Annotated in this window: 59 protein-coding genes and 1 pseudogene (1 of these 60 cut by a window edge); 15 read left to right on the forward strand and 45 right to left on the reverse strand. The window is 69.9% G+C overall.

Features of this window, described 5'->3' with window-relative positions; translation table 11 throughout:
• Positions 1-1108: 1108 nt before the first annotated feature.
• The 3 genes from ACIQWR_RS38640 (at position 1109) to ACIQWR_RS38650 (ending at position 3064) form a co-directional block, all read left to right on the forward strand.
• Positions 1109-1756 (forward strand): hypothetical protein, encoded by a 648-nt coding sequence (locus ACIQWR_RS38640; RefSeq protein ID WP_404019945.1) that lies wholly within the window; start codon positions 1109-1111, stop codon positions 1754-1756.
• A 50-nt stretch (positions 1757-1806) separates the two neighbouring features.
• The gene (locus tag ACIQWR_RS38645) at positions 1807-2226 is read left to right on the forward strand and encodes a helix-turn-helix domain-containing protein (RefSeq protein ID WP_404019948.1); all 420 of its coding nucleotides are present in this window, start codon (positions 1807-1809) and stop codon (positions 2224-2226) included.
• Positions 2227-2632: 406 nt separating this feature from the next.
• A complete protein-coding gene (locus ACIQWR_RS38650; RefSeq protein ID WP_404019951.1) occupies positions 2633-3064 on the forward strand; it encodes a hypothetical protein in 432 nt (143 codons plus the stop codon).
• An 812-nt stretch (positions 3065-3876) separates the two neighbouring features.
• On the opposite strand, the pseudogene ACIQWR_RS38655 reads toward ACIQWR_RS38650, so the two are convergent.
• From ACIQWR_RS38655 to tpg (ACIQWR_RS38680), 6 genes and pseudogenes are all read right to left on the reverse strand, one after another.
• Positions 3877-4148: pseudogene (locus ACIQWR_RS38655) on the reverse strand (hypothetical protein).
• On the reverse strand, positions 4148-4366 hold the full coding sequence (locus ACIQWR_RS38660) for a hypothetical protein (RefSeq protein ID WP_404019954.1): 219 nt from the start codon (positions 4364-4366) through the stop codon (positions 4148-4150). The pseudogene ACIQWR_RS38655 and the gene ACIQWR_RS38660 overlap by 1 nt, the downstream one beginning before the upstream one ends.
• Before the next feature lie 106 nt (positions 4367-4472).
• Positions 4473-4649 (reverse strand): hypothetical protein, encoded by a 177-nt coding sequence (locus tag ACIQWR_RS38665; protein ID WP_404019956.1) that lies wholly within the window; start codon positions 4647-4649, stop codon positions 4473-4475.
• Positions 4650-4663: 14 nt separating this feature from the next.
• Positions 4664-4999: a hypothetical protein gene (locus tag ACIQWR_RS38670; protein WP_404019959.1), complete on the reverse strand. Its 336-nt coding sequence runs from the start codon at positions 4997-4999 to the stop codon at positions 4664-4666.
• 235 nt (positions 5000-5234) lie between these two features.
• Complete coding sequence (locus ACIQWR_RS38675; protein WP_404019962.1) at positions 5235-6020, reverse strand: hypothetical protein; 786 nt, start codon at positions 6018-6020, stop codon at positions 5235-5237.
• Between the two features lie 100 nt (positions 6021-6120).
• On the reverse strand, positions 6121-6711 hold the full coding sequence (gene tpg, locus ACIQWR_RS38680; protein ID WP_404019965.1) for a telomere-protecting terminal protein Tpg: 591 nt from the start codon (positions 6709-6711) through the stop codon (positions 6121-6123).
• A 125-nt stretch (positions 6712-6836) separates the two neighbouring features.
• On the opposite strand from tpg (ACIQWR_RS38680), the gene ACIQWR_RS38685 reads away from it, so the two are divergent.
• Complete coding sequence (locus ACIQWR_RS38685) at positions 6837-7655, forward strand: GNAT family N-acetyltransferase (RefSeq protein WP_404019968.1); 819 nt, start codon at positions 6837-6839, stop codon at positions 7653-7655.
• Positions 7656-7777: 122 nt separating this feature from the next.
• On the opposite strand, the gene tpg (ACIQWR_RS38690) is transcribed toward ACIQWR_RS38685, so the two are convergent.
• Both tpg (ACIQWR_RS38690) and tap read right to left on the reverse strand, forming a co-directional pair.
• Positions 7778-8341 carry a telomere-protecting terminal protein Tpg gene (gene tpg / locus ACIQWR_RS38690; RefSeq protein WP_404019970.1) on the reverse strand — a complete coding sequence of 188 codons (564 nt, stop codon included), beginning with the start codon at positions 8339-8341 and terminating at the stop codon, positions 7778-7780.
• Positions 8342-8349: 8 nt separating this feature from the next.
• Entirely contained in the window at positions 8350-10578 is a 2229-nt protein-coding gene (tap, locus tag ACIQWR_RS38695) for a telomere-associated protein Tap (protein WP_404019973.1), read from the reverse strand.
• Positions 10579-10670: 92 nt separating this feature from the next.
• On the opposite strand from tap, the gene ACIQWR_RS38700 reads away from it, so the two are divergent.
• Positions 10671-12404 (forward strand): zeta toxin family protein, encoded by a 1734-nt coding sequence (locus tag ACIQWR_RS38700; RefSeq protein WP_404019976.1) that lies wholly within the window; start codon positions 10671-10673, stop codon positions 12402-12404.
• A gap of 91 nt (positions 12405-12495) precedes the next feature.
• Here the strand turns inward: ACIQWR_RS38700 and ACIQWR_RS38705 are convergent, their stop codons facing one another.
• Positions 12496-12741, reverse strand: a complete 246-nt coding sequence (locus ACIQWR_RS38705) for a hypothetical protein (RefSeq protein WP_404019978.1) — start codon at positions 12739-12741, stop codon at positions 12496-12498.
• 116 nt (positions 12742-12857) lie between these two features.
• Here ACIQWR_RS38705 and ACIQWR_RS38710 point away from each other — a divergent pair, with 116 nt between their 5' ends.
• The gene (locus ACIQWR_RS38710; RefSeq protein ID WP_404019981.1) at positions 12858-15542 is read left to right on the forward strand and encodes an ATP/GTP-binding protein; all 2685 of its coding nucleotides are present in this window, start codon (positions 12858-12860) and stop codon (positions 15540-15542) included.
• Between the two features lie 244 nt (positions 15543-15786).
• On the opposite strand, the gene ACIQWR_RS38715 is transcribed toward ACIQWR_RS38710, so the two are convergent.
• Positions 15787-16641: a hypothetical protein gene (locus tag ACIQWR_RS38715; protein WP_404019984.1), complete on the reverse strand. Its 855-nt coding sequence runs from the start codon at positions 16639-16641 to the stop codon at positions 15787-15789.
• A gap of 42 nt (positions 16642-16683) precedes the next feature.
• Positions 16684-17811 carry a helix-turn-helix domain-containing protein gene (locus tag ACIQWR_RS38720; protein WP_404019987.1) on the reverse strand — a complete coding sequence of 376 codons (1128 nt, stop codon included), beginning with the start codon at positions 17809-17811 and terminating at the stop codon, positions 16684-16686.
• A 919-nt stretch (positions 17812-18730) separates the two neighbouring features.
• Here ACIQWR_RS38720 and ACIQWR_RS38725 point away from each other — a divergent pair.
• Complete coding sequence (locus ACIQWR_RS38725) at positions 18731-18940, forward strand: hypothetical protein (protein WP_404019989.1); 210 nt, start codon at positions 18731-18733, stop codon at positions 18938-18940.
• A 497-nt stretch (positions 18941-19437) separates the two neighbouring features.
• Here the strand turns inward: ACIQWR_RS38725 and ACIQWR_RS38730 are convergent, their stop codons facing one another.
• A complete protein-coding gene (locus ACIQWR_RS38730) occupies positions 19438-20478 on the reverse strand; it encodes a hypothetical protein (RefSeq protein WP_404019991.1) in 1041 nt (346 codons plus the stop codon).
• A 395-nt stretch (positions 20479-20873) separates the two neighbouring features.
• Here ACIQWR_RS38730 and ACIQWR_RS38735 point away from each other — a divergent pair, with 395 nt between their 5' ends.
• Entirely contained in the window at positions 20874-21089 is a 216-nt protein-coding gene (locus tag ACIQWR_RS38735) for a hypothetical protein (protein ID WP_404019993.1), read from the forward strand.
• 297 nt (positions 21090-21386) lie between these two features.
• Here the strand turns inward: ACIQWR_RS38735 and ACIQWR_RS38740 are convergent, their stop codons facing one another.
• From ACIQWR_RS38740 to ACIQWR_RS38770, 7 genes are all read right to left on the reverse strand, one after another.
• A complete protein-coding gene (locus ACIQWR_RS38740) occupies positions 21387-21917 on the reverse strand; it encodes a hypothetical protein (RefSeq protein ID WP_404019996.1) in 531 nt (176 codons plus the stop codon).
• A gap of 541 nt (positions 21918-22458) precedes the next feature.
• Positions 22459-23400: a phosphotransferase family protein gene (locus tag ACIQWR_RS38745; protein ID WP_404019999.1), complete on the reverse strand. Its 942-nt coding sequence runs from the start codon at positions 23398-23400 to the stop codon at positions 22459-22461.
• A gap of 194 nt (positions 23401-23594) precedes the next feature.
• Complete coding sequence (locus ACIQWR_RS38750; protein ID WP_404020002.1) at positions 23595-24248, reverse strand: HAD family hydrolase; 654 nt, start codon at positions 24246-24248, stop codon at positions 23595-23597.
• Positions 24245-24757 carry an orotate phosphoribosyltransferase gene (locus ACIQWR_RS38755; protein WP_404020005.1) on the reverse strand — a complete coding sequence of 171 codons (513 nt, stop codon included), beginning with the start codon at positions 24755-24757 and terminating at the stop codon, positions 24245-24247. The genes ACIQWR_RS38750 and ACIQWR_RS38755 overlap by 4 nt, the downstream gene beginning before the upstream one ends.
• 8 nt (positions 24758-24765) lie before the next feature.
• A complete protein-coding gene (locus ACIQWR_RS38760; RefSeq protein WP_404020008.1) occupies positions 24766-25314 on the reverse strand; it encodes an LOG family protein in 549 nt (182 codons plus the stop codon).
• Positions 25311-26219 carry a nucleotidyltransferase domain-containing protein gene (locus ACIQWR_RS38765; RefSeq protein WP_404020011.1) on the reverse strand — a complete coding sequence of 303 codons (909 nt, stop codon included), beginning with the start codon at positions 26217-26219 and terminating at the stop codon, positions 25311-25313. Before ACIQWR_RS38765 ends, ACIQWR_RS38760 begins: the two co-directional genes overlap by 4 nt.
• Positions 26216-27124: an aspartyl/asparaginyl beta-hydroxylase domain-containing protein gene (locus ACIQWR_RS38770; protein ID WP_404020014.1), complete on the reverse strand. Its 909-nt coding sequence runs from the start codon at positions 27122-27124 to the stop codon at positions 26216-26218. The genes ACIQWR_RS38765 and ACIQWR_RS38770 overlap by 4 nt, the downstream gene beginning before the upstream one ends.
• A gap of 359 nt (positions 27125-27483) precedes the next feature.
• Here ACIQWR_RS38770 and ACIQWR_RS38775 point away from each other — a divergent pair, with 359 nt between their 5' ends.
• Positions 27484-28704 (forward strand): transcriptional regulator, encoded by a 1221-nt coding sequence (locus ACIQWR_RS38775; RefSeq protein WP_404020017.1) that lies wholly within the window; start codon positions 27484-27486, stop codon positions 28702-28704.
• A 309-nt stretch (positions 28705-29013) separates the two neighbouring features.
• Here the strand turns inward: ACIQWR_RS38775 and ACIQWR_RS38780 are convergent, their stop codons facing one another.
• On the reverse strand, positions 29014-29394 hold the full coding sequence (locus ACIQWR_RS38780) for a hypothetical protein (RefSeq protein ID WP_404020019.1): 381 nt from the start codon (positions 29392-29394) through the stop codon (positions 29014-29016).
• Entirely contained in the window at positions 29391-29648 is a 258-nt protein-coding gene (locus tag ACIQWR_RS38785; RefSeq protein ID WP_404020022.1) for a hypothetical protein, read from the reverse strand. Before ACIQWR_RS38785 ends, ACIQWR_RS38780 begins: the two co-directional genes overlap by 4 nt.
• Before the next feature lie 502 nt (positions 29649-30150).
• On the opposite strand from ACIQWR_RS38785, the gene ACIQWR_RS38790 reads away from it, so the two are divergent.
• Together ACIQWR_RS38790 and ACIQWR_RS38795 are read left to right on the forward strand one after the other, a co-directional pair.
• Positions 30151-30390, forward strand: a complete 240-nt coding sequence (locus ACIQWR_RS38790) for a DUF397 domain-containing protein (RefSeq protein ID WP_404020024.1) — start codon at positions 30151-30153, stop codon at positions 30388-30390.
• A gap of 188 nt (positions 30391-30578) precedes the next feature.
• Positions 30579-31439: a helix-turn-helix domain-containing protein gene (locus ACIQWR_RS38795; RefSeq protein ID WP_404020027.1), complete on the forward strand. Its 861-nt coding sequence runs from the start codon at positions 30579-30581 to the stop codon at positions 31437-31439.
• On the opposite strand, the gene ACIQWR_RS38800 is transcribed toward ACIQWR_RS38795, so the two are convergent.
• From ACIQWR_RS38800 to ACIQWR_RS38815, 4 genes are all read right to left on the reverse strand, one after another.
• On the reverse strand, positions 31436-32224 hold the full coding sequence (locus ACIQWR_RS38800; protein ID WP_404020030.1) for an SAM-dependent methyltransferase: 789 nt from the start codon (positions 32222-32224) through the stop codon (positions 31436-31438). The genes ACIQWR_RS38795 and ACIQWR_RS38800 overlap by 4 nt on opposite strands.
• Before the next feature lie 236 nt (positions 32225-32460).
• Positions 32461-32949: a hypothetical protein gene (locus ACIQWR_RS38805; RefSeq protein ID WP_404020033.1), complete on the reverse strand. Its 489-nt coding sequence runs from the start codon at positions 32947-32949 to the stop codon at positions 32461-32463.
• 189 nt (positions 32950-33138) lie between these two features.
• A complete protein-coding gene (locus ACIQWR_RS38810) occupies positions 33139-33396 on the reverse strand; it encodes a hypothetical protein (protein ID WP_404020036.1) in 258 nt (85 codons plus the stop codon).
• A gap of 697 nt (positions 33397-34093) precedes the next feature.
• On the reverse strand, positions 34094-34378 hold the full coding sequence (locus tag ACIQWR_RS38815) for a hypothetical protein (protein ID WP_404020039.1): 285 nt from the start codon (positions 34376-34378) through the stop codon (positions 34094-34096).
• Positions 34379-34521: 143 nt separating this feature from the next.
• On the opposite strand from ACIQWR_RS38815, the gene ACIQWR_RS38820 reads away from it, so the two are divergent.
• Entirely contained in the window at positions 34522-34881 is a 360-nt protein-coding gene (locus ACIQWR_RS38820) for a hypothetical protein (protein ID WP_404020042.1), read from the forward strand.
• 60 nt (positions 34882-34941) lie between these two features.
• Here the strand turns inward: ACIQWR_RS38820 and ACIQWR_RS38825 are convergent, their stop codons facing one another.
• The 3 genes from ACIQWR_RS38825 to ACIQWR_RS38835 form a co-directional block, all read right to left on the reverse strand.
• On the reverse strand, positions 34942-35223 hold the full coding sequence (locus tag ACIQWR_RS38825; RefSeq protein WP_404020045.1) for a hypothetical protein: 282 nt from the start codon (positions 35221-35223) through the stop codon (positions 34942-34944).
• A 141-nt stretch (positions 35224-35364) separates the two neighbouring features.
• Positions 35365-35715, reverse strand: a complete 351-nt coding sequence (locus ACIQWR_RS38830) for a DUF6233 domain-containing protein (protein WP_404020048.1) — start codon at positions 35713-35715, stop codon at positions 35365-35367.
• A gap of 6 nt (positions 35716-35721) precedes the next feature.
• The gene (locus tag ACIQWR_RS38835; RefSeq protein WP_404020051.1) at positions 35722-36081 is read right to left on the reverse strand and encodes a hypothetical protein; all 360 of its coding nucleotides are present in this window, start codon (positions 36079-36081) and stop codon (positions 35722-35724) included.
• Positions 36082-36278: 197 nt separating this feature from the next.
• Between ACIQWR_RS38835 and ACIQWR_RS38840 the strand changes: the two genes are divergently transcribed.
• Positions 36279-37178 (forward strand): Ku protein, encoded by a 900-nt coding sequence (locus tag ACIQWR_RS38840; RefSeq protein WP_404020054.1) that lies wholly within the window; start codon positions 36279-36281, stop codon positions 37176-37178.
• 101 nt (positions 37179-37279) lie between these two features.
• Here the strand turns inward: ACIQWR_RS38840 and ACIQWR_RS38845 are convergent, their stop codons facing one another.
• From ACIQWR_RS38845 to ACIQWR_RS38870, 6 genes are all read right to left on the reverse strand, one after another.
• Positions 37280-37981 (reverse strand): DUF1524 domain-containing protein, encoded by a 702-nt coding sequence (locus ACIQWR_RS38845; protein WP_404020057.1) that lies wholly within the window; start codon positions 37979-37981, stop codon positions 37280-37282.
• A 189-nt stretch (positions 37982-38170) separates the two neighbouring features.
• The gene (locus ACIQWR_RS38850; RefSeq protein ID WP_404020059.1) at positions 38171-39163 is read right to left on the reverse strand and encodes a hypothetical protein; all 993 of its coding nucleotides are present in this window, start codon (positions 39161-39163) and stop codon (positions 38171-38173) included.
• A 253-nt stretch (positions 39164-39416) separates the two neighbouring features.
• A complete protein-coding gene (locus ACIQWR_RS38855) occupies positions 39417-40838 on the reverse strand; it encodes a beta-propeller fold lactonase family protein (protein ID WP_404020062.1) in 1422 nt (473 codons plus the stop codon).
• On the reverse strand, positions 40778-41164 hold the full coding sequence (locus ACIQWR_RS38860) for a hypothetical protein (protein WP_404020065.1): 387 nt from the start codon (positions 41162-41164) through the stop codon (positions 40778-40780). The genes ACIQWR_RS38855 and ACIQWR_RS38860 overlap by 61 nt, the downstream gene beginning before the upstream one ends.
• A 511-nt stretch (positions 41165-41675) precedes the next feature.
• Positions 41676-42101 (reverse strand): hypothetical protein, encoded by a 426-nt coding sequence (locus ACIQWR_RS38865; protein ID WP_404020068.1) that lies wholly within the window; start codon positions 42099-42101, stop codon positions 41676-41678.
• A gap of 135 nt (positions 42102-42236) precedes the next feature.
• On the reverse strand, positions 42237-43118 hold the full coding sequence (locus ACIQWR_RS38870) for a hypothetical protein (RefSeq protein WP_404020070.1): 882 nt from the start codon (positions 43116-43118) through the stop codon (positions 42237-42239).
• Positions 43119-43403: 285 nt separating this feature from the next.
• On the opposite strand from ACIQWR_RS38870, the gene ACIQWR_RS38875 reads away from it, so the two are divergent.
• Positions 43404-43571 carry a hypothetical protein gene (locus ACIQWR_RS38875; RefSeq protein WP_404020072.1) on the forward strand — a complete coding sequence of 56 codons (168 nt, stop codon included), beginning with the start codon at positions 43404-43406 and terminating at the stop codon, positions 43569-43571.
• A gap of 106 nt (positions 43572-43677) precedes the next feature.
• Here ACIQWR_RS38875 and ACIQWR_RS38880 read toward each other — a convergent pair whose 3' ends face one another.
• From ACIQWR_RS38880 to ACIQWR_RS38930, 11 genes are all read right to left on the reverse strand, one after another.
• Entirely contained in the window at positions 43678-44907 is a 1230-nt protein-coding gene (locus ACIQWR_RS38880) for a hypothetical protein (protein ID WP_404020075.1), read from the reverse strand.
• Positions 44908-44988: 81 nt separating this feature from the next.
• Positions 44989-45339, reverse strand: coding sequence for a hypothetical protein (locus ACIQWR_RS38885; RefSeq protein ID WP_404020077.1), 351 nt, complete (start codon positions 45337-45339; stop codon positions 44989-44991).
• Positions 45329-45916: a GIY-YIG nuclease family protein gene (locus ACIQWR_RS38890; RefSeq protein WP_404020080.1), complete on the reverse strand. Its 588-nt coding sequence runs from the start codon at positions 45914-45916 to the stop codon at positions 45329-45331. Before ACIQWR_RS38890 ends, ACIQWR_RS38885 begins: the two co-directional genes overlap by 11 nt.
• Before the next feature lie 84 nt (positions 45917-46000).
• Positions 46001-46399, reverse strand: coding sequence for a hypothetical protein (locus tag ACIQWR_RS38895; RefSeq protein WP_404020082.1), 399 nt, complete (start codon positions 46397-46399; stop codon positions 46001-46003).
• Positions 46400-46610: 211 nt separating this feature from the next.
• On the reverse strand, positions 46611-47486 hold the full coding sequence (locus tag ACIQWR_RS38900) for a hypothetical protein (RefSeq protein ID WP_404020085.1): 876 nt from the start codon (positions 47484-47486) through the stop codon (positions 46611-46613).
• An 89-nt stretch (positions 47487-47575) separates the two neighbouring features.
• Positions 47576-48418, reverse strand: a complete 843-nt coding sequence (locus tag ACIQWR_RS38905) for a DUF721 domain-containing protein (RefSeq protein WP_404020088.1) — start codon at positions 48416-48418, stop codon at positions 47576-47578.
• The gene (locus ACIQWR_RS38910) at positions 48415-51048 is read right to left on the reverse strand and encodes a hypothetical protein (protein WP_404020091.1); all 2634 of its coding nucleotides are present in this window, start codon (positions 51046-51048) and stop codon (positions 48415-48417) included. The genes ACIQWR_RS38905 and ACIQWR_RS38910 overlap by 4 nt, the downstream gene beginning before the upstream one ends.
• Positions 51049-52091: 1043 nt before the next feature.
• Positions 52092-52361 (reverse strand): helix-turn-helix transcriptional regulator, encoded by a 270-nt coding sequence (locus ACIQWR_RS38915; RefSeq protein WP_404020093.1) that lies wholly within the window; start codon positions 52359-52361, stop codon positions 52092-52094.
• 634 nt (positions 52362-52995) lie between these two features.
• A complete protein-coding gene (locus ACIQWR_RS38920) occupies positions 52996-53322 on the reverse strand; it encodes a hypothetical protein (protein ID WP_404020096.1) in 327 nt (108 codons plus the stop codon).
• Between the two features lie 79 nt (positions 53323-53401).
• Positions 53402-53962 carry a UTRA domain-containing protein gene (locus tag ACIQWR_RS38925; protein WP_404020099.1) on the reverse strand — a complete coding sequence of 187 codons (561 nt, stop codon included), beginning with the start codon at positions 53960-53962 and terminating at the stop codon, positions 53402-53404.
• Between the two features lie 83 nt (positions 53963-54045).
• Entirely contained in the window at positions 54046-54951 is a 906-nt protein-coding gene (locus tag ACIQWR_RS38930) for a GntR family transcriptional regulator (protein WP_404020102.1), read from the reverse strand.
• A 382-nt stretch (positions 54952-55333) separates the two neighbouring features.
• Here ACIQWR_RS38930 and ACIQWR_RS38935 point away from each other — a divergent pair, with 382 nt between their 5' ends.
• Positions 55334-55345: the beginning of a hypothetical protein gene (locus tag ACIQWR_RS38935; protein WP_404020105.1), read on the forward strand. Its footprint extends 756 nt past the window's final position; 12 of the gene's 768 nt are visible here — the first part of the coding sequence; it begins with the start codon at positions 55334-55336; its stop codon lies off the right edge, out of view.

The following is a 55345-nucleotide window of genomic DNA, read 5'->3' on the forward strand; positions in this document are numbered from 1 at the left end:
CTTCCGATCTCCCGCGGAGCGGGTACCCCATCGCTGCGCGATGGGACAGCGACGCGGGTCGCTGCGCTCCCCGCGCCCACGCTGCGCGTGGGCTGCTCCCTGCGCTGCGCTCCGGGAGCCAGGGAAGGCCGGCCGCTGCGCGCCCGGCAGGCCACGCGCAGCGTGGCCGGGACGATCGAGGGTGTGAGGTGTGACGGTACGCCTGCTAGGGCGTTCTGTAGGGGCGTTGAAGTAGAGTGAGGGAGGACTGCGTCCTCCGGGTGGGTCCGCTGCGCTTCCCCGCCGGACGGTCCTTCCGGCTGCGCTTCCAGAACCGTTGGGGCCCACTGCGTGGACTTGGCTGGCTAGGGAGGGGTGGGGGTCGCTCGTTTGTGTCGGGTTCTGGTGTAGCGAGTGCATCGGATTGATGCAGCATGTACCCTTGGCGGAAACACGAGACACCCCCAACCACCAGGGTACGGCGCGCGATTTGATGAGCGGTCAGCTCAGTATTGGGTACCCCGACCACAGGCGAGGAAATACAAATTGAGCCGGTGTCGGCCTCAGCCACAGAACGGTACCCCCTATATGGGAAAGCCTCGATTCCGAGGTGCGGAGGTGCCTGAGCCGAATGGCCCCCTGGGCCGGGCGGCGGAGCTACCCACCAACACCGGCCACGTTTCCTGGCTTTTGATCGTCAGGGGAGGTACCACCCGAGACTCAGAGCCGCTGCTGCTGTCCAGGACCCGCACCGAACCGCGGAGCCGCACGCGAAGCGAGCCCAGCCTGCGATCCGCTAGCGCGCGAGGCGGGGAGAGCCGAGGCGGGACACGCCCGGCGTGGCTCCGTTGTCGTGTTGGCCAGGCCAGGTGCCGACCTGAGCCCTAGGGCTCAGGTGGTGTCTTACAGACACCTAAGAGTAGGTCCGGCTGGAAAACGCCCTGACCAGCACAAACACCGATCGGCATGTTCTAGATCTCCAGAACACGGGGGTACGGGTTTGTTCTGGAGATCTAGAACAAACCCAGGGCCGGTCCAGAGGCCGCAAGGGCCCGCTTGGGCCCGGCTCTGTTCTAGATATCTGAAACAAGACGGTTCCCCTAGTGATACCGTTCGCCACCGACGCACGATGATCTTCCTGGAGGCATTGATGGAGCAGCTGCCGGTCGTTCGGCCTGGCCAGCGCGTTGTCGCGCGGTCCGACGGCAAGGGCGGCATGTATGTCACGGTCGAGAAGATCAAGGGCCGCGAGTTCGCAGTCAGCGCGGAGGCGAAGGGCTATGTCCTGGACGCCCGGCTGCTGATGGACGTCCTGGGCAGCCTCAAGATGCCGGGGAGCTGGTTCCAGGTGTGGTGCAAGCTCGTGGCCGCCCAGGACCCCGCCTACCACGGCGTGGACCGGACGAAGGCCCCGCGCGGGTATGTCGAGATCAACCAGCGCGTCCTCCAGCAGCGCTGCAGCCTGTCCGCTGCCTCGGTGAGCGAGCCGTCGCAGTTCTTCCACCACATCGGCTGGATGCGCACGAAGAAGCCCGGCGTCGTGCAGCTGAACCCGTGGCTCACGGTGGCCGGGACCTCGGCCGAGCAGGAGCAGTGGCAGAAGGATTGGAACGCCGCGGAGGGCCCAGCCTGCATCATCCCGGCCCCGGACTACCCCGCCGAGTGGCGCGCGGAGCGGGCCAAGGCGAAGAAGGCGGCCGAGGCCGCCCGCCGCAGCGAGAAGGTCGTGGCGCTCAAGCCCCGTAAGCTGCCCGCCCGAAAGAAGGCGAGCGCGTGACGCGCGCGGGCATATCCTCAGAGCCAGAAGACATCGACCAGGAGGCCCTCGTGAGCACCACTTACGCACCTGGCCTACCGTCCGACGAGCCGGTCGTACTCAGCCGCGATGCTCTGCGGATGCTCGCCCTCGTGGACGTCTCCCTGACCGCCCGGCGCGTGCTCGATGTGCTCCTGGCCTTCCAGGACCCGGAGAGCGGCGCCGTCGGCATCAGCCAGGCCGAGATGGCCGCCGAACTCGGAGCAGGGAAGCCGGCGGTGAACCGGGGCTTCAAGGAGCTCAAGGAGGCCGGCCTCGCCTGGCTCCTGCGCCGTGGCTGCTACCAGCTCCACCCCGTCCTGACCGGCGGCCGGGTCGCCGGCACCGCGATGGCGGTCCCCGAGATCAACACGACGCCCGCCGAGGGCTTCACCGAGCAGCGGCGGACCCGCTTCGCCGCACAGATCGCCAACCTCGCGCAAAGCGCCTGAGCAGCCCTCCAGGGCTCTTCTCGACGCCACGGCGCCCCACCCCAGGGTGCGGCGCCGTCTGCGTGCCCGAGAAGCACGCAGCGCCACATGTCGGTATCACCAAGGGAACCAACATGTTCTAGTTCTCCAGAACACGCGGTACCCCCCCGGCAGGCCCCCAGGGCGCATATCGTTCCCCTCCAGGGGAAAGCCCAGGTCAACGGCGCGTAGCGGGGGCGACGGTATTACCAGAGGAACCGTCTTGTTCTGGTTCTCCAGAACAAGGAGTGGCGGCCAGCCCAGCCCGCCAGACGCGCACATCGTTCCCCTGCGGAAAACCCAGGTCAGACAGCCCGCACAAGCGTTCCCGGGGTGGAGCTCCGCGCGCCGCTAACCGGAAGGTCGGCCGACGCGGTACGAGTACGGCGTGACGTACGACTTCGGCCTCCACTTCACCCAGGAGCTGGGCAATCACTTCGGCTCGCCCACCGATGGCTGGCCCGCGACCGCGGAACACGTGACCCCATTCCTGGCGATCGTCGTCCACGCCCTAGGCGTGACCGACGGCGCGAGGTGGTTCGAGGCAGCCGGCCGGGCCCACCAGGAGATGGTCGACGCGGACCAGGCCCGGACCTACAACTTCGGCTTCGCCCACTACCTGGACTTGGCGACCGGCGCGCACGAAGAGATCACGCTCCCCATCGAGGCCGCCTTCGAGGCGATGAAGGGGATGTACGTGCTCGCCCGCCGGGACTCCGCCGTCGACGTCCACGCGTACTTCGACTGCGCGCTGCGGGCCTGCTCGCGCGACGGCGGGCACGCCGCCAGCACTCCGGTTGCAGCAGCCGCGTCCGCTTAGCCGTAGCCGGCTTCCGTGCAGCGGCCGTCTGCTGCATCGGTGAGGCCCGCCTTGCTACCCGTGCAACACCGGTGTGCCGCCTGGGTCGGGCGAATGCTGCACCTTGAGCCGGGTGACCGGGGCGGCACCCGGCCTTGCACCCTTGCGCTGCCCTTGCACCGTTCGCCACCAGGAGCAGCAGTCTGTGCAGCAGGACGGGGCAGCACGCCGAAGGGTGCAAGGCCCGAACGGTGCTGGAGGCCCTCGCTGGCGCTTCGCCGGGAAGCCGCTGGGGGCCGCCTGAGCGGGCCGCGGCTGGAGGCTTCCTTGCACCCCATGTAGTTAGGTACTTGTAGTACCTAAGTGCGGGTTGAATTCTCCCCCCCCCCCCCCCTGAGAGCGGAGCTCGCGGCCGGGGAGAGCGAGAACACCCGACGCCGGAGACGAGCCGCGAGAAGTCGCTCGGGGAGTCCGAGGAGGCCCGGAACGCGCGAAGCGCTGTAGGGCGTTGCGAGAGCCCGAGAAGCCAGTGATCGTCGCCGGGGAGTCCGGAGGCGCTCAGAACGCCACAGGAGGCCGCACAGCGCCGGGAAGGATCAAGCAAGCCCGAGGGGTGACGGGCACCGCGGTGAGCTCCGCCCGACCGTGCGAATGCTGCGCACCCACCAGAACTGCGCACCCACCAGAACTGCCAACCGAACATCCGCTTACGCGAGCGATCCCTCACCAACCGGCGGAGTCGCCGGTCCGCTGCGGACCGTCCTCGCGGTCGGCGCCGGCTCCTTCGACTCCGGCGAGCAGCAGCCGGTCGGCCTGGCCCAGGACGTCGCGGGTCAGAGCTCGATGAAGGCGACCACGACCACGGTCTTGAGCGCGGTCACGCAGTACACGAGGCGGATCCGTTCGACGTCGTCAACGTACTAGCCAGCCGCGACCCGCTGCTGTCGCCGCGGAGCAGTTCGCCAGCGTCGGGGTCGACGGAGATGACGACCAAGGCGCGGTCCAGCGCGTGCAGCTCTGCTTTGCTGGTGATGGCGTCGAGCTGGTTGGCGGCGGAGTCGGAGAACGCGACCCGGGCCCGGCGGGGGCCGTGCGGTGTGGGCATCAGGCGGCGAGCCGGGCAAGGTGGGCTTCGCGCAGTTCCTCCCACGGCGTGCAGTCCTCGACCGAGGGCAGGCCGTTGGTGGCGATGTCCTCCAGGACGGCGCCGAGCTGGTCGGCGCTCTCGCGGGTTCGGGCCGCGTACGCGCGCAGCCCGTCGGCGGCCGCGGGCTCCAGCTGCTGTCGGACAGTGGTGTCGGCGGGGGCGGGCTGTTCGCTCATTGAGGGGCTCCAGGGCGCGAACGGGCGTGTGCCACCGCGGTATCGGGCGGGCGCGGGCCCTGGGGGCCACTCCGCGGCACCCGGCTGGGAGCGGGTCGGCCGCCCGTCACATGCCGAACGATGACTCGACGGCGCCGATGATTTCGCGGGCCAGCTCGGTCACGTCGTCCTGGATGGCGGGGAACTCCTCGGTGTCGAGCAGCCCTGCCTGGTGGAGGTACTCGCGGATCCTGTCCACGACGGTGGTCAACGGGTAGGCGTCGTCGTCCACGGTGGCCTCCATCTCGGTCTCGGTGCTCAGGCGGGCAGGCCGGGGAGGACCTGACCGTTGGTGATCCGGGGGCGGGCGGTGAGGGCGTGGCCGTCGGAGACCACGTAGCGGTCGCCGTTGTCGGCCTGGATGGTGTGGGTGGCCGGCTCGGTGCAGGGCGCGTCCAGCCGGTCGTACGGCCAGACGTTGAAGCAGGTGAAGTCCATGCACCAGGAGTCGAAGCCCTCGGTTGCTCGGGCACGGGACTTGAGGGTGGCGCCGTGCTCGGGGCACACGCCCCACGGCACCGTGCACCGGCTCGGGTCGGCGGCGGTGCTCTGCACGGCCTGGGCGTAGAGCGCGGCGGCGCTGTCGGCGGTCACCCCGGCGATTCTTCCGCACCCGCCGGCCCACCGGGCCCGATCCCGGTGATTACGTTCCGTACCTGCACCGGCGAAGTTGTCACGCTGCTCGGAGGAGCCGAAAAATGGCGGCCAGCCCCATGGTTGCGGGCCCGATTGGCAGCGTGACACCCCTGCGTGACAGCCGGATCGAGGCGCGTGACACCCGAGCGTGACAGCCGGATCGAGGCGCGTGACACCCGAGCGTGACAGCCCGTTAGTCACTTTCGGTGATCATCGGGTGGGGGTGCGCGCGGGTGAGGAACGCGGCGAGCGCACCGGCGGCTTCCGGCTCGGTGGTGGCGAGGCGGGCCGTGAACGCCAGCTGGTCCATGTCGGCGTCGGGGACCAGGCGGGCGAGTTCGGCGAGCAGCGCGGCGTGCGCGAGGACCGGCGGCGTGAGGAGGCCGGCGGCTTCTTCACGGGCGGCGGGGTCGCGGTAGTGCCCGCGGTGCGCGGCTAGGGCGTGCGCGAGCCAGGTGTCGACGTCGGCCTGGACGTACCCGCCGGCTCGCCGGGTGAGTTCGTCGCGTACGGGCTCGTCGCCGGTGCGGGGCTCGGTCTGCTCCAGGGTACCGAACTCGCGCAGCGCCTGGAGCTCGTCGGCGCGGGCCGCGATCCGCTGGTCTTCGCGCAGCTTGGCTTCCCGGGCGGCGGCGGCCGCGGCGTCGGCGGCGAGTTCGGCCTGGACGACGCCGTCGGTGTCCGGGTCGTAGACCGTGCCCGGCGCGGCCGCGGCGAGCAGCTGGTCCAGGCGCTCCCACTCCGCGAGCTCCGCCGGGCCGCGTACATCGTCCGCCAGGTCTTCGTGCCGGGACGCCTGCCGGGCGTCGAAGCGTGCGTCCTCGAGGGCCGCCGCGATGGCGCCGGCGTCCATGCCCTTCGCCCGGCGTCGGGCGAAGCGGCGGCCGATCCGGGCGGGGTCGACCGGCTCACGGGGCGCGGCGACGCGCGGGGCGAGCGGTCGGCGGGTGCTCTCGCCGGGCGGCCAGAACCGGGTCATCTTCGGCCTCGCATTCGTGTGGATTCGGGAGCGGGCCGCCGCCAGAGCGCCGTACGGCGGCCCACAATCTGGTTTATAGCAGGCTCCGAATTCAGGCGGGTCAGAAGCGGAAGGAAATTGACGACACTGACGTGAAGTCCGCGCGGAGGCCATCCGCCCGTGTGCCCCATTCCGTGAAGTACGACTCCGTGATGGCCTCTGCGACGATCGGATGCAGATCCTCCTCCGTCGCACCAGCCTCCTGGAGGGCCAGGATCTGCTTCACGTAGAGGGGCGAGATGTCCGTGGTGATCTGGCGCTCGCGGCCATCATCCGAGCTGCCCGTGCAGGTGAACCCGAAGTACGCCGTCACCTCCACCATCATCCCTCTGGAGGTGGACGCCGCCGCGCGTGCCTGTGCCCTGACCTGCGGTTGCCACTCGGATTCGGTCTCCTCCACCAAGGCGGCCTGGAGACGCTTCTGCGGGGTCGACAGCTCTCCGGCGCGGTAGCGCTCCACCGTCCGGCGCGAGACGCCCAGGCGCTCCGCCAGGGCCTTGGTCGACCCCTTCACCCGCGTGAGGAGGAATTTCACCTGTGCATTTGCGGACTTCGGCGCGGGCCGGGTGAAGACCTTCCGCTCTGCTCGCGCGAGGGCCTCCAGGACCTTGCCGCGGCGCGGGGCCGGCTGCTGTTGCTCGTGATCGCTCATACCTCCAGGGACCACGGTTCACCTGTGGACAGCGGCCGGGCTCCGTGCCCAAGTCGGCCTTCAATGAACGGCGTTAGGAGGGTACGCGGGTGGGGGAGGGTTGCGGTGACAAGGGGAGGGACACTGTGGGGAAGCGGAACGGGGCGCGCAAGGGCGCCCGGCGGTCGGGGAACCCGGCACGCCGCGAGGTGGAGCGCCTGTACTCGGGGAACGTGATGGGCGAGCGCATGTACGCCGCCACGGTCCCCAGGCCGGGGTCTGCGGCTCAACCAGGCGTCATCATCCCGGTGAGCGCCCTGGCCTTGCCGAATGGTCTCCAGCTCCGGGACGCGACCCGGGACGACGCGGCTGAGCTCCAGCCGGTGATCCGGATGGCCGACCCGGACAACCCTGACGGCTCCTGGCGGGTGCTCTCGGCCGTGATCGACCAGAGCCTCGATCCGGAGAAGTACACGTGCGCACGCGTGGTGGAGGAGACGTCGTCCGGGACGCTGGTCGGCGGCATGCTCGGGATGCCGGCGGTGTGGGCCTACACCCACCCGATGCTCGCCGGATCGCCCAACGCCCACATCATCGCCGGGCTGGTCGCCAGCCTGGACTCCCTGGCGGTGGTCGAAGCGTGGCGCGGGCAGGGTGTCGCGCGCGCCCTGGTCGCTGAAGCCGAGAGGACGATGGCGGCGCACGAGAAGGGGAAGCTCGGCGCGGCTGTCCTGTACATCACGCACGAGCCGGAGCTGACGGACTTCTACGCCGGACTCGGCTTCACCCTCTCCCCCGACGGCATCGGCATCCCCACGCCACTGGGGCTGATCTGCCACGGCCCGATCGAGGGCTTCCGCTTCTCGGTGAAGCCGTTGCGCAGCGGCATCCAGATGGATCCCATGCCCACTCCCCACGGGCAGCACCTGATCATCCGAGGCGTCTTGCCGGGACCTGCACGTTGAGAGGGTGAGCCGGGCTCCTGGCTGCCGTTGGGCACGACGCCGCGAGCCTGACCGATCTCCCGCGGACATGCGAGCGGGCCCGGACCATCTGGTCCGGGCCCGCAGGCTGTTCGGGGCGGCCTCTACAGCTGGAAGCCGAGGTCGAGGATGTCGTTGATCTGGACTTCCTGGAGGGAGCCGGCGCGGCGGCCGCTGTCCTGGAAGTAGACCTCCTTGAGTGCTTCGGCGGTGAGCTCGCGCAGCTGGACTTCGGTGGCGCCCTGCTCCTGGGCGGTGAAGAGGCGGGCCGCGTACTGGGGAGGCAGGGCGACGGTGATGTGCCGCTGGCGGTCTTCATCGGTGGAGTTCATCGGCGCTCCGGCGTAGCCGAGGCGGGCGTGGACGTCGATGACGATGCCGCCGGTCGTCGCTGCCTTCTCCTTGGCCTTGGCCCGGATCTGCGGCTGCCAGCGCTTCTTCACCTCGCGCTCCAGGCGCGCGGCGAGGTCGGCTCGCGGCTTCTTGATCTGCTCCTTCACGTACCGCTCGACGGTGCGCTGGGAGACCCGCAGCATCTGGGCGACCTGCTTGGTGCCCTTGTACTGCTTGACCAGGTAGCGCATCTGCGCGCCGGCCGACTTCGGCACCGGGCGGGTGAACGCCTTCGCCACGGCCTCGTTGAGGCCGTCCCCGAACTCCTTGGTCATGCCGCTCCCTACTCCCCGTTGTCCTTGTCGGTGAAGGTGCCGTCCTTGATGTACCGGGCCAGGTTGAGCTCAGGCGCCTGGTGCTGCTCCCGAGCGCCTTCGCCCCACAGCAGGGTCTGCGTGCCCTCGTGCTTGACCAGGCCGGGGTTCACGCCGAGCTTGAAGCCGCCCGGGAGCGGCTTGCCCTCGCGGTAGGGCAGGAAGTCCAGCGGGTTCTCACCGTCGACGGCGTAGACGACGCAGTCGGACAGGATCGCCACCGGATACTGCTCGGTGAAGGCGGCGTGCTTGACCATCTTGCGGTGCAGGTTGATCCGGGTGCGGGAGATGACGGCGGCGCGGATGTCGGGCCGCCAGGTGGGGCGCTCCAGGGCCCGCCACCGTTCGCCGGAGGTCCAGCCCTCGCCGCGGGGCCGCTCGCGCAGCTTCCCCAGGCCGCCCTTTACCGTCGCCTTGATCGCCGAGGCGACGATGGCCATCTGCGGGTCGCGGCCCTTGTAGCCGTCCATCGCCGCGAGGAAGTCCTCCGGCGACAGGTCGGCGTCGACGCCGAGGTCGGCCATCGTGGCGAGGTAGGCGTCGCGCAGCCGGCCGTACCAGCCGTCCAGGTAACGGCCGTTCTCGTACCGGACGTACGCCTCGGTCGGCGTGACGTCGTACCCGAGCTCCTGGGCGTAGGCGATGGTCGGCGTCGCGTACCAGGCCGGGCCCGTCGGGCGGTCGCCCTTCGGCGTGAACGGGGAAGGCAGCAGCGCGCCGTCCAGCTCCGCCCACTCCTTGCCGACCTTCACCCGGGACAGGTCGACATGGCTGAGGTCGACCAGCCAGCTTCCCGGGAGCTTCGGGTCGAACACGGAGTTCTTGACGTGCGTCGGCGCGCCCAGGCCGACGACCAGGCCGTTGGCTCCGGCGGCGAACGCCATGTTGACGTCCAGGCCCACAAGGTTGCTGCGCAGGCACTCGGCGTCGGTGAGCGGGCGCGCCCAGTCGTACGCCTCCTCGAAGAGCTTCTCCGCCGGTCCGCGGACGTGGAAGCGCGGCAGGTCCGCCAGGAGCGGGTGTCCGTCGGGGGCTTCGCACGGCGCGCAGTCCACCGGGTCCTTGCCGAGCGAGCCGGGGGTCTTGGTCTCGGCCTGCCGCAGGACGCCGGTCTCCTCGTCGCGTACGGCGTGGGTCGGCGGGTGGAGGGCGGTCATGAGCTCCAGGCCGGTGACGGCGGTGGAGCCGCGCGGCGTCATCACCCGGGCCGCGTACGTGCCCAGCACGCGGGCGAGCTCCGCCGGCGGCAGCTGCCCGGCGGTGCTCCAGAACCGGGGGTCCAGCCCGTTCCACGACGGAATGCACAGCTGGACGCACTGGCGGTCCGAGCCCTTGGCGGGGCGGTAGATCCGCGCCCACGGGCCGAACCCGCGCTTGGTGAGCTGCCAGTCGGCGCGGGTCAGCTGCTTGATGACCTTGTGGCCTTCAGGGATCCGCCCGGCGATCCTCTCCTGTTCGGTGAGGGTCACCGGGAGGCCGTAGCGCTCGCACGCGGCCGCGGTGAGCACGATCAGCGGGTCGGCCGGACGTCCCGGCCCGGACAGCTTCGGCTGCCCGAGCTTCGCCTCTTTCAGCGTCCAGTCGACCAGGGACGGCAGGCTCTTGGCGGGCACGTCCAGGACCAGGCCGCCGACGCAGTACGCCAGCACCTTCCCGTCCTCGACGTCGACGACCGCCAGCGGGCCGTTCTCGAACCGCGGATCGGTGTCGCTCGCCGGGGTGTTGGCTGGGGCCGTCTTCCGCGTGCCGGAGCGGCGGGACGTCGACGTGCTCCTGGTGGTGCTCGCCGGGCTGGGCGCGGCGGCCAGGGCGGGGGTCTGGGTGTTCTCGGTTGCAGTCATGACCGCAGCCTGGGACGCCGCCCCTGTGGACAGCGGCCGCGCTTCCGCCGGAGCGGGCACGGCGGTGAACGTGGCAGGCACCGCGACGGCAGAGACGGGGGCGGCCACGTCGGCCGGGGCCGGGTAGAGCTCCGCGAGCTGCTTGAGCAGTCGCGCGTACGCGTCCCGTTCCGGCGGGCGGGGCTCGGTCTTGCCCGACTCCCAGCCCGACACCGTGGCCCGGCGCACCTTCAGCGCGGTGGCCACCTCGTCGATCGTCAGACCGTGCGCGGCACGCAGCCTCTTGCGTTCCGCCGGGGGCGGAAGCGTGGAGCGGGACGCGACCAGCGCGTCGACCGCATCGAACAAGTCGGACATGGAGCACCTCCTTTCACCGATACTAGCGCGTGAAGCGAACGAATGCCGTACGTTTGCCGTACGAATCGCGTACGTGACTGGGGAGGGGTGCGTTGAGAGACGAAGACGTCGTTCCGGTCGTGCTGGCCGAGCACCAGCACGAGGAGATCCTGGCGACGGAGATCCTGCCGATTTGGACCAGGCACGCCGTCCCGCAGGACCAGCCGGTGGTCATCGTTGTCGCTGGACCGGCGGGCAGCGGGAAGTCCCGGCTATGCGACCTCCTACTGGCGGTTCTCGCCCGCCGGGGCGGAGCCGTGCTGATCGGCCGCGAACTCTACAAGGCGGCCCACCCCCAGTACGACGCCCTCATGCGGGAAGACGACCTCACGGCCGGCGTGCGGGTGCGGCCGGACGTCCTGCGGTGGCAGGCGGAGGTCGAGGCGTACGTGCGTCGCAACCGCTTCGACGCGGTCCTGGAGGAGCCCGTCGCCGACCTGGCGGAGGCCATCGCGATGACCCGGGTCTGGCGTGCGGCGGGCTACCGCATCGAGGTGGTGGCGCTGGCCACCTCGGAGGCCGAGGCGCAGCTCAGCGGGTTGGACCGGTACCTGACACAGGTCGACGAGCAGGGTGCGGGCCGGTCCGTCTCCTGGGGCAACCTGGACCGCTGCACCCGCAACCTGCCCGAGTTCCTGGAGGCCGTCGAGGCCGAACGGCTCGCGGACCAGATCATGGTGGTCCGCCGGGGCCTTCACGCGCTGTACCGCAACGAGCTCACCGCGGACGGCACGTCCTGGTGCGAGTACACGGGCGCCCCGGAGACGCTGAGGGCGGAGTGGGTCCGGCCGTGGACCGCGCCGGAGACCTGGCAGTTCCGGCGCCGGCTGAACAGTACGGAGCAGCGGCTGCACCCGGCGGTGCTTGCGCCGGAGCGGCGTCTGGCGGTGGCCGGGGGGCTGGAGCGGGCCTTCGCGCTGGCCGAGCCGGTGCGCCGGATCGCCCAGCCGCTCACCGTGCCGCCTGGCGTCGACTACCACCGCTTGTCGGCGAGCGAGCACCGTTGGACCTTCGACGAGCTGATCGTCCCGATGTTCCTGAGCGCCATTACTGCGCAGGACGACCCCGTCAGCCTGTACGTGATGGGTCCGCAGGGGTCGGGGAAGTCGTACATGGCGCGCATGCTGCGGCGGGCGTTACGCCAGCGCAGGCCCATCGGGATCGAGGGCGGCCGCTTCAAGATGCTCCATCCCGACTACCGCCGGCTCCTGGAGGAGGAGCCGCGTACCGCCTCCGCGCGGATCAGGCCGGACTATCGGGCGTGGCAGGAGATGGCCGAGGCGTACGTACGGGCGCGCCGCGGGGACATGCTGATCGAGATCGCCCCGGACAGCGTCAGCCACTTCCTGAACAGTGCGCGGCGTGACCACCGGGCGGGCCGGCGTGTGGAGCTCGTCGTGATCGGGGGGCGCGCGGCGGACAGCAGGCTGGGGACCGCGACCCGGTGCGCGGAGATCGCGAGCCTGGGTGTCCAGCCACCGCGGTTCACTGCGGCGGCCGCCCACAACGCGACGGTCACCATCATGCCCACCGTGGCCGACGCCGCCGAACGCTCCCCGTTCGTACACCGCATCTCCGTGGTCCGCCGGGACCTGACCCCGCTCCACCTCAACGAGCGCGCCCCGGACGGCACCTTGAGCAAGCAGCCCCGAGCCGGCGCCGTGGTACAGGCCGAGCAGCGCCGCCCGTACACGCCAGCAGAAGCCGCCCACCTCCTCACCACCCTCAAGCGGCTGGAGGGGAGCTGCCGCAGTACCGGTCGGATCTGGCCGAGATCGCCGCGCTAGCCCGGCCCCTGATGCCCGCCCACCTCCAACCGCGCGCGATCTCCAACACGAGCACCACGGCGCTGCTGCCGGTCCTGCAGCAGACGTCCGGCTACTGGCCGTTCAGCTCCTGGGCCCGGGCGGCGTAGCGGGCCGCGATCTCGGCCACCTCCTGCGAGCCAGCTTCCTCAAGCGCGAGCAGATCGGCGGCGCACACCGCCAGCTCCGCCTTCAGCGTCTTCAGGTGCTCCGAATCCGGGCCCGCAGAGCCCTGCTCCTTCCTGATCTCTGCCACGTACCGGCTACTCACCTTCTCCACGAGATGCTTGGCGGCTTCGGGGCTCACGTGCTCTGACAAGGGATTTCCTTCAACTTGGCGGAGGGGATGGGGCGCCATTGTCTCTGGAGGAGCCACGCCCGCGTTGCGGAAGGTGGCCACGCCACACTGCCCAGGCCCTACGGTTGATACCGTCGATGATCATTCTGGGGGGACCGACCGTGGCCGACCTGCGTGCGCTGTTCAGCTCCAACAACCCGTCGTACGACGCAGTGGAGGCGTTCACCGACCGCCAGCACCAGTGGGCGGCGGTCGCGGCCGCGCTCGGCGAGCACCTCCAGCGCGTGACCCGGCCCGACTTCGACGTCGAGGACATCGAATCCCCCCGCACGAACCTGCTGATGTTCCACGGGGTGGGCGGGGCCGGGAAGTCGACCCTGCTCCGCAAGATCGAGGCCGCCCTGACGACGGCCGAGGACCGGCCCGCCCAGTGGGGTGCACCGGCCTGGACCCAGCGCCTTCTGCCGATCCGGATCGACCTCTCGCGCTCAGCGTCGACCGGATCCGACTACGAGCGCGTCCTGCTGACGATCCGCCTCGCGCTCGCCGGCGAGCTCGGCCGGACCCTGCCGTCCTTCGACGTGGCCCTGCGCAACTACTGGGAGACCGTCCACCCGGGCGAGCCCCTCGACGAGTACATCCGGCGCACCGGGATCGCGGGCAAGGTCACCAATCTGCTCCCCGGCCAGCTCCAGGCCGGCGTCGGGGAGATCGCGGCCGCCCTGCAGCTGCCCGGCCTGGTCGGCTCGGCCGCCGGACAGCTCACCTCGGCCCTGGTCACCGCACTGCGCGAGCGCCACGACCGCGCCCAGGCCATCGCGGGCGCCTCCCGTACCGCGGCGCTCCTGGAGGCCACCCCAGACCTGGAGGCCCTGTCGTACTACCCGCACCTGCTGGCCTGGGACCTGGCCCAACTACCGACGAAGAAGAAGCTGACGCCGGTCATTCTGCTGGACACCTTCGAGGACACCGCCGACCGCCACCGCGACCTCGAACGCCTCCTGCAGCGCCTGGTCTGGCTCATGCCGAACGCGTTCTTCATCGTCGCCGGGCGCAGCCGCCTGCAATGGGCCGACCCCGCCCTCCACGGACAGCTCGACTGGACCGGACCCGCCGCCTGGCCCGGGCTGGGATCCACCCGCACCGTCCCCGCACCCCGCCCCGGCGAACTGGTCGCGCGCCAGCACCTGATCGGGGACCTGTCCCCCCAGGACTGCGAGGACCATCTCGCCCGGCGGCTCACCGTCGAGGGCCGACCTCTCATCGACGCCGACATCCGGGCCGCGATCACCACCCGCTCCCACGGTCTGCCCCTCCACCTCGACCTCGCGGTCTCCCGCTTCCTGGAGATCCGCCGCACCGGCCGCACGCCCGTCGCGGCGGACTTCGACTGCTCCTTCCCCGCCCTCCTCGCCCGCACCCTGTCGGACCTCACCGCGGAGGAGCGTCACCTGCTGCGCAGCGTCTCGCTCCTCGACGCCTTCGACCTGGACCTGGCCACCCGGGCCGCCGGCCTTACCCAGCAGGCCCCCGCCCGACGTCTGACCGAGCGCCCCCTGATCGCGGAGAACCCGTACGCGCTGTGGCCGTACCACCTGCACCGGGCGATCCGCAGCGCCGTACGAGAGGACACCCACAGCGAAGACCGCTGGACCCTGGCCGACTGGCATCAGGCCGCCACCCGCGCGTTGGCCGCCCTCGGCGAGCAGTGGACGGCGGGCACCGCGCTCGGCCCCAGCCGCCTGCTCCTGGTCGCCTGCCTGCGCCAGGGGCTGCGCCTGGCCCGCGACCACCGCCTCACCGACCTGGGCTGGCTCATCGAGGCCGCCTACACCTACACCGACGACTCCGTCTGGGAGCCCCTGACCCTGCCCGCAGACACCGGTGCCCCGGACACCGCCGCGGACGCCCTGGCCGAGCTCCTCACCGCGATCACCCGCCGCCAGCACGAACACCGTCGGCAAACGGTGGAGAGGCTGAGCGAGGTCCTGAACACCGGGCTGCTGTCCGCCGAACTCACCGAGCTGGCCCTGTACTACCGGGCCAAGGCGTACAAGGACCTCGACCAGGGCGCCGCCGCCCGGGCCGGTATGCGGCAGGTCGCCGACGCCGGCGGGCGCCTCGCACCCAAGGCCCGCCGCGGCCTGGCCAACCTGGCCCGGTTGGGCGGGGACTTCCCCACCGCCCTGGCGGCCGTCCCCACCCTGGGCTGGAAGGGCCGCCACCACCGCGTCCTCGGCGACATCCGCTGGTCCGAAGCCGACACGGACCTGGCCCTCACGGCCTTCGAAGCCGGCCGCGCGGAGGCCGAGCAGCACGCGGCGGCCGGCGAGCGGGCCATGATGCAGGTCCGCCTCGCCCTCGCCGTCTCCTTCGCCGACCCCGTGCGCGCCGGCGACGAGCTCGCCTTCGCCCACCAGCTCCTCGATGGCCTCGATCAGCGCTCCAACACCCTGCTCGCCTTGGCGGTGGCCTTGATCAAGGACGCGGGGATCCCCGATGTCCCCGGCCGCGCCCAGAGCCTGCACGCCGAAATCGAGGCCGCGGGGCTGCCCTTCCTCCACCGGTTCGTGGAGCTCGCCCTCGCCTTCCACCACGCCGTCCGCGACGAGCCGCAGGACCTGGTCGCCACCATCGACCGGCTCCGCACGCTGACCGACACCGGCGACTTCGCGTACTTCACCGACATCGCCCACTTCATGGCTGCCCTGCCCCTTCCCGGGCCGTCGACCACCCGCTGGACCACGAACGAAGACCACGTCCGCTCCTCATGGCGCCACTTGGTCCAGGCCCGGCAGGAATACCTGCGCACCGAAGCCTGACCGCCCGGCGGGCACCAGGCCCCAGACGGAGCTGGTCCGGGACGCGTGGTCCACCGGCGCCAGGGCCGGGAAAGTAAATGGTCCGTACGCCGACGGCGTACGGACCAAAAGAGGGGAAGCGGCCATAAATGGCGAGTGCCCCTTCAAGTTGGAGCTGACTGTACGCCGGAAGGCGGCGAATCTGAAGGCGGCTCCGTGCAGGGCATGGTCCAAGACCCGCTCTCCGGACGGCCTCAGGGACGGTCTACTCGGTCAGGCGTGCGATGAAGGCGGGGGCGAGGGTTCGGACGCGGTCCTCTTCGAGGGAGCCCGCGAGTGCCTTGACCGCCATTTCAACGCCCGGGGTGGCCCGTCCGCCGAAGAGTTGGCGCAGCTTTTCCAGCCCGTCCGCCGCGACGTTGCCCACGCGCGGGTCGTTGCGCAGCACGGTGAACGTGTTGGCGACGTGTGATGTCCTGGTGGTCATCATGATGCGGAGTACGTCAGCCGCGTCCTTGTCCGTAAGGCGGTCAGGGCGCTTCTCCGCTTGGCTGAGGCGGTCGGTGATCTTGAAGGCTTTAGCGACCAGGAGAGCTGTCGGGCCAGCAACGTTGACCGTGATGGAGCGATCGTCAGCAGGGTCGAGGCTTCCGACGGACAGGGGCGAGCGGTCCACGGCTGCGACCTCCAGGCCCTCGATCCAGCGCGCTGACATCGTGCCGTGCGGGGGGACCTTGGCGCTGCGATCCCCGTTCTTGCGGGAGAGTTGCCGGGGAACGAGGAGGTCCAGCTCTACCGGAACAATCCGGTCTCCTACGGTCTCCTCCCGTTCCCAGAGCCCCGGCTGATGTTCCTGCCTCAGCCTGAAGCCGGCCTCGCGCAAAGAGGTGTCGAGGAGGGGCTGATCCCCGAGGAGAGCGGGGTCGATGCTCAGGTCGCCGTCGGAGGTGAAGGGCGAGGTGCGGATCGCCGCGTCCGGAGTGCGCAGGTAGACGGCCTGCGCCCCCACAACCGTCAGGGCATCGAGGTGGGGTCGCAATGCGACCAGGCCGTCGAGGAGGACACGTCGTGCTGCCACCGTCAGTTGATCGGGGTCGACGCCCTCCGGGATCTGTGACATGGTGCCTCGCGCTCTCGTTGCCCTGTGCTCTGCGTTGCGATCTTAGTGCCGCGGAGGCCGCGGCCATATGTCGTTCTCGGAAGCGCGCCACTCCTCGGGATATGCCTCCATGAAGTCCAGAAGGGCCTCGCCCTCGGCTGGCATCCGGCCGGGGCCGGCCAGACAGTCGAGTACTGCTTGGCTGGGTGCGACGTACTGCACGCCGCCGTCGAACTCAGACCGCCTCCGGACGAAGGAGTCCGACTCGTTCAACAGCAGGACGTCTGCGCCCTCGGTGACCGGCAGGAGTCCGAGTTCGTCTGCCGCGTCGTCGATGTTCAGCCAGGGGGCGACGTAGAACATCAGCTGACCGCCTACGGCGACCTGGGCAAAGCGCTGTGCGGCGTGGGAGCCGGTCACGGAAAGGCCATCGATGTATTCCGTGGCGAGGCGGGGGATCTCTTGCAGCAGTGCCGGGATGCCGTTGGGGGCCAGGAACCCTTGGTATGAGCCTGGAGCGAGGAGGTTCGTCGCGTTGGCGCGGGCGCGCAGGAGCTGAGCCCAGTCGACGTTTGCGATGGTCCGCCCTTCGCGGCGGATCAGGAGCTGATCTTCCAGGGTGTCCAGGAGCCGGGATACATACGGGAGGCTCAACTCGGAGACCCGGTGTAGATCGGTGGCGCGGTGAGGTGGGGGGACATCGGCCAGCAGACGCACCAGGCGTCCCGCCTTCACCCCTGCCAGAGTGGTCCTGCTGGCTTCCCTGGGCGCTGACCGCGGGGCCTTCTCGGCTCCTACGGTGTGGATGATGATGGCCGGTCGTGGCACGCGAATATCGACGTTGCCTGTCAGGTCCAGGTACGCGATGCCGTTCTGCTTCAACAGCTCCCGGGCCTGGGATGAGATCCACGGGGCGATCACCAGAAGGTTGGTGTAGTGATTGACCTCGCGGAGCAGCTGCACCTTGGGCACCAGCCGTTCCATGATGAACCGCGGTGGTACTGCCAGGGTCGCCTCCACCAGTAGCTGCGTGAAGGTGCTGTCCCCTTCGGGCTTCACCTCCAAGGCGGCGTCGAAGACGCTGCTCTTGTTCGGGCGCTGCGTGACCTGCCAGTCCGGCCCGAGTAGGCCGCGCAGGGCATCAATACCCTGTTCCAGTAGGTCCAGCTCTCTGATCAGCGGAGATTCCACCGAGCCATCATCACACGCTCACCAGGCAAAGTTGCTCAGGGCCGCGAGTTTACTGAGTCAGTAAAGTTCCGATTCCAGGCAAATTTCTCTTGAAACTGTACTTACCTGAGTCAGGCAACTTGTCTCTTCAAGCAAGTAACTAGCGTGGTGGTCGAGCATCCCGGCCAAGCGGGACGTGGCCAGATCTAGGCGGGCGACGTCTTGGCTCCGGTCACGCTGTGGACTGCAGAAGAGTGGCCGCTGGCTGCGAAATCGCGTCATCGACGTCGGTCTGCTGCCCGCCGAGCTCACCGAGATGGCCCTCCACTACCAGACCAAGGCTCACCGCGACCTCGGCCAGAACGACGCCTCCCGCGCCGGCATGCGCCAAGTCGCCGACAGCGGAGGCCGCCGCGCCGCCGCCGGCACGTGGACTCGACTATCGCGCCCGCGCCACCGGCGACTTCCCCACCGCCCGCACCCTCAGCCGGCCCGGACGCGAGGACCGGGTGCTCGGCGACATGAACCAGGCCGCCACCGCTCCTTCGGCGCCGCCCGCACGGAGGCCGACCGAGCTGTTTATCCGCAGGGATTTTGTGTGACTTACGCCACAGTCTTGTTGTGGCGGATCTGCCGACTAAGGACACGCATTTTGTACGCCGCAACCAAGTTGACCAGCAGATTCCGAGCCCCACCGGGGACGGGTTTTCAGGCCCCGGGAAGTGAGGCCTCAGACGATGAAAACCTGCGCCACCAAAGCGTGTTGGGGGAGGGTACGCGTGTCCAGATCCAGATTGGTGACTAGCCTTGTGGACGAGTCAAACCCCGGCGAACGGCGAAGGGAGACTCCGGTGAGGCCCATGCTTCCTAGGGCCGGCCTCGCGGAATCTCCCTCTCGCCATACATCGGGCCACCGTCCCATCACGAGGAGAGCAGACCCTTGGCGTCACTTGACCGTACCCCAACGCCCTTAGTGCCCAAAGCCCATCTGCTGGGCTGGCTGACCGCGGTCACCGGGCTCATTGCCATCATCGCCGTGGTGGTGCTCGCAGCCATGGGCCAAGGCGAGGCCGCAACAGCCGTCGGTGCTATCGCAGCCGCGGCCCTCAGCGTCGGCGGGGTCCACATCACGGTGCAGATCCGCCGGTAGAGCAGCGCGGATCGAACTCACAGGAGGTCCCGGACACCCTGTCCGGGACCTCCTGCACCAAGGTCGAGCAAAGCCACCCGTAGCACCTCTGGACATGACAAGGCCCCGAACGTTCGAGAACGTCCGGAGCCCCGGGCGGTCCGGTCGTACTGCCCCAGAGCGCTCTGGGCACCGGTCCTGACCCGCGCACCGATGTCGGAACGGACTACACCAGAGCCTAGCCGCGCCCCCTAGAGGCCGGAATCCACCGACGGGCTGAGCGTTCTGACGCCTTGACCCAGGGCGCCTCTTCTTCCAGGCGAGATCGCGCTCGTCCGCCCAGACTTTCTCCTGCAGCACTGCGAGCGCAGCGTCGGTTAAGTCGCTGTAACGCGAACTGGCTGCCAACTCTTCTCCCGGGTCAGTCGGTGATCCCGGGAGTATCACGCGCTGGCCAACCACTGCGGAGGGATTCACCGAGGCTGTGACACGCTCCACACAAGTCGGTTGCGTGGGAATCAACTCTGTGCAGGACCAGCCTGGAGGTGTAAAGACCAGTCCGCCGCAGACAGAGGAACGGGATCGACGAATCGGATGCGGTCAAGGCGTCGTTCAGGGGCGTTGGGAGGCCGCGACCAGAAGTTGGTCGCATCGCGGCGCTGCACGACCTCTTGGACCGCCTGGCCGGCGTCACGTGTGAATCCACCCGGAAGAAGAGCGACCCGGTGGCAGTACAGGTCGCTGCTGTTGTCCGTGTAGTCCTCCCACTTGCCGTCGACATACCGCTTGTCCGGTCGGATCACGTCGATGAGCTGAAAGGCATCCAGCGGCTGATGGGTCTCGTACGCGTCCCGGCCTAGCCCATAGCGCCCGAGCCGGACATCGCTCGCCACATGCCCGATCGCGAAGTCCTGGGATTCCTGAACAGTGGCGTGGAAGGTGAGTGTGTCGACCCACATCAGGAGCGCGGCGATCTCGCTCATGGTGAGGACGTGAATCCAGCCCTGGGTGAAGAACTCCGGAGGGAGCTCGATGAAGGGCTCGGTCTCCGTGGGAACGGTGTAGGAGACGGACTCCGCCACGGTGCTCCGTCCGGTCTCGGTCAGCAGTTCATACCCTCGCCGTGCCCGGCCGGGGCCATGGGTCGGCCGGACGAGGTTCATGCGCTCCAGCTGCAGCAGAGCTTGAGTGATCTGCCTGCGGCGGTTGACCGTAGCGGAGGCGCCCTGGATGCCGGGGCCCTTGTAGTTGGCGCCCGAGGCCATCATCCGCATCAGTGAGTGCTCGGCGCCGGCTCTCAACTCCACGGGGAAGGGGCTCGGCCACGTGTTGCCCGGGAGGGCCTCGCACTGCGCCGCGTACAGCAGCATCAGCTCCAAGCGAAGGGTGAGCCCCTTCGGAGTGATCATCTGGGCCGCCAAGGGACGCTCGGCCTTGGGGAGCGGCTTGCGCTCGTCCTCCACGACCTTCTTCACCGGCAGCCGGTAGAACTCCCGCCGTATGCGGACGCCGGTCGGGCTGATCCCGGACTTCCACACGGTCTGGACAGTTTTGTTCACGGTAGGGAGGAGCTCCTGACGGAGAGTCCGCAGGGTCTGTAGCCGAGTCTCTACCTTCAGGTCTCGTTGGACCGTCACATCTCCCCCACCTGACACGCCATCTAGACGGATTCACCGCTACGGATTAATCCGTATGTGTGCGGCACCAGTTTCAACTCTTCACATTCAGCGACAAGTTGAGATAGCAAGGCATGCGGATCAATCCGTTCCCAAGACTAGCCGACGGAGTGTCAAGGGACGTACAGAATTTCTTCTCGAAGGGCACGAACGCCCGTGCAGGACAAAACGATCGGCGGCTTCCCGGCCGCGGACATCCAGCAGGCCCGGAGCAACGAGCCGTCCAAAGCAGAAGCTCCAGGACCTGCACAGAGCGAACAGAAGAGGAAACCAACTCCGTGTCCAAGCTCGAACCTACCGCAAGCCCCACCTACAGCATCACCACGCTCCCGGCACCGCACACGCCCAGCCGCGCCCTGGAGTGGGCCGACTTCGGCCTCACCGCGGCCTGCATGACCGGGGGCGCCATCATCGGACTCTTCGTCTCGGTGCCCATCGGGATCGCTCTGATCACGACCGGCAGCATCAAGGTCATCGTGAACGTCATCCGGTAGCCCTCCCCCGGCCGACGAGTGGTGGCCGGCGGTCCAGACCCCCGGCCCCCCCTGCTCACGAAGCCGCGTACCGCCTACCCGGCGACACCCCCACATCGAAAGCCCGCGCCAGCATCGTTCGGGGGAACAGCACCGCGAAGGGTCCCATCAGGGCGATCAAAGCCGCGCCCCGGGCAAACCTCAGCCCCGACCGGCTCGTCGCAAGAGCGACACCATCCCCTTCCCCACGTCCGCGCACAAGGGGAACAGAGGGTGCGCTCGGGACCTAGACACTCTGCGCCCCGCCGGTGGGGTGGCTTAGAACTGGTGGTAGTCGGCGAGGAAGCTGCAGGCGGCCTGCTCGCTGGTCCCCAGCGCGGTGGCCACCTCCGCCATCAGGTAGCGCAGGTCCGCGATCGCCTTCAGCACGACCAGCGGGCTCTCCTCCACCGCGGAGGACAGCTCCCGCGTCAGCCCGGTCAACAGCTCGGTGAGGGTGTCGGGGAGCGGGACGGCTTGGTCGCGGACCACGCTCACGTGCGCCTCGATGTCGCCGGTCGGGCCCGACAGGTCGATGTCCGCCTTCCACAGCGGGCCGTCCTCCAGGGTGCTCCAGTCCAGGGGGTAGTGGGCCGGGCCGCGCCAGCCGCACGAGCACGAGCCCCGCAGCACGGCGGCCCGGGGGCGGCCCATCCGGCCGTCGTAGGCGTGCCAGTCCGTGGAGGAGGGCATGTGGGCGCCGCTGCCGACGTCGAAGTACACCGGGTCCGGCTCACTGCCATCCGTCAGCAGCACCCCCACCGACCCCGTGTGCCCTGCCGACAAGCTCTTCAGCACCCTGTCCGTCACGACGACCTCCCACTGTCCGCGCCACAGCTCCGCCCATAGCCGGCCGGGCTCACACACCAGCCTGCCCTGCCCCGTACTCCTCGGTGCCTCATTCGCCGAACGAGCTACCGCCGGAGCCGGTCAGCTTCTTCACCCCCTGTCCGCACGGCGCGTCGACGAGGGCAACCGCTGCCGAGCAGCCTCACTGATCTCCAGGGCGCTGCGCTGCCGGAAATGTGCCTTGGCCACGACCTGGAACTGCCACGAGCCGTGACGGATCGTTCGTTGATGGCCACATCACCATCGCCGGAGGCATCTGTTTCGATGCCTGGAGCCATCTTGTCCAGGTACCCACCGCGGCATGGTCCAGGAACACGCCCGCTCCGGATTGCTCCAGGGAGTCGAGAGGTACCTGCGCTGGTACGCCTACTCCCATAGCGCCGATCCCGACGCCGGCGCTGCGGCTCGCGCGGTCTTGGACGAGTGGGACACAGCACAGCGCAGCGGGGCCACCGCTGTGACTACGGCTGTCCGGTCTGCCGGCTCGGGCGCGCAGTGGGCGCTACCTTCCCGTCAGTCGGTAGTCGAGGAGCGCGAGGCCGGCGGCGGCTGCGCGATGTTGGTAGGCGCGCAGGCCGGGTGCTCTGGGGGGCGCGGGCTTGCGGGCGTTGCGGTGCCAGTGGCCGGTGAGTGCGGCCAGGAACGCCGTGGTGGTTTCTGGGCTGTTGGCGGTGGCGGGGTGGTCTTGGAGTAGGCGGGCGATGTCTGCGGGCGTGTGTCCGGCGAGGATCAGTTGTGGTGCGAGGGAGGCGGCGTCGATGCAGGCGGGGCCGGTGGTGGCGTGGGCCCAGTCGACGAAGGTCACGCCCAGGTGGTGGTCGCGGACCATGTTGTCGGCGCGTAGGTCGCCGTGGACGATGCGGTCTCCGTGGGCGAGAGCGGGCCAGGCGGCCTCGAGTTCGGCGAGTTCGTGCAGCCGGTGGCGTACGACGAGGCCTAGGTCGCCCGGCGGGTTTGCGAGCAGTACGTCCCAGCCGTGGAGGCCGGCTGCGCCGGAGGGCGTGCCGACGACCGCGGCGGTGTACGCCGTCGGGGCGGGGCTGGAGGTGAGCTTGTCCAGCAGGGCCCAGGTCTGCCCGCCGTCGCCGGAGGCCGGGGAGAGGTCGGGGTGCGGTCCGTCCAGGTGGGCGATGACGACGGCGGTCCAGCCAGCGGCGCGGTGGATTCCCAGGAGCTTCGGGGCCGGTGCGCCGGGAGGCAGTACGTCCAGGACGGTGGCTTCGTGGACGTTGGCGTCGGTCAGCGGGTCGTCGTCGGGAGCAGCCTTGACGAAGGCCCGTCGACCGCTGGCCAGGGTCAGGGCGGCGGCGAGCTGGTGGCCGAAGCCGCCCGCCGGGGTGACGGCGTCCACGACGGAGGAGCCGAGGGCGGTTTCGAGGCGGGTCCGCAGCGGGGTGGGGACGTCGGTCCATCGAAGACGGCCGACGGGGGGAAGCGAAGACATGGAGGCGACTCACAGGTGGGTGGGCGGGCAGGGCGCGGGGGTGAGCGCCGGCCCGGACCGTGAGGTGGTGGTGCCTCAGTGGTCCCGGCCGGCGCTTGGCGCCTGTCGCCGCATCACGCGCATGCCTTGAGTCCCTCGGACGTCGGGAAGGGCACCCGTTTCGGGTGCCCTTCCACTGTAGCGGGGCGGGTGGGTCAGGTCGTGGGGATTGGGGTCAGGTGGTGCAGGAGTGACGGTCCGATGCGGATGGGATCGGACAGCAGGTGACGGGCTCCGGCCGTACGAAGGGCGGCGGGCGGGTGCCAGCCCCACGCGGCGCCCACGGCGAGGACGCCGGCGGCGCGTGCGGCACTCATGTCGCCGGGACTGTCCCCGACGAATGCCGCTTGCTCGGGCAGGACACCGACCTGGGCCAGGGCGGCGTGCAGCCCGTCGGGGGCCGGTTTCGCGGGCGCGTCCTGCAGGGTGATCACGACGTCCAGCAGGTCGGTGAGGGCCGGTGGCAGGTACCAGGGCAGGCGGTCGCGGTCCTGGAGGGTGACGACCCCGAGTGCGACGTTGACGGCACGCAGGGCCAGCAGTGCGGTGAGCACGCCGGGGAAGGCACTGGGTGGTGCGGCGGCGAGTGCGCCGTCCCACCACCGGCTGCAGGCGTCGTCCGGGTCGGCGACACCGAGGAGGGCCAGGACCTCGGCGCGGGGGCGGCGCAGGGCGCCTGGCGGGAGGTCTGCCGGGGTGGTGCGCTGGCCGGTCGCGCAAGTCGCGACCGCCGCGAGGGCGGTGCGGATAGTCGGGCCGCTGTCGAGGAGGACGCCGTCGAGGTCGAAGAGCACGGCTTGCCGGTTCACCGGACGCTTCCCGGATCGGTGAGCAGCGCGGACAGGGTCATCCGGTGCTCGGTGAGCAAGGTGGTGGCCCCGGCGTCGCGGTCAAGGACGCAGAGCGCAGTGGTGACGCGGGCGCCCGCGATCCGCAGCAGCCGGGCGCCACGCAACAGGCTCGTCCCGCTGCGGGCGGTGTCGTCGATCAAGGCGGTGCGGCGGCCCTGAAGGTCGGCGCCCTCGATCTGCCGCCACGTCCCGTGTTCCTTCCGCGCGGCCCGTATGTAGGCGGCGGGGAGCCCTGTGTGCAGGGACAGGGCGGTCACGAGCGGGATCGCAGCGAGCGCCGGCCCGGCCACCACCTGGGTGTCCGGGGGCAGCAGGGCGGCGAGCGCGGCCGCGGTCTCCCGGAGCAGCAGCGGGTCGCAGGCCAGCCGGTAGGGGTCGAAGTAGGAGTCGAGGGTCCGCCCGTCGGGCAGCCGGTAGGGGCCGGGGAGGAACGCTGCCGTGATCCGGTCCGCGAGAACGGCAGACACCGAGGTCGTCATCGCGGGCCCCCAGAGGTCAGGGCCATCAGATCCTTCTCCAGCGCGGCGACGTCGGGGAGTTCGGCGAGGAACCCCAGCGGTCGGGTCGGCCCCTGCACCAGCCACTGCTCCGAGCGCAGGAAGGTGACGAGGCGGCAGGCGGCCGGGCCCAGCAGCCGAACCGGGACGGGCCGGATCGTCGTCGCGTAGTACAGGGCTGCGGTCACCTCGTGCAGGGTTCCGACCCCGCCGCCCATGACCACGACCAGGTCCACGTCGTCGAGGTAGGCGTGCAGGCGCTTCCCCATCGTCGGCGCGTACACGACGTCGGTGACGTAGGAGTTGAGCGGGCCCCAGTCCTGGCCGGCCAGTGTGATCGCGGTGACCGGCACCCCGTGGCGGGCGGCGCCGCGGGCGGCGGCTTCCATCAGGCCGTTGTAGCCGCCGTGCCGCAGCCCGTACCCGGCCGCGCCCAAGGCATCCCCGGCGGCCAGGGCGAGGTGTTCCTCGCCGGGGCGGGCGACGACGCCGGCGAACAGTGCCGCGGTACGCGTGGGATGGGTCATGCCGGTCCCTCCTGACTCTGGTAGGCGCGGTAGGCGGTGATCTCGTCGGAGAGGGAGGACACCGCGCGCGGGGCGATCCGCTCGGTCAGGCGCACGATCCGCTCCAGCGCCTGGTCCGCTTGCGCAACGGTGGGCACCGGGGGGCCGCTCAACGCTTCGGTCAGCTCCGCCAGGCATTCACGGCCGATCGCGGTGCGACCCACCTCGTCGGGCAGGTGGTACCAGCCGTGATGGCGGGAGTGCGGGACCAGGACGGTGCGGACCACGTCCCGGCACGTCTCGTGCAGCTGGTGCAGGAGCCCGTAGGCGATGTACTCCTGCCCGCGCAGCACGCGTTTGCGAAGCATCGCGTGCAGGACCATCGCCTGCACCAGCAGCGTCGAACAGTCCGCCGGCGCGGCCGCCGTACGGGCCAGCTCCGCCGCCAACTCAACCTGGGCCCCCGCGTCCGGGCCGGTATGGGGGTGGGTCTCCTGCCAGAGCAGGCGCGGGCCGATCCGGCGGCGCAGCGCGTCCACGGCGCTGTCCGGGCAGAGGTAGAGGTCCAGCTGGAGCAGGTGCCCGTCGTGCGGCAGCAGGTAGACAAAGCCCGCGCCCCCCAGGTCGGCGACGATGGTGTCGCGCCAGCCGGGCAGCAGCGCGCCGAACTCGGTGGACATCACCGCGTCCAGACTGGTCATCAGCGCCAGCAGCCGCTCAGCGCGTACGGCAACGACCAGGTCGACGTCGGACAGCCGGTCGGCCGTCCCGGTCGCCAGCGAGCCCCGCACCAGCAGCTGTGTCACCGCGGGAACACCAGACAGCATCTGCACCAGATCGGCCAGCACCGTCAGCTGCGAGGGCCGGTGGGCGTAAGCCAGCTCCTCCAGCGGCGACAGCGGCGCCGAAGGCGTGGTGGTGGTCATACGGTCTTCCTTCCTGGGAGAGAAGAGGAGGTGCGGGCGAGCAGGTGCTGCTTGGCCTCCGCCCATCGGGCGGCTTCCGCGTCGGCCCCGCGGTTCCTATGCAGTTCGGTGATCAGGTCGTACGCGCCGCCCTCGGGGAGCGCGTAGGCGTAGTACGCCCGCAGCAGGACCTGCTCAGCGCAGGCGAGGAACCCGAGCGAGGCCAGCTCCCCAGCCCGCTCCATCAGCCGACCGCGATCGGCGGCCGTCAGCACCGGCAGCCGGACGGCGTCCCCCGCGCGCAGGTGCGGGTGGGCGGCGAGCTTCCGGTAGATGTCGTCGGTGTAGACGTCGGCGATCAGGTGCAGCCGGGCCGGGCCGGTGGCGTTGCGGACCCCGTGCGCGCGGGAGGGCGTCAGCCGCCACAGGGAGCCGGCTCCCATGTGCACCCGGGCCCCGGCCGTGACGAGGACCGCGGACGGGTTGGTGACGAGCGGGATGTGCAGGCGGTGTCGGCCGCGCTCGTTCAGTTCCGCGTAGTCGCGGTGCTCCCACAGGTAGGAGTGCGGCTCCAGACGGGCCAGACGGACGTACATGAAGTCCAGCCCCAGCCCCGCCAGGAAGTCCTTCGTCACCGGCATCCGGTCCAGAAGGGTGGTCGGGCGGGGCCGCCCGTCGCCGATCACGACGTCATGCGGGTCCCGGTCGGTGGAGTGGTTCATCAGCGAGGCGGTCCACCAGCCGCCGGACTGGTACTCCCCGTACGCGACCCTCCCCCGGGTCGGTACCCCGAGCGCCTCCGCCCGCATCCGCTCCACCAGCGTCTCGTCCAGGTCGACCAGGCGAGCCACCTGCTCCAGCAGCTCCGGCCCGGGACCGCCCGTCTCCTCGGTGGCCGCCGTCGCGGCGAACGTCATCGTCCCCATGCGTCTCTCCCGACACCTCATCCAGCTGCGGCCCGGCCGGGCCGCCAGAACTCACCACACCGCGCCCGTCGCCCAGGGCCCAGAGCACCGGCGTTGCGGCTGGTTGCCGCCGGTTGCGGCGGGGTGCGGACCGGGCCCGGTGCCCTTCCCCCGCTCGTGCGCAGCCGGAAGACTGGTGTCCCGTGTGCTCGCGAAAGGGACGCCGCCGTGACCGTGGACACCACCGCTGAACAGCACCCGCTCGCCTATCTGCTGTCCCAGCGCGGGATGAGTAACGAGGCGTACCTGTTCCGGGTGGCCGAGCAGCACCGGCGTATGGGGTACGGGCAGATGGGGCACCGTAAGGAGAAGGCGTCGCGGTGGGTCAGCGGCGAGAACGCGCCACCCTGCGCACCCAGTTCGCCATGGCCGCGCTGGAGAAACTCCCGCCCGACGTCGTTCTGGCTCACGGCTGGCCGGGCTGGCTCTTACTCGCCGTGCCCGACGACCACGCCATCCTCACCGCCCCGTGGGCCACCACGGCAACCGTGCACGCACTGGAGATCGCAGGAGGTCCGGTGGACCGCAGGAAGTTCCTGATCACCACATCCGTCACCCTCACCACCACCGTCGCCCAGTGGTCCGGTGCTGCCCCCGCCAGCGCCGTCGCCGCGGGCGGCCGCCGTATCGACGACAGCACCCCCGACCGGTTCGAACGCCGCCTGGAAGAACTCCGTCACCTCGACGACGAACTGGGCTCCGGGGAGGTCTACGACGCCGCCCGAACCGAACTGCGTCTCATCCTCGGGGCCCTCAACGACACCTCCTACAGCGAGCGCGTCGGGCGCCGCCTGTTCAGCGTCGCGGCCGAAGCATCAAGATCGGCCGGCTGGACGGCGTACGACAGCGGCCGGATCGCCGCAGCCGAACGTCACTACGTCACCGCCCTGCGGGCCGCCGCGAGCGCGGACGACCCGGTCGTGGGCGCCAACACGCTTGCGTTCTGGGCGATCCAGCAGTACTCCACCGGCAACCCGCGCGGCGCGATCGACCTCATCGAAGCAGCCCTCACCCAGGCCCCACGCATCGGCTCCGCCCGGATGACCGCCATGCTCCACGCCCGCGCCTGCCGGGCCCACGCCCACGCCGGCGACACCCGCGCCGCCGACCGCTCCGCCAACGCCGCCATGGACACCTACGCGAACGCCGGGCCGATGGAAGCAGACCCGGCCTGCGTCTACTGGTTCAACCTCGGTGAAACCCACCAGCTGCTGGGCAGCTCCGCTCTCAACCTCGGCAATCCCCGCCAAGCCCTCAAGCACTTCCAGGACGCCTCTACCGCCCACCACAGCGAGGGCGAGGCGTACGACGGCGACGCCTTCCCCCGCGGACACGCCATCTACCTCGCGCGCCTCGCCGAAGCCCACCTCGCCCTCGGCGACATCGACGCGGCCGTCGACGCCGCCCACACCGCTGTGACCCGCATGGGAGGCGTCACCTCCGCACGCGGCACCAGCACCCTTGACGACCTCCGGCACAAACTCGGACGCCGCCGCGGCATACCCATCGTCGCCGACTTCCTCAACTACACCGCCAACTGACGAGACGAGCGGCCAGACTAAGGGAGCCCTTCTCCAACGGGAATCGTCGAAGGCGACCGGCCGCATCCTCAAGAGGCCGCCATCTGGTCATTCTTCTCTGCGAGCTGCCCAGGCCGCAGCTCAAGAGGAGACCTTGTCCCGCAGCGCCTGCCCAAACCTCGGTGGCACGATCTGAACAGTTCTGGACCCCGGCGAATGTAGAAACTCGGGCCGAGCGCCTATTCGTCCACTCCGTGTGCTGCGGGATGGGCATGGCCGGCAGGGGCCTTGACCCCGTTGGGACTCACCGGGTCAACCCGGGACTGCCGCTCACGGGGTGAGGTCCAGGACCCGGACCGGTTGGCCCTCCCAGCGTTTCGGCACGGTGGTGGCCACGATCGCGCCTTCGGGCCGGTCCGCGGTGGGCTGCGCCGCGTGCTGACTATGCGCGGCCGCCCATGTTTCCTGCTGGGAGACGGCGAGCGCGGCCGGCAAATCCAGGTCTAGGACCGTGATCCCGGGCAACGAGGCCAGGTGCTCAGCGGTGCCGGGCCGCGCGCGGTCGGCTTCGACGAGCGCGCACGAGGGGGCGTAAAGGAACCAGCCGGTCTCGGCGTGAGCGCGGTGGATCAGGCGGGAGACCAGGACGTTGCCCTGCCCGGCCGCGGCCATCGCCGTCTCGTCGAGCACGATGTGCATCGCTTCGCTCACGGGCGCTGCACCTGCGCAAGCCGCCGGTCGAGCTCGTCATCGAGCTCGCCCTGCTCCGCCGCGGTCGGGGCGTACCCATTCCAGGCCCGCAGCGCGGTCTGCGCCTTCTCCGCGCGCTCGGCGCGCTCGGCCGGCGTCAGCATCGTCTCGGCGAGACGGGCGAGGTAAGCCCGCAGGGACAACCCCTCGGCCGCCGCGATCGCGGCGAGGCGGTCCTTAGCTTCCTCGGGGATTCTCACATTGGCATCGGACATGATCATGCTCCTTCCCATCCCCTTAGGGTACGGGTACGGGTACGTACCCGTCAGGGGGCGGTTGAGGTCGGCGAGGTCGTGGGCGGAGACTCCGTGGGCGCCGGCCTGCTTGGCGTCGAAGGAGGGCGGGCTGCGCCGCAGTACTCCCGGAGCCGTTCGGGAGCTCGAAGCTGCCGAGGCCGGAGTCCACCTCACGGATGTGGTCTACCTGGCGCGGGTGTTGAAGGTGCGGGCGACTGGCTCGCTATTTTCTGGAATTTCGGCCATTTTCTTGATGATCGAATCGTGGCGATCATGGCCGGAACTCCTCTCTTTTTGAACGATTAAGTGACCTGGAGGAACGCTCTTTCGGGGGACGGCGGTCATCGTTCGGGGCCGTTAGGCTCATCGCCGCCTGCAACTTCATGAAAATTTCACGGGGTGCATGAAGGAGGCATCGAGAGCGGGTGCCCAGGCGGTGACAGGTCGGGATTTTAGCTGGTGAGAGCTATTTGGAGGTCGTATGGAGCACATGTATAGCAACGGCACGCGGGCCAGTTCCATCGGTGGAGCGGTGTGGGTGAAGGCGCGCGCGAGCGATGCCGTCAACAACTGTGTTGAAATTGCACGGGTCGAAGAGGGCGAGGTCGCGTTACGGAACTCTCGTTTCCCGGATGGTCCCGCTCTCGTGTTCACGCGGGCGGAGATGATCGCTTTCATCGCGGGTGTGCGGGCCGGCGAGTTTGACGCCATGACTGTCTGAAATGGTGTGGCCCTGGGTTGCGTGGTGCGCTTGTGGAGCTCGAGGATCACGACACGTGAGATTTCTGTGATCAAGGAGCTGATGTGGGCGCTCGGCCCAGACCTTTCGAGATCGTGGGAGGGAGGGGGCCGGACCGGGTACCGGAGCCGGCCTCTTCCGTTCCTCCGATCCTGCGCAAGCTGTTGGGGGTGGCGCTGCTCCGCCACCGGAATGCTGCTGGTCTCACTCAGCCTCAGGTCGCGGCGCTGGGCGGTGTCTCGTCGGCGCCCAAGCTGTGCCGGATCGAGAGCGGGGCGACGAACGTCCGGTTCGACGAGAAGGGCATCATCAAGCTCCTGGACCTCTATGGGGTGCCGGAGGGCGAGGAGCGCGAGAGCGTGCTCGCCCGCGCCCGCCAGATCCTGGCCGTCGGTAACCCGCGGCTGCCGGGCAGCAAAGACGTGGCAGCAGCGTTCAACGACCTGCGGTACGTCGAAGCGGCCGCCACGCAGATCACCACCTTCGAGGGGAACAACATCCCCGGGCTGCTGCAGACCACCGCGTACATGAACGCGGTGTTCGCCGTGCCGTACCTCGGCCAGGACACTACGGCCCAGGACAGCCTGCTGGCGCTACGGGGGCAGGTGCGGACGCAGCGGCAACAGATCCTGGAGTCGAGCTCGGCGCCGGAGCTCACGGCGATCATCGATGAGGCGGCGCTGCGCCGGCCCATCGGCGGCCACGCGGTGATGCTGGAGCAGCTGCGGCGCATCTACGGGAGGTGCGAGCGGGGCGGGAACGTCCACGTGCGGGTGTTCCCGACCGAGGCGTGGGCTGTGTGCCCGCCGCTGACGACGGCCATGACCTTGCTGAAGCTTCCCGACCTGGAGGGTCCGCCGGAGATGCTCTACGTGGAGGCCATGAACGTGAGCGCGATGTGGGTGGAGGACCCGGTCCGTCTCCTGGAGCACAAGGCCTCCCTGGAGGGAGTGTTCCAGCACTCCCTGACCAAGGCCGACACGATGCGGTTCTTGCAGGCCAGGATCGACGAGCTGGCCGAACCGCACTAGGGGATGCGGGCGACGCCCCCAAACTCGATCCATTCCTGGGTCTGCTGTCGTGGGAAGAGGTCGGTATCGGGCCGCCAGGTGGAGACCTCCACCGGTTCGGTGTGCTCGACGAGTTCGAGGCCGTCGAAGAGGCGTCGGACCTCCTGCGTGCTGCGGACCCGGCCCCACCGGTTGCCGGTGATCTTGCTCATGAACGCGGTGACCTCGTCCCGCAGGGCCGGGTTGTCGCTCGCGAGCTGGGAGATGACCATGTGGCTGCCCGACGGTAGGCGGCGCGCGACATCCTTGACCAGGCTCCAGGGGTTGTCGCTGTCGGGGATGCAGTGCAGGACGGAGACGAAGAGGGCGGCGACGGGCTCACCGTCCAGCAGGTCGGCGACTTCCGGTGCCGCGAAGATCTCTTCAGTGCGGCGGAAGTCGGCCTCTATCACCGCGGTGGTGTGCAGGTCTTCTTCCAGCATGACGCGCCCGTGGGCCAGGACCAGGGGGTCGTTGTCGATGTAGACGACGCGGGCCTGCGGGTGGGTCTCCCGAGCGACCTGGTGGACGTTGGGGCGGGTGGGGAGCCCTGAGCCGTGGTCGAGGAAGCGGCGGATCCCGGCCTCCTGGGCCAGGTAGCGGACGGCCCGCACGAGGAAGGCCCGGTTGATCCGGGCGAGTTCTCGTGTCGAGGGAGCCATCTCCAGGAGCTGGGCGCAGGCTTCCCGGTCGGACGGGTAGTTGTCGCTCCCGTCGATCAGGTAGTCGTACATACGGGCAACGCTGGGTGTGCTCACGTCGATCATTGAATAGGTCGGCCCCCAGGATGGTGGCGGTCCGCACTCTTGCGGCTCCGGCCGGCGATGGTGGTCGGCCCATGCTAGGAGCGCATCTTGGCACCCGACTAGAGCCCCTCGCCCCTCGGAGTGATGCACAGGGGCGCATATCGGCCGCCCGTCATTGCGCAGCGCGGGCCCGGCGTGCGCCGATGAATTCGGGTACAGCACGCCAGGCCGCGCATAAATGCATTTCTGAATATGCTTTAGGTCTTTTCCGTGTTCTCTTGCGTGGCACGGAGCGCGGCGTTGTGGACCATGTCGAACTGCTGCGGTGGCAGGCCCATCACCGCGGCCGCGGTCCGCCGGGGCAGTCCCAGACGGTCGTGGAGGATCACCGCGTCGGCGTGGATCTGTGACAGGCCCCGCGCCGGCTCGCGTCCCACCCGGGGTTGGGCGTTGACGAATCCGGTGAGCAGCAGCCAGGACACGGCCGCCGGTGCCGGGCAGGTCAGCGCGGAGGCCCACAGGGGGGCCAGCGCGCCTAAGGCGGCCTGGGCCGCGTCCTCGCCCAGGCGGTCGTTGCCCAGGCGGGCCGCCGCGTAGCGGGAGTACACGGTTCGGTGGGTGGCGCAGAACGCCTCGTAGGCGACGCTGGCCAGGTCGCGTGCGCACCTGGTCGCCTGCGGGCCGCGCGGGCGGGCCACAGGCGAGGGGGCGGGGCGTCGGCGGTTCGGGAAAGGGGTGTCAGGCATCAGGTCCTCAGCCGGTCGTCATCGACGGATGCGGGTAGGAAGAGGGGCTCCCATGGGTGTCCGGATCCCGCCCGCCTGGGCCGTGCCCAGGGCAAGGTGGCTTGTCCCGCGCGAAGCGTTCGAGAGGCTGCTGGGAGGCGGACGCGCGCTCGGGCGGCGCCGGCGAGGGCTAGGCGCCGCCCTTGCAGCTCAGGACCGCCGGATACGGGTGAGGATCACCGCACTGCGGTCAGCCAGGGCCGCGGGCGCGACCATCAGCAGCACATCCTGGGACGCCGCCCCCTGGAACACCGCCACGACCGCGGCTGCGGTCAATGCGGAACCGAAGCGGAGCACCACCGAAAGGATGCTCAGAATCTCCGTTTGAGGCAGCCAGTACGACGGAATGGTACTTTCTGGCGGCAGAGGAAAGCGTCCCATGAATTTCCGATACGTGCGTTCAATCATCGCTGTTCTCCTTAGGCAGAGGCGGCTGATCGGACGCGCCGGGGCCCCGAGGGGGGCAACCCTCGGGGCCCTTCCCATGTCTGGGTGGACGTCCGGCCAGGAACTCGAACCGTAGCGATGGCCGGCCATACACGCCACGAACACCGCAGCCGTGAAACCGGAATCCGCAACCCCCAGTCCCGGGCGCCGCATTGCCTGCACACACCCCAACGGGACGCACTTACGGCACAGAAATGACAAATTTATCAACTAGCTGGTCAGATTATGAATCTAAAAGGGAGTCTGGGCTCAAGGGAGCCACTCCCGGGAAGTCTCGCCTTCACTCGAACGGATTACGCCCCACCAGTCGGGTGGCACCCCGCACGCAATTTCACGGCCGGAACCGCATCCACGACGACGGACTTGACGAAAAGATCGGATGTGTCCCGGCGAGCGGGAGCGAGTTCCCCAAGGCCGAGTACCGGCTGACGGCGCCGGAATCCCTGCTGGGCGATACGTACCGGCTGCCCGAGGACCTGTCGGCGACCTCGGGCCAGGAAGCGGTGCAAGGCACGGTCAGCTCGGACATACGCGCTGTGCCTGTGGTGCGGCGCTCCAGATCGGCGCGGTCCCGAAGGTGCCGCCGCAGTTCTGCTCGGCCGCGTGCGCGGCCGCCGCAGGACGGCAGTAGCTGCAGGTCGGGCTCGGCCGACCCCCCTCAGAAGCGGGGCTCTTGCTGCTCGGTGAGCTTCCTGGCCTGCTTGGAGCGCGCGAAGTGGGGTTGGCCAGGCTTGAGGCACCAGGCGCCGGCTTCCTGACCGCAGTGGGGGCTTCGCACGTCGTACGCCTGCCACACGGTCCGGACCGCCTCGTGCTTATTCTGCTCTTCCTGGAGTTCGTCGCTGACTGGCCGCAACCCCTCGGCGACATCCGCTGGTTCGAAGCCGACACGGACCTGGCCCTTGCCGCCTTCGAAGCCGGCCACGCGGAGGCCGAGCAGCACGCGGCGGCTGGCGAGCGGGCCATGCTGCGGTCCGCCTCGCCATCGCTATCTCCTTCGCCCGCCCCGGGCGCGCCGGCAACAAGCTCGCCTTCGCCCACCAGCTCCTCGATGGCCTCGATCAGCGCTCCAACAACCTGCTCGCCTTGGCGGTGGCCTTGATCAAGGACGCGGGGATCCCCGGCGTCACCGGCCGCGCCCAGAGCCTGCACGCCGAGATCGAGGCTGCGGGGCTGCCCTTCCTCCACCGGTTCGTGGAGCTCGCCCTCGCCTTTCACCACGCCGTCCGCGACGAACACCAAGACCTGGTCGCCACCATCGACTGGCTTCGCACGCTGACCGACACCGGCGACTTCGCCTACTTCACCGACATCGCCCACTTCATGGCCGCCCTGCCCCTTCCCGGGCCGTCGACCACCCGCTGGACCACGAACGAGGACCACGTCAGCTCCGCGTGGCGCCGCCTCGTTCAGGCCCAGCAAGAACACCTGCGCGCGGGAAACTGACCCCGGACACGCGAACGGCCCCGACCGTGTCCGGTCGAGCCCGTGATGGTGGGCGACCGCTCAGCGAGCGGGCCCGTTCGTACGTAGGAGGGTGAGGATCTCGGTGAGCATCTCGCCGTGCTGGGCGAGTACGGCGCCGTGGTCGTCCTGGGTCCGCGAGATCTTCTCCAGCAGCTGGGTACGGGACTGCTCGACCTGCTGACGCTGGCGTGCGGCGAGGGCTTCGGTGCGGTCCAGGATGTCCTGGGTCTCCGCGAGACGTTCCAGGGCTGCCACCCGGCGGGCCAGCTGGGTGTCCGGGTCGTCGTAGATCGGCTCGTCGGACACCAGGGCTCCGTTCATCGGAAGGGCTCGTACGCCACAGCGAGTATCGCAGGGCCAGGCCGGGAAGCGGAAACACAGCCACTGCCTCCACGACCAAGGCGCGCGCCGAAGCAGCTCGCGCAGTTCCGGGGCGGCGCCCCGGTCGGGGCCGGGAGCCGGTCAGGTGTCGAGGAGCCCGAGTTCGGTGTCGGGTCGGCACAGCGGGCACGCAATCGCCGAGGGCACGGTCCGCAGCACCTCCGTGACCGACTCGCGGGTGGACGGCTTGCCGCGGGTGGTCATCCGGCAGGCGCTGGTGTGGACGCGGTCGGGGCGGCGGGATACGCCGATGCCGTACTCGATCCACCACCGTGGCGGCTCCCGCAGCGGCCGCCGGCGGGCCCGCTCTTCCTCGAACGCGCGGACGGCGCTGATCCGCTCGTCGACGCGCACGAGGGTGAGCTCCAGCCAGCGACGTATGACCAGGAGCTGATCCAAGGCCGGTGGGAGGGGCAGGAGGGGGTCCTGCATCGCGGGCTACGCCGCCTCAGTCACGTCGGCGGGTGCGATCGGGCGGGTCAGCTTCTTGAGCTGCATGCGCGCCGCCACGACGTCCTCGCGGGCGACCGTCGCCCAGTGGCGGTGGTCGACGACCGCGATCGACAGTTCCCGGATCTCGGCCCACATCCGGTCGACAGTCGTCTTCTGCTCGTCGCTCCAGCCGGGGCTGTCGGGGACGTCGCCGCGGTGGGAGAACCGCTCGCCCCGGGCCCAGCCGGTGCAGGGTTCGACGCTCCAGGGCAGGTCGGCGAGGTAGGCGCGGTGTTCGGCGTGGGCGCGGTGGAGGCGCTCCTGGAGCTGGAGGAGGTCGTCGGGGAAGGAGCTGGTGTCGGTCACCCGTCAATCGTAAGTCTGTTCGAATATGGATGGGAAGTCGACGCTCCGGTTGGTGACCCATTCGCGCGATCCCGCTACCCGACCACACATACGGCCCGCGCCGCTGCGCCCTCGCTCCGCGGACAGCCCCACACCTCCTGCACTGAGGCCGGGGCGGTGCGACCCTGGATTCAGGGGCCCCGCGTGTGGAGGTGCGAGTGCGTCCCATCTGGTCCGGTGCGATCTCCTTCGGTCTGGTGACCATCCCGATCAAGGTGGTGCCGGCGACCGAGTCGCACGACATCAGCTTCCGGCAGATCCACACCGCTGACGGCGGTCGGATCCGCTACCGCAAGGTGTGCGAGATCGACGGCCAGGAGCTGCGCCAGGACGAGATCGTTCGCGGGTACGAGACCGCGACGGGCACCCTCATCCCCGTCACCGACGAAGACCTCGACGGCCTGCCGCTGCCCACGGCGAAGGCGATCGAGATCGTCGCCTTCGTGCCGGCGGCGAGCATCGACCCGATCCAGATCGGCGCCTCCTACTACCTGGCCGCCACCGAGACCGTGTCCGCGAAGCCCTACGAGCTGCTCCGCCGAGCCTTGGAGCGCAGCAGCAAGGTGGCTGTGGCGAAGTTCGCGATGCGCGACCGCGAGCGGCTGGGCCTCCTGCGGGTCAAGGACGACGTGATCATCTTGCACGCGATGCGGTGGCCCGATGAGATCCGCGCCTCCTCCTACGTCCCCGTGCCCGAGGTGGAGGTCTCCGAGGAGGAAGTGGACGCCGCGGTGCGGCTCACCGAGTCCCTCAGCGGCGTCGCCCTGGAGGAGATGCACGACGGGTACCGGGCCGCGCTGGAGGAGGTCATCGCCGCGAAGACCGGCACCGGCACCCTGCCCGAGTCTTCCGGGGAGGCGCCGGCGGCCTCGGCCGAGGTCGTCGACCTCATGGCCATGCTGGAGCAGTCCGTCCAGGACGCGAAGACCTCCCGCCACAGCGACGCCGGCACCGTCCACCCCCTCCCCACCAAGAGGGCCTCGGGGGCGAAAGCCTCGGACGGGAAGAAGCCGGCGGTCAAGAAGACGGCCGCGAAGTCCCCACGCCGCACTGCCTGAAGAACCCCACCAGGCCGGCACTGGACCATTCCCGGCAGGCCGAAGACGAGGGTTCGGGCCCGACCTGCAGTCGCCGCTCGCCGGGCCCGGACGGTGCTGCGTCAGGGGCAGGTGTCGAGCATCGTGTTCAGCTGATCGCGCTCGGGTTCGGTGACGGCGAGTTGGTAGGTGTACTTGATGTGGGTCCACGCGCGGGAGTACGTGCACCAGTAGGCCCGGGACGGCGGGCTCCACTGGTCAGGGCTTTGGTCGCCCTTCGACCGGTTCGAGGCCGCCGAGACCGCGAGCAGCTGAGGTCCTTGGAGGTCGTTGGCGAAGGCCTTCCTTGTGGGGGTGTCCCAGAGGTCGACGCCGCTGCGCCAGGCGTTGGCGAGGGGGACGATGTGGTCGATGTCTACCTGGCTCGCGGCCGTCAGCACTCGGTCGTCGTACGGGCTGACCCAGGTGCCGGATACGGCCCGGCACTCCGAGTCGCGCTGGACGTCCTGGCCGTCGCGGGCCAGAACGACCTCACGGGTATCGCACCGCTCCCCCTGCTGCGCCCAGTGCGGGAACCGTGCCCGGCTGTAGCCGGCCATCGGGTGCGGGGCCTCCACCACCAGCTCCATCAGCTCCGCGCGAGCGACGGCCGCGGACGGCGCCTCCGGCAGATCCCCGCGCACCACGACCGCGGTCGCGGCAGCAGCCGGAGCGGCGGCCAGTCGCGGCGACGGCGCGGCGACGGCGGGAGTAGGGGTGGCGGTCAGCAGGGGCAGCACGGCGAGGGCGAGCGCGGGCAGACCGCGCGTCAGAGTCTTGATCACACGGGTTGGTGTAGCGGTCGCGTTCGCGGCCTGCCCGCGGCCTCGGGAGGCGCTTCACCTGGTTGGGCGTACGGGTTCACCGAGGAAACGATCCCGCCCCAGCCAGTTGCGAGGCTGTTTCAGCGGCGGGTGACGGTGTAGCCGACGTCAGTGCCCCCGGCGCCCCGGGTCTTGACCGAGGATCGGCTGTCAGCGGTCGGGGTGGGAGGCCGCGAGGGTGGAGGGGCCAATTCCGCTGGTGGGATCGGTGGCCCAGGGCCACTGGCGGGTGTCGTAGGGGGCGCTGGTCGGTAGGACGGCCTTGCGGCCTCGCCGGGCCATCTCCTCGCGGAGCGCCGTGCGGGTGGCGTCGCCCATGAGCTCGACGTCCATGACGCGGCTGTGTCCGAAGAAGGCCCGGCCGAGCTCGCGGTCGGCGACGATCCGGGTGAGGAGGTCGAGCATCCGGTCCGGGGTGGTGGTGAACTCCGGGGTCTCGAAGAGGAAGAGGCGCTCGCCGATCGCCGCCTCGCCCAGGTACTGGGCGAGGACGGTGAACAGGACGTTCTTGGTCCGGGTGACGTAGAGGGTGTTCACCGCCGCGTACACGTCGTCGAGTGCTCCGCCCAGCCGGGTCTGCCAGGTGTCCAGCACCGTGGTCCAGTGGCCGACCTGTACGGCGGCGGCCGCTTCGATCAGGTGCAGGAGGAGGGGCGTACAGCTGCTCGCGAAGCGCTCGGTATGTTCCTGTGGAGCGGGTCGGCCGCTGTCGAGGCGTGCCAGGAGCCTGCCGCAGAGGTCGAGGAGGGCGCGCCCGGCCCGTGCTTCCTCGGGGCCGATCCCGGCCGAGGCCAGGCCTGCGGACGCTCGGGTGAGCGTGCCGGCCAGCCGGGTGCGGGTTTCCGGCGGGAAGTGGCCGGGTGAGGTTGCGAGGCGGAAGGCGGCCACGGGTACGTGGGCGAGGTCCTTAAGCTGCCGGTAGGAGTCGGGGACGGGCGGTGCCTGGAGGGGTGGGCCGCCGGGGGTGTGGAGCAGCAGCCAGCCGCCGCTGCCGTCGAACAGGGCCAGGATCACGGGGGTGGAGGCGAGGAGCCGGTCGCGCTGGTCCGCCGTGGCGTGGGCGTAGACCTCCTGCACGGTGGTGCCGAGCCCGGCCGTCGCCTCCTGGCTCGCCGTGCGTCCGGGTGGGGTGGCGTCGTTCATCCTGCGCCTTCTCGTCCTGGGCTTTCTGGTCCTGGCCGCCCGGCCAAGCCGTCCCCATGATCGAGCAGCCTCTCCGTCTACTGTGCGGTCTCGCCGCCGTCGGCCCGGCGTGGTCTCCAGAACGACCGGAAACCTCGCTGCCGTGGCGCGAACCCCCCACGACGGGCGGCGGGATCGGAGCACCGCCGGGACAGCGCCGGGTCCCGGGCCGGTGTGCGGGGGCACGCGGGTGCCGCCGCACACCGGCCGACCGTCAGTCGCAGCTGACGGAGAGCTTGGTGACGGCCTTGCAGGTCCGGCTGGCGGTGTCGTCGGCCGGGTTCGGGTCGGCGGGGGTGGTGGCGTGTGCGCCCGCGGTGACGGTGAACGGGGTGCCGAGGCTGAGCGCGCCCACGGGGACGGTGAAGGCGCGGGTAGCGCTCTGTCCGGGGGCGAGGTCGCCGAGTGGGCAGGTGACGCTGCCGGGGGCGGTGGTACAGCCGCTGTCGGCGCCGGTGGCCTCGGTACCGCCGGGCAGGGCGGCGGCGGCGGTGACGCCGGTGGCGGTGGCCGGTCCGTGGTTGGTGACGGTCACGGTGTAGTCGATCCGCCCGTCCAGGCCGGGGACGGGCGTGGCCGTGAGCGCCGTCCGCAGGTCGGCGGCGGGCGGGGCCGGGGTGATGGCGATGCTGATCGGGCCGTGCTCCACCGCCTTGGTGGCGGCGACGGTGTTGGTGGCCGTGTCGATCACCGTCACGTCGGAGCCACCCATGTCGGGCACGTACAGGCTGCGGCCGTCGGGGGTGAGCGCCAGCGCTCGGGGACCGTTGCCGACCGGGAGGGTGGAGGTGACGGTGTTGGTGGCGGTGTCGATCACCGAGACGGTGTTGGCGATGCCGTTGGCGACGTAGGCGCGGGCACCGTCGGGGGAGACTGTCACTGCGGTGGGACCGTTGCCGACCGGGACCGTGGTGGTCACGGTGTGGGTGGCGGTGTCGATCACGGAGGCGGTGCCGGACTGGCCGTTGGTGACGTAGGCGTGCCTGCCGTCGGGGGCGAAGGCCAGCGCGGTGGGGGAGTCGCCGACGGCGACGGTCGAGGTGACGGTGTCGGTGGCGGTGTCGATGACCCGCACCGTGTCGTTGACGGGGCTGGTCGCGTACACCTCGGTGCCGGAGGGGCTGACCGTGACGGCGGTCGGGTTGCCGTTGACGGGGATGCTGGCCGACTGCCGGTGGGTGGCCAGGTCGAGGACCTTGACGGACTGTCCGCTGTTGTCGGCGATGTAGGCGTGCTTGCCGTCGGGGGCGATGGCCAGCTGGTAGGGGAAGCTGCCGAAGCCGAAGGTGTCGGTGACGGTGTGGGTGGCCGTGTCGATCACCGAGATCATCTTGTCGTTGCCGTGGGTGACCAGTGCCTGGCTGCCGTCGGGCGTGATGGCCACGCTGGTGGCGCTGCGGCCCAGCGGCACGGTTGTGACGTTCTCCCCTGTCACGGTGTCGATCACCGAGACGCTGTTGCTGTAGTAGTTGACCACGTACGCGGTCGGGTGCGCGGGCCCGGCGGCCTGGGCGGGCCCGGCGGCGGGCGCGGCCGGTGCGGTGACGGCGAGGGCGAGGACCGTCAGCGATCCGATCAGGGCGGCGGACCGGCGGCGGGAGCGTTGTGGTCGGACGGCGGGGGTGCCGGGGCGCACAGGAGCCTCGATTCGTGAGGGTGACGGGCGGTGCCGACCGGCAGGGCGGTGGCCGCGCGGGCACCGGGATGAAGAAGCGCGGCCCACGGTCCTAACGAGCCCGACCCGCGCTGAGTAGTGGTCCCCCGGGCGGTCGTCTGAAGCTCCTCGCCGACACTGATCGCACCGATGTCCAACAAGGTGCGGGCCACCCCGTCGGGATCGCGGACGGCCGCGTACTGCACGGCCTTCATGATCAGGTCGAGACGCTCTTCGTCGCCCGGCCGTACGTCCTGGTCCACGTCTGCCACTTCCCTGGTCACGTCGAAGCTGGGGCTGGCGTCCACTGGCCCCAGCGGAGAACTGGGCGCTGTCACCGTGACGACGAGGACGACGCCTCGGGCTCCTCGGCGTCGTCCTCCTCAGGGGCGTCGTCGTACCAGAAGGACTCGCGCCGGGGATCGGGGCCGGACGCCCACCGGTCGCCACGAGCTGCTTCCGTGACGCCCGCCGGCCGCGTGCGCGGTGCTCGTGTCGGCCGTGGAGACGCGGGGGTGCAGCTCCCGTCCTGGTGGCCCCCCGAGCCGCCAGGACGGGCCTGGCCCTACCCAGCTCACCGCCCCTGCTCGCACCGTCCCCTGAGACCCCCTGGTAGCCGAGGGCCCCGCCTTTTCCTTCCGGAGTACAGCGTGGTGCTGGCCCGGCTAGGTTGATGATCAGTCCGCGCCGGTATGGGTGCGTGGGCCAGGACCGGCTTCCCGCGCTCTGGGTCGAGCCGGACCGCCTACGGGTCTCGGCATCCAGGGGATGCCGAGACCCGCACTCGCTGTCCGCCGGTGGCGTCTGCCGGATCGGGCGTCAAGGGAGGGAGGAGGCGGCGTCGCATTCGCGGCAGGTGACGGCGCGGGGCTGTTTGAGGGCTTCGAGGGTCTGGTCGAGGTCGAGGGGGGTTCCGCCGGGCTGGCATCCGATGACGTGGATCAGGGTCGCTCCGAGATGGCCGGGCCGGTGGGGTAGTTGCTGCACCGTCCACGCCTGCCGACCACCGACGAAAGCAGCGGGCGTGCTGGCCGGACGGGTCGGCACCCCGCTGTAGTCACCACCCTCGAGGGGGCGGACATGGCCGGCTCCCAGCCACACACGGTGCTCGACCGACTCCGGACGACCCACGCTCCCGGTCACCCAGACGGTCACCCCGACCTGGTACTCCCAGCCCGCCGAAGTCCGACGCCGCTCATACAGGGAAGCCCGCAATTCCTGCCCATCGGGCATGACTGCGATCACCCGCGCACCGGCTCCCACCATGTTCCCCCTTTTTCCTTCATCGCCGGATTCTCCTGGCGGGTCCACAGCGTCGCGCTCTCAGCCCCCGCACGGAACGGATCGCGGCGTCGCCGACCAGCCGCGCCGGGCAGCAGATCAGCGTCCGATGTTCCACAACGCGGTAGGCGCGGCCGCGTCCGTGGCGGGTAGAGCTGGTGCGTGCCGGATCCACCAGTGGCGCAGCAGGAGCGGCGGATGGCTGCGCAGTCCGCGGACGGCGGAGAGGTAGCGCAGCCGTTTGGGCTTTGCCCGGCGTTCGTCGAGGTGGAGTGTCAGGGCGCGGACTGTGGCTGGCCGCCCGCACTGGCGAGCTGCGATCGTGTCGCAGGCCAGCTCCTTCCACCAGCCCACGGCACTGCGTGCGGCAAAGAGCAGAGCAATCGTCATCGCGGCGTACGGAAAAGGCAGCAGCCCCGTGCAGGCCACGGTGCTCACGGCGACGCCGGAAGTCAGGAAGAGTTGGTGGACCGAGTCGTTGCGTTGAATGTGGGCGAGCTCGTGCTCCACGATGTAGGCCAGGGCTGGCTGTCCCTCCGGGAAGAACCAGATGAGTCCCAGTTCGATGTGGCCGAGCGTCTTCGAGGTGCGCGCAGAGTTGGCGTCGCCTGCCCAGCCGATGCGGGCACCGGTCACAGCAAGGGTGATGCGGTGCATGTCGTGCGCGGCGACGAAGGCCGCGACCCGGGCTTCGACTTTGCGCATCTGTTCTACCTGAGCCTCCATGTCAGCCTCATGTGGCTCCCACGCCCGGTCCCGGTACATCTCCCACGTCATCTGCTGACGCCACAGATGTATGAACCCGAGTTCCCCCATGGCGGTCAAGCCCAGGCCCGCGTACAGCCCGCCGGCGACCAGTGCGCACATCAAGACGAAGACCACCGTCGCGGTGCCCCGGTAGTGGGCCACGCCGACGACGGTCGTGATGAAGGCGGTGAACCCTGCTGCGCCCCACGGGTGCCACACCCAGTCCCTGACCATGAAGATCACCGTAGCTGCGGCTTCGCGGAGGCGTGGGCCACTTCGTCGGTCCGCAGCCGTCCCCCAGCCCGACCGAAGCGTTCGCCCGTTGGGCCCGTGGCCCGAACGTCAACAACGACGCGGCCCCTACGCCTGCGCGCGAGCGCTGGCACCGTTCCTGTCACTGGCGGCGGAGGTAGGCGCAGTCCGCTGCGAGCTGGGTGAGGAGGTCGCTGTCGGGGACAGGTCGCTGCAGACGGTCGGAGATGTCGCGGAGCGCCTGGCCACGCTCGCCGGAACGTCATTGTGACGGCCGTCGAGCCGGAGACGGACCGGCTGCTGGTCGCGGAGCTGGTGGCCGTGCTGAACGACGCCGAGTACTACAACTCCCGCAAATCCACGACCGACAGCAGGCTGGACTATCTGGAGCGCCAGGCGGCGTTGTCGAGAATGAGGTGCCGCGCTGCTGGCTGACGCCGACTGGCTCACCGATGCCGGCACCGGCGATGGCAGGCTATGCGGGCAGCTCACCGAGCGGGTTCTGCCGCTCAGTGAGCTGCTCTAGCCGCGACCGCGAGCGTCAGTCCACTGCGTATGCCTTCTCTGCGATCATGAAGGGGGCGTCGGCTGGGCCCTTGATGTAGGGGCCGCGCCAGATCATCCGGTGTTCTTGGGTGCTGGGGTACCACTGGCGGACTTTGTGCATGCGTACGGTCCACCGATGGTGGTAGGCGCGGCTCGTGCCTCCTTCGTCTTCGGCTGAGCGCTGTGCGGGGATCTGGTGGGCGAGTCGGATGACGCGCACGTTTGGTTCAGAGAGCGTCCCTCTTGGCCGTGCCTCGTACGTTGGCGTGCCCGACCCGGTGGGGGCTGCGAGGACGGTGATGCCTTGGGTGGCCAGGCGCCAGAACGCGAAGGCGTAGCGGAATGCGAAGTCGTCGTACACGTCGACGATCCGCCCGCCGTCCCACTGGCCCTCCTCGGGCGGCACCGCGTTGTACTCGGCGACTTGGTTCAGGGCCCTGTTCAGACCGCGGTGTTCCTCGGACAGGGCGGCGTGCTGCTCGCTGCTCGCGGTCGAGAGTGCGCTGTCGGCCCGCATCCCGTAGATGCCGTCGGGGACGAGCGGGGGCAGTGGCGATCCTGTGGCACGGGCCTGAGCGACCGCCATACGCCAGGACTCGGGTTGGACGGGTCCGTCGCGGTCCATGAAGCAGGTGAGCTGGACGCCGGGGTACTGGGCGTCAGGAAGCACCTGGTGCTGGGTGATGGGCTGCCAGCCGAAGGCGCGGATGTCGGACAGTGATCCGCCGCGGTTCTCCACGATGACGGGTTCGGGCAGTATCAGCACGCCGGTCGGGATGAGGATGTCGCGGTCCTTGTCGAGGGTTGCGACATCGGCGGGTTCCAGAGTGGAGGCCGCGGCCATGACCGCGGCGTGCGCGGCCGGCGAGATGACGAGCACCTCGGCCCGGTCCAGGAGCTGAAGTATCTGCTGGGTCTGCCATCGTGCCGCTTGGGCCGGGCCAGGAGGCCACGGGGGTTTCCAGCCCTGCTTGCCGATCATCATCGCGAACGCCAGGTTCTCCCGATGCTGCTCGGGCACGTCGCTATGGCCCAGCACTGCCCTCAGCTCCGCCATGCGGTTGCTGATGTTGGACGCCAGCATAGCTCGTACCCACGGGTTGTCCTGCAGCAGCCTTTCGGTGTCCGCCCGGGCCTGATGCGCGGTGCGGGCTGCCTTGGCGGCGTTCCATGTTCCTGCGGTATCGCGGTCGCGCTGCTTCTTGCCTCGGCTGGCCCTGCCCATGCTCTTCTCCTCCTCGATGGGTGCCTACAAGCTGCGCTGCCCGAGGGACCCTGCTCCTGATAGCGGGTTCGGCCGTGGTCTTCACCACTTGTCGGTGAGGGCGTCGAGGGGGTCTTCAACGTGGGTCCGGTTGACGCGGTCAGCCACTGCGATGGCGTCAGTGATCCAGGCACGGGCCCGCAGCCTGCTGCCGAGGTGGGTCGCGAGTGCCGCCGTGATGTCCTTGAGCTGGGCATCGCGGTTGAAGACATCGAGGACAAACTCGGCGAGCGCTTCGAAGTCGCCCTCCTGCGCCTCCTGGACGGCGGAGGACATCGTGGAGCGTATGCGGTAGAGGCCAGCGGCCTCTTTGAGAGCCCGCCAGAAGCGGGCGTCGTCGTGGCCGGGGAGGTCGTTGAGGAGGGCGGCGAGTTGCTGCTCGTCATCCGTCATGGTCATCTCCTTCACGACGGGGCACACCGTCACAAGCCCCGGGTCGGATGCCCGATCCCAGCTCTGTGAGCGCCTCTATGACGACTGTGACGGGGTCCCCGAGGGGTGTCAGGTCGAACCACTCCCCGCGCGCCCTGTACTGCGCGAAGCGCGTGTGCAGGGCGGTCTCGTAGTCACCCTCTGCTTCCAGGAGTGGCAGAAGCCGGGCTGGCTGACCGGTCTGGAGCTGCGCCATCCGGGACTTGAGCGTGACCGTCGTGTGTCCGATCTTCGTGAGCGGGGAGTCCTCCATGCCGACGAGATACGTCCGCCTTGTCCGCTCCGGCCCGCGCGGCGGCGAAGCCGCTGTTCCCGGCGCAGCGGGGAAGGCCTCGTCATCCTCCAACTCCTCCGGGCGCAGCCACCGGATGATCGGTGTGCTCCCGCCCTGGATGGTCAGGGTTTTGCCGATCGGGGTGCCGTCGGCCCGGAATGTGGTCCGCACGATCTGCATCACTCGGACGACGCCTTCATAGCCCAGCGCTTTAAGCTCTGCCTCCGTGGCGTAGCGGGAGGTGACCTCGGTCAGCTCCTTCACAGCCTGGCTCGATTCGAGGTGTGGTAACCCACGGAGAGGGCCGTCAGGCATGGGCCGGGGCGATGGATTCCGAAAGTCCATTGGTCAGTCCGCCAGCCATGCCGAGCCGGGCGTCCTGGATACCCTCCAGCGGGGCAGGCTGTAGCGCGTGACGAGCTTCCACGCGGTGCGCGTCGCATCGTCCACCCACGCGTGGCCGGCTGCGGGCAATCCGTGCACGCCCCGCAGATTCCGGGTGATCGTCTCCTGCGAGATGTACTTGTTGCCGTGGCCCAGGTACTTCAGGACGTGCACAGCGAGGTAGTCGACGTCCCGCCGCCGGCCCTGGCCGGCGAGGATCGGCTCGAGGTCGCTCGCAATCTTCCTGCCGATGCCCGAACTGCCCTCGTCCCAGAACGTGGCCTCGGGCCCGCGAAGGATGTCGATCAGATCGACCAGGTGCGCGAGGTCCGGGTCGTCGGCCAGGGTGATGATGTCGTCCATGGGTCCTCCGCCTGGGGTGAGGCACTGTCCGTCAGCCGGGGAGGTCGCCACAGGCTGACGTCGCAGATCATCAGTTCTGCGGAAGAGGTGCTGCCTCCGACTTCGGGGTGACTGCCCGAATTCCCCCGCGCATTGGCCGAGATCCGCCACTGTCTGCGCCCGCGCGGCACTGCGATAGGGCCTACGCGGGTGCCAAACGATCTTGGACGCCTCACCTGCTGGCCGCGTGGTCGGTCTGTTCGGCCTCCTCCAGGGTCAGGACCTGATGAGGGCCGCCGATGGCCACGCTGTCGAGCTCGTTGTCCCGGGCCAGTGCGCTGTCGTCGTAGTCGTCGCAGATCGGGCCGCCCTCGGCGATGAAGTCGACCCACAGGCCGGGCCAGGCTGGGTGCTGGTCGGTCACGGCATGCCCGCACTGGGCGCAGCTCGCCGCGGGAATGCCGTGGCGGCGCAAGATGGCGACGGCCTCGGCGTCGGTCGCGGCCCGGGGGTCGATCCAGGTCATCGCCTCTCGCAGTGGGGAGAAGCGGAGGGTGGCCTCGTAGTACGAGTTCCACGTGGTGAGCCCGTGTGCAGGGGTCTTGAAGCGGTAGGCGAACCGGGGCACCAGCGCGCCGGCAGCTGGCGGTTCGACTACGGCTTCCACGCCGTCGATTCGGGCGTCGTCGGGCAGGAGTTCCGGCAGGATGCCGGTCATCGTGTCCAGCGCCTGGTCGCGGTCAGCGGGGGCGGAGTTGAACAGGCCGCTCAGCAGGGCATCCCGGGTGCCGTAGGGCACGTAGAGGGTGGTCATGACGACCGGCTCGCCATCTTCCTGGACCACTTGAAGTAACAGCAGTTCGTGCTCGTGGCTCTCCAGCCGCACTTCCCCTTGCCCGCGGGTGATGGCCTCCGCTGCGGCCGTCACGGTGGGGAACGCCCGGTAGAACGTGTCCCATTCAGGGAGGATGTCTCCGGACTCGAGGAGCTTCACGATCTCAGCCGGCACCCCGTCGTACTCACGCTGCTGGCGCCGCTGCTCCGCCGAGGCCTTCTGCCGGCCTACGCGCTTGGCCCGGCTGCTCACGCTCTTCTTCGTACTCGCCATCGGACCACTGTCCTGCATCCCGAGACCACTTGAAGCCTCGTTGAAAAAGTCACACCGCCCTGCCCACTCGGCGGCCGTCCTGGATCCGGTCACGCCGTGGACCGCAATGGAGCGGACCCAGGGAGGATGACCGCGGCCCCCGACCGCTGGGCGCGCTCGGCGCGAGCACGGTGCAAGGCTGCGGCCTCGGTGGCGGTGAACTCGCGGCGCCGCTGCAGGACAGCGCCGTCGATCGGCGACAGCGCGTCGGCCGGTGCAACGTCGGGCTCGGGGAACGCCTGGCGGGACAGCTCCCGCAGTGCACGGTTCTGCCGCTCCGCCGCCTCCGCGATCCCCGTGTCGATCAGGGACGATGCTGCGGCCGCGCGGTGCGCCTCGATCGCACGCCGGTACCCGTCCGGCGGCGTCCGGCGCTCCACCGGAACCGCGGGCAAGCCGGGCGCGGTCGGGGCCGGGGCGGCGGCCCCCGCGGTCGTGGTGGTGCCGGTCTTCACGGGCGCGGGCGCCAGGACGTGCAGGGCGCGGACGCTCGCGCCAGGCACCCTCTCGTTGGCCACCTTGATCAGCTTTGGGGCGCTCCAGCGCAGCTTCGTGCCGATGGCCGGAGCGTCGGGGGCGATGTCCAGACGGCCGGTGTCCGCGTCGAACGCCACGGCCTGGACGCGCCCGGCGAGCTCGGGGACGGCCGCAGCGAGGATGGCGTCGAAGTCGGCGAGGACGGATCCGCCGGCGGCCGGGGCGACCATGGCGCGCTCGGTCATCATCCGGCTGATCGCGCTGCCCAGTCCAAGTGGCTCGCGCCCGTCGCGCCGTACGACGGTGCCGGTGCGCCGCTTGGGCTTCCGGGTGGTGGCGCCGCTCTTCCTCGCCGCTTCCCGGGCCGCGACCAGGGCCTGGCGGGCGAGGTCGATGCCGCTCAGCTCGCCGGTCATGCGATCACCGTCCCGGTGGCGTCGCCATCGAGGGCGCGGGCAGCGAGCTGGGGCAGCCGGTCCGCCCACGGGGCGGCCCCGGCCTGCTCAGTGCGGGCCGCCCGCTGCTCGCGCAGCTGCTCCAGCCGTGCCGCGAGCAGGTACTTGGCCACGCGCTCCCGGGCGGTGTCGGCGGCCTTCGTCGCCGCCGCGACGGCGTACGCGCCGGTCGGGTTGTGCCTGAACCAGTGACGGCCCTGCTCGGTCTTGTATGCCCGCTGGGCCTCGGCTTCGGCCTCCTCGGTGCGGCCCAGCACCGCCAAGGCGGTGTCCTGGTACTCGCCGACGGCCTGCTGCGCGGCCTGGAACGCGGTGAACGCGTACGCGTCCGCAGCCGCCTGTGGATCGGCCTCCAGGTCGGCCACATCGGTGATCTGAAGGAACTCCTGCCACTCAGCGCCGATGCTGTGACCGACGGCTGTACGGGCCCCGGCGACGGCGGCCGCGATGCTGCCCGGGTCGCTCAGGTCGGCGGACCCGGCCGCCGTGAGGAGACCGGCCTCACCGATCAGGGCCTCGGTCTGACGGCGGTGGTCGCACGCCTCGCACAGCCCGGCAGCTCGGCCACGCCCGCAGTCCTCGCACGCCAGCGCCTGGCGTACCGCGTCGGCGGCGGCCGCGACCTGGCGCTCGCGTTCCGCCTGCTCAGCGGCTGACGCCCGGGCCGCCTCGCGCCGGGCCTGCTCCGCGCGGGCCTGCTCCTGGCGCCACGCGAGGTCCTCCGCCTCGATGCCGACCCGCTCGCGCACCCGCTCCTCAAGGACGTCACGGCGCGCGCCGTCGGCCAGGCCGGGCAGCTCCCGGTCGATGTCCGCGCCGATCCGAGCACGCCAGGCCCGGCGAAGGTGGATGACGTTGCCGCAGTTCTCGCAGCCCTCACCCGTGTCGAGCCGGACCCCGTCGTCGCACTTGCGGTGCGAGCAGGCCGACCGCTGGGGCAGACCCCGGCGGATCAGCCACGGGAACGGCTTGTCGACCCGGGCCTCGCCGCCGGTCTCCGCCAGGCGGTCGGTCAGCCGGTCGGCCAAGAGCCGCGGCGCACCCTCCGACGCCACTCCCAGCCCGGCCAGCTGCGCCAGCTCGGTCTTCGCGGCGGCCTCCACCTGATCCTGCTGCCACCCCGACAGCCGCTCCCACAGCCACGCCACCGGCCCCAGGGCTACCCGCAGACAAAGATCAGCCGGAAGGACCACCCACCTCTGCTGCTGCGCCTTTTCCCACCCCGAGACCTGCGGCCGGCCACCAGCGCCAGCCACGGCAGCGCCCTGTCCCACTCGCTCGTCGACCGGGGACTCCTTCAGCTTTTCCCCGCGCAGCGGGCCGTCCTCGGCCACCGGCGACCCGCTCGCGGCAACGCCGGTCTCGCTATCGGCGGGCTGGTCCTCGCGTACGTGCACGCACTCCGGCCGACGGCCTTCAGCCCCACGGCCTTCGCCGGAAAAACCACAAGAGAGCTGCGGAGGAACTACGGAAGTAACCCCAGAAGCGTGGATTGCGTGGAGCTCTGCACCATCGGGACGCTCCCGATCCACCGTCTCCTCGGGGCTCTCAGCACCGCCGATCCCAGACGTACCAAGGGCACCAGCAGTACCGACCGGAGCATGATCTCCGCACGCACCAACAGGACGCGCCGAAAACACGGCAGCGGGCCCCGAAGCAGCCTCCACAGGGGCCAGGGTGCGGCCATACGCGCGGGCCACGGGGAGCAGCATGACCCGGGCCCGGCCGTTCATCCGCGTCGACGTCGTCTTGCGCTGCCGCGCCACGACACCGGCCTTCGTGAGCCGTGCCAAGACCTTGCGGCCCCCCGAGGGCGAGCAGCCCAGCAGCCGGGCCAGCGTCGCCGCCCCCCGGCCCTCCTTCGTCTTCACCGAGCCGCCGCACAGCTGCAGCCAGCCAGAGGCCCTTGTGTTCAGCACCATCAGCAGCAGGCCGAGCCGGTCGGTCGCCGCGCCCTTACCCCGACGGCCGGCCAGCAGCCCCGGCGGCGTCGGCTCCTTGCCCTTCGGCGTCCAGCCGTGACCGAACAACGCCTCACACAGGCGCAGCAGCGTCGCCAGCTCCGCCTTCGTCAGCGCGAGCGGGTGCCCCGCTCCCCCGCCGTGGTGAGCACGCCACAGCGGCATCACCAGGCACTTCAGCCCGGTCGGGTGCCCCTTGCCGTCCCGCACCACCTGCGTGTGCACGCCGTCCGACGTCCGCAGCGGCGGCAGCACCCGATGGTGGACCGTCGACTCCTTCACACCCAGCCACCGACCGAGCTCCGCGGCCCAAGTCGAAGTCAGAAGGTCGTCCTCCTCCCCCTTCGGCGCCCGCGACTTCGCGTACAGCACCACCGCCGCGAGCCGCGCCACGTCCGACTGCCCCGCGACGGACGGATCCGCCAACAGCGCCTGGACCGCGGCGAGCAACCGAAGCCGCATCACGCGACCAAGGCGCAGCGGGTCCTCCGGACCGTCACCGTCCGGCTTCCCCGAGGCCGGCACCGACCGCAACGCGGCCCGCGGCCCCGGAAGCCGAAACCCGGCGACGGAGGGGTCGACGTCGTCCCACGACAGGTGGTCCAGCACGGAGGCCGTCGTGGCGCTCATCGGCCCACCGCCGTGATCGCAGCGGCGGACACGGCGAGGACCGAGGCCATCTTCGTCACCGGGCCGGTGTACACGCCAAGGCGGACACCCCCCTCAGCAGGCAAAACACGCGCTTCGTGATCCATCCGACGACCCTGCACGAGGCAGCCTGTGGACAGAGCCCGCTCAGCCCGAATCACCCCCCGCGCTCCCGCACGGCGGGCAACAACTTCAAATCGCGTCCCGCCAAACGGGACGGCGCCCTCGCGGACACCGCCGTCGACGGAGTTGTGGACGACCTCCGCGAGCCGGTGCACGAGCCGAGCGACGGGTGCCGCGACCGGACCTCGCGAGACCGCTCCGAAAGCCCCGCGCTTGTAGCTTCCTACCGGAAGACCCTCTTCTTGTACGAACCACGCAAGAAGGGATAAGGCGGGCGCGAATCCCGTCACACGGGACGATCGCCGGACCTGAACCGGGGTGAATCGGGCAGAGCCGAGCTGACAGGGGGACACGAGATCGGGCACTATGAAGAGACCAACTTCCATATGCGTGGACCGACCGAGCCCCTAGCGGGGCTGGGCCTATCCGTTCGTGCGGATGTGTGGGTGCCCCCTCCGTGAGGAGAGGGCACCGGACGACGAACCAGAGGCGGGCTTCCTTCCTTATGGCGACTCGGACGGGTGGTGCGGACAGCCCTGTGGGCTGGTCGTGCTGAGTTCCGGTGGCCCTGCCAGGGGCCGGTGGAACAGTGCGGAAGCTCCCTGCCAGGGGAGCGACTGCGGTGAAGCTCGGTCCTGACGGACCGGGTGGAACGACCCGCTTACCAAGGCGGGGCCTTAAGAGAGAAAAACCAGCTCAGTGAGCTGAGGCCTGGAACCGGTGCCAACCGGGACCAGGTAGCCGACCTGATTTGTAAGTGGTCGGCGCTGACGGGCCGCGCGAAGCCGGAGCGGAGTACCAGTCCACTCGTTTGGCGCGCGCGGCCGATGACCTAGGTCATCCCGACCCCCTCGATTTCGAAGGCGGAGTCGGCGAACCCGAAAACGGCCGCAGCCGCGAGATCACCCTTCATCGGATGCCTCCTCGATGGCCGCGGCCGGGTACTTCACGGCGAGCTGCCGAAGGAAGTGCGCGTACGCACGACGGTTCCCACGGTGAGGCTGGGCGCGCCCGGCCTCCCACTGCGCGACCGCGAGTCGCTTGACGCCGATAGCCTCTGCGACTTCGGTCTGGGTGAGGCCGGCGGCGAGCCGGAGCTGCTGCCGGACCTTGAGCGTAGGGAGGGTGCCCTCCTCCACCAGGGCGTCAATTCGCCGCAGCGGATCAGACATCGGGGCCTCCACCATAGAGAAACAGTCCCCAAAACATACATTGGCCGGAAGATCTTCGCTAGCGAGAACGAGCGTGTTGCCGCACGAGATACCGACTGCTCCCACCCGACTCCCCGCCCCTCGCCGATCACCGTTCCGTTTCTGACGTGAGAACGCCCAGGTGGAGCCCCTTGGTGCCCCTGAATCGGAACAGATTTCGAGCGGCGGTTCCGGCGCTCGCCGACTCGCCACCCTGCCGATCCCGCCTGACGGGAGGCTCGTTCGTGAACCGTCCCGCCACGCGGGAAGCAATCCCTGAGAACCCGTCAGCCGGGCCGGGACAGGGTGCTGATCGAGCGGAAGCTGGCCCTTCTGCGGCCGAGCATGGCACGACCCCTTGACCGTGCGGAGGTGACAAGTGCCGGTGACATTCCAGATGTCACCGGCGGTCGTCACTTTGCGCAGCGTTTCAAGGGGCGCACGGTGTGTGCCGTTCACACGAGTCGATCCACGTCGCAGGGGGAGGCGAACGGCGTATGCCGAGTTCCGTCCGGCGTCGGCGAGTTGGAGAAGCGCCGAGTGCAGCAGATGGTGCTTCACGGTTCCTCCTTCGCTGACGTCGTGAGGATCGGAATCTGCAGATCTTCCCAGCGCCCTACGGTGCGAGCTCCGAGGCGGAACGCCGAGCCTGGAGCACGTACGCGTACGCCGTCCCGAGGTGCCCGTACCGGCTGCTGTTGTCTCCCGCGAGGGCCGACGCTGCCGATTCCGCAGCGCGCTCCAACTGGCGAGCGACGGAGGCCGGGACGTCTGCAGCGGCGAAGTCTCGCAGTGCTCCCACTACCTCGGTGAGGCCGGCGCCTTCGGGAAGGCCGTTCGGGCCTTTGACGCCCGCGAGCGCGGGAATCCATCCCGTGGTCGCATCCATGGAGCTGCGGAGTTCTTCCACCAGCTCGGGGGCGGTGAGGCGCTGCTCGTTCATTCGGGGGTCCGTTTCCAGAAGTCCAGAAGGGCCAGCGGCGGCGCCCCGGCGGGACCGGGACGCCGCTCGCGAAGGGGTGTCAGGCGAGTGGAGCGGCGTAGCGCAGCTTCCAGCCCTTCCCCAGAACGTGCTGGGTGACCTCGACAATGCGGCCATCAGCCGTCGCACCGATGTGGTTGATGGTCAGGACCTCAGCGCCCTCCGGCAGACCGAGGCGGGTGGCTTCCTCCGGGGTCGCCTCGCGAAGCTCGATGTCCTCGGTGGCCGCGCCGCCCTGGTCGTACCCGGCTTCCTTCATCCGGCTGATGATGCCCCCGACGCCGGTCTCCACCTGCTCAATGCCCGCGGCCTCCGCGACGTCGGCCGGGATGTACGTGGTGACGAGCTGGATGACGCGCTCACCGTCGAACATCTCGCGAGCCCGCACGACGACGTCACCGTCGACGCCCAGGAGCTCCGCGACATCCGCCGGCGCGGCGGCGCGGCTGACGGTCACCTCCGTGCGGGGGCTGCGGCCGGACCGGCGCAGCTCAGCGTCGAACGCTCCCCGGGCGCCGTTCTCTTCGCGCTGGCCGGTGGTGTACCGGGTCCGCGCGTCGCGCAGGATCACGCCGTTGTCGTCGATTCGGTTGCTAGCCATGTGCTGAATGCTCCTTGCTGGTGTGGTGGTGGATGCTCGATCCGCCCTGGCGCTTGCGACGCCAGCACGGCAGTTCTTGCTACTCAGCCGGTTTCCGGCGAGTCGATGACCCACTCGTACGCGAGCTTCCATTTCGAGCGGGGCAGTACATGGAGGCAGATCTCCACGATCCGACCCTCGGCCGTCAGCCCCTTGTGGGTGATCTCCAGGACCGCCTGTTCAACGGGGATGCCGAGCGCTGCGGCCTCCTCCCCCGAGGGAGATCTGACCTCGATCTCCTCGCGGAGACGTACCTGCCGGAAGCCGGCCTCCGCCATGCGTGACTTGCTGCCGCCGATGCCGGTCTCGTACTCGGCAAGCACGGGACAGGCATCCACGACGTCCGGCGGGAACCAGGACGTCGCCACCTGGACGACCTCCAACGCCTCAGCGTCACCAGGAATGCCGACCGGCATGATGCGCTCGCGTTTCAAAGTCTTCGCACGGTGGTGCATCTCGAAGATGTCGGCGACCTTCTTTGGCGGGACGTCCCGCCCGATCGTGACGATGGCGTCCTTGGGCTCGAGGCCCATGGCCCTCATCTCGGCTTCGAAGGCACCGACGGCGCCGCCGGCCTCGCGCAGCGCGGGCAGGTACCGCTTGGTGCGGTCGGACATCATCTTGCCGATCACCAGGGACACGAAGGTGCCCTTGCCGCGCCGAGAGAAGACGAGGCCTTCGTCCTCCAGGAGTCCGTAGACCTCCCGGGCGGTCTGGTAGGCGATGTCGTGCTGCTTCTGGAGTTGCGGGACGCCGGGCAGGCGGGACCCCGGCGCGAGTATGCGCCGCGCGATCTTGTCCCGGATGTCGGCGGCGATCCGCTCGACCTTTCCGGGCTCTCTCTTCGTCACCATCCCCTGCCCTTTCGATCCCAACGCGGCGAGCGTCTCTCGCTGCCGGTCCGCACAGCATGGCATGTCTAGTTGTTTCTCGAAAGCCGGGCGCGACACGGGCCAGTCTTGGATGCGACGAAACGCCTATGTGTCTAAGTAAAGGCGCAGGTCAGAGCAGTTTTTCTAAACTACTTAGCTAGACAGGTTGACGAACCGCCCGGGAGGGGGCTGTAATCAAGGGGTTCCCGGCGCAGGGCGAGTAGCTGAGCGCAGGGAGTAGCCACCACTTGCGTCACCGCACGACCGTAGGAAGTTGTCCGCCTCGCAAGAGGGGGCCGGGTCGATGGCAAGAGCAAATCCCCGGGTTCTCGATTTCCTGCATGCAGCGCAATGCGCTGTCCGTCCGTCAGGACGCCGGGGTCACCCGTGCGGCCTGGTGGGCGGAGAGAGCACCGCGAAGCACCTACTTCCCTCCCCTTCGCACATGAGGAGATTCGCCATGGCCATCACC

It is taken from the genome of Streptomyces sp. NPDC098789 (genome assembly GCF_044759975.1).
In the GTDB taxonomy this organism is placed as follows: Bacteria; Actinomycetota; Actinomycetes; order Streptomycetales; family Streptomycetaceae; genus Streptomyces.

Coding starts and splice junctions, on each gene's coding strand:
- ACIQWR_RS38640 (WP_404019945.1), top strand. CDS start 1,109: ATGATCTTCCTGGAGGCATTGATGGAGCAGCTGCCGGTCGTTCGGCCT.
- ACIQWR_RS38660 (WP_404019954.1), bottom strand. CDS start 4,366: ATGAGCGAACAGCCCGCCCCCGCCGACACCACTGTCCGACAGCAGCTG.
- ACIQWR_RS38665 (WP_404019956.1), bottom strand. CDS start 4,649: ATGGAGGCCACCGTGGACGACGACGCCTACCCGTTGACCACCGTCGTG.
- ACIQWR_RS38675 (WP_404019962.1), bottom strand. CDS start 6,020: ATGACCCGGTTCTGGCCGCCCGGCGAGAGCACCCGCCGACCGCTCGCC.
- tpg (WP_404019965.1), bottom strand. CDS start 6,711: ATGAGCGATCACGAGCAACAGCAGCCGGCCCCGCGCCGCGGCAAGGTC.
- tpg (WP_404019970.1), bottom strand. CDS start 8,341: ATGACCAAGGAGTTCGGGGACGGCCTCAACGAGGCCGTGGCGAAGGCG.
- tap (WP_404019973.1), bottom strand. CDS start 10,578: ATGTCCGACTTGTTCGATGCGGTCGACGCGCTGGTCGCGTCCCGCTCC.
- ACIQWR_RS38710 (WP_404019981.1), top strand. CDS start 12,858: ATGATCATTCTGGGGGGACCGACCGTGGCCGACCTGCGTGCGCTGTTC.
- ACIQWR_RS38715 (WP_404019984.1), bottom strand. CDS start 16,641: ATGTCACAGATCCCGGAGGGCGTCGACCCCGATCAACTGACGGTGGCA.
- ACIQWR_RS38745 (WP_404019999.1), bottom strand. CDS start 23,400: ATGTCTTCGCTTCCCCCCGTCGGCCGTCTTCGATGGACCGACGTCCCC.
- ACIQWR_RS38760 (WP_404020008.1), bottom strand. CDS start 25,314: ATGACCCATCCCACGCGTACCGCGGCACTGTTCGCCGGCGTCGTCGCC.
- ACIQWR_RS38765 (WP_404020011.1), bottom strand. CDS start 26,219: ATGACCACCACCACGCCTTCGGCGCCGCTGTCGCCGCTGGAGGAGCTG.
- ACIQWR_RS38770 (WP_404020014.1), bottom strand. CDS start 27,124: ATGGGGACGATGACGTTCGCCGCGACGGCGGCCACCGAGGAGACGGGC.
- ACIQWR_RS38785 (WP_404020022.1), bottom strand. CDS start 29,648: ATGTCCGATGCCAATGTGAGAATCCCCGAGGAAGCTAAGGACCGCCTC.
- ACIQWR_RS38790 (WP_404020024.1), top strand. CDS start 30,151: ATGGAGCACATGTATAGCAACGGCACGCGGGCCAGTTCCATCGGTGGA.
- ACIQWR_RS38800 (WP_404020030.1), bottom strand. CDS start 32,224: ATGATCGACGTGAGCACACCCAGCGTTGCCCGTATGTACGACTACCTG.
- ACIQWR_RS38805 (WP_404020033.1), bottom strand. CDS start 32,949: ATGCCTGACACCCCTTTCCCGAACCGCCGACGCCCCGCCCCCTCGCCT.
- ACIQWR_RS38810 (WP_404020036.1), bottom strand. CDS start 33,396: ATGATTGAACGCACGTATCGGAAATTCATGGGACGCTTTCCTCTGCCG.
- ACIQWR_RS38825 (WP_404020045.1), bottom strand. CDS start 35,223: ATGAACGGAGCCCTGGTGTCCGACGAGCCGATCTACGACGACCCGGAC.
- ACIQWR_RS38830 (WP_404020048.1), bottom strand. CDS start 35,715: ATGCAGGACCCCCTCCTGCCCCTCCCACCGGCCTTGGATCAGCTCCTG.
- ACIQWR_RS38850 (WP_404020059.1), bottom strand. CDS start 39,163: ATGAACGACGCCACCCCACCCGGACGCACGGCGAGCCAGGAGGCGACG.
- ACIQWR_RS38870 (WP_404020070.1), bottom strand. CDS start 43,118: ATGGTCAGGGACTGGGTGTGGCACCCGTGGGGCGCAGCAGGGTTCACC.
- ACIQWR_RS38880 (WP_404020075.1), bottom strand. CDS start 44,907: ATGGGCAGGGCCAGCCGAGGCAAGAAGCAGCGCGACCGCGATACCGCA.
- ACIQWR_RS38885 (WP_404020077.1), bottom strand. CDS start 45,339: ATGACGGATGACGAGCAGCAACTCGCCGCCCTCCTCAACGACCTCCCC.
- ACIQWR_RS38895 (WP_404020082.1), bottom strand. CDS start 46,399: ATGGACGACATCATCACCCTGGCCGACGACCCGGACCTCGCGCACCTG.
- ACIQWR_RS38900 (WP_404020085.1), bottom strand. CDS start 47,486: ATGGCGAGTACGAAGAAGAGCGTGAGCAGCCGGGCCAAGCGCGTAGGC.
- ACIQWR_RS38905 (WP_404020088.1), bottom strand. CDS start 48,418: ATGACCGGCGAGCTGAGCGGCATCGACCTCGCCCGCCAGGCCCTGGTC.
- ACIQWR_RS38910 (WP_404020091.1), bottom strand. CDS start 51,048: ATGAGCGCCACGACGGCCTCCGTGCTGGACCACCTGTCGTGGGACGAC.
- ACIQWR_RS38915 (WP_404020093.1), bottom strand. CDS start 52,361: ATGTCTGATCCGCTGCGGCGAATTGACGCCCTGGTGGAGGAGGGCACC.
- ACIQWR_RS38920 (WP_404020096.1), bottom strand. CDS start 53,322: ATGAACGAGCAGCGCCTCACCGCCCCCGAGCTGGTGGAAGAACTCCGC.
- ACIQWR_RS38925 (WP_404020099.1), bottom strand. CDS start 53,962: ATGGCTAGCAACCGAATCGACGACAACGGCGTGATCCTGCGCGACGCG.